At 68.4% G+C, this 57,273-nt stretch carries 49 protein-coding genes and 1 pseudogene (2 of these 50 cut by a window edge); 22 read left to right on the top strand and 28 right to left on the bottom strand.

Annotated elements, in window-relative coordinates:
* Together ACV229_RS01155 and ACV229_RS01150 are read right to left on the bottom strand one after the other, a co-directional pair.
* Positions 1-150: the beginning of an SDR family NAD(P)-dependent oxidoreductase gene (locus ACV229_RS01155; RefSeq protein ID WP_448081275.1), read on the bottom strand. It extends 720 nt beyond the left edge of the window; the window shows 150 of its 870 coding nt (coding positions 1-150); it begins with the start codon at positions 148-150; its stop codon lies beyond the left edge, outside the window.
* Between the two features lie 3 nt (positions 151-153).
* Entirely contained in the window at positions 154-570 is a 417-nt protein-coding gene (locus ACV229_RS01150) for a nuclear transport factor 2 family protein (protein ID WP_448081274.1), read from the bottom strand.
* 441 nt (positions 571-1,011) lie between these two features.
* On the opposite strand from ACV229_RS01150, the gene ACV229_RS01145 reads away from it, so the two are divergent.
* Together ACV229_RS01145 and ACV229_RS01140 are read left to right on the top strand one after the other, a co-directional pair.
* Positions 1,012-1,221 carry a hypothetical protein gene (locus ACV229_RS01145; RefSeq protein ID WP_448081273.1) on the top strand — a complete coding sequence of 70 codons (210 nt, stop codon included), beginning with the start codon at positions 1,012-1,014 and terminating at the stop codon, positions 1,219-1,221.
* A gap of 26 nt (positions 1,222-1,247) precedes the next feature.
* Complete coding sequence (locus ACV229_RS01140) at positions 1,248-2,732, top strand: FAD-dependent oxidoreductase (protein ID WP_448081272.1); 1,485 nt, start codon at positions 1,248-1,250, stop codon at positions 2,730-2,732.
* A 61-nt stretch (positions 2,733-2,793) separates the two neighbouring features.
* On the opposite strand, the pseudogene ACV229_RS01135 reads toward ACV229_RS01140, so the two are convergent.
* Positions 2,794-2,975, bottom strand: a pseudogene (locus ACV229_RS01135) (hypothetical protein); the annotation flags it as partial.
* A 120-nt stretch (positions 2,976-3,095) separates the two neighbouring features.
* On the opposite strand from ACV229_RS01135, the gene ACV229_RS01130 reads away from it, so the two are divergent.
* The 3 genes from ACV229_RS01130 to ACV229_RS01120 all read left to right on the top strand — a co-directional run bounded on the left by ACV229_RS01130 (position 3,096) and on the right by ACV229_RS01120 (position 4,371).
* Entirely contained in the window at positions 3,096-3,446 is a 351-nt protein-coding gene (locus tag ACV229_RS01130) for a hypothetical protein (RefSeq protein WP_448081271.1), read from the top strand.
* Positions 3,447-3,652: 206 nt separating this feature from the next.
* Positions 3,653-4,033 carry a hypothetical protein gene (locus ACV229_RS01125; RefSeq protein ID WP_448081270.1) on the top strand — a complete coding sequence of 127 codons (381 nt, stop codon included), beginning with the start codon at positions 3,653-3,655 and terminating at the stop codon, positions 4,031-4,033.
* A 17-nt stretch (positions 4,034-4,050) separates the two neighbouring features.
* Entirely contained in the window at positions 4,051-4,371 is a 321-nt protein-coding gene (locus tag ACV229_RS01120) for a hypothetical protein (protein ID WP_448081269.1), read from the top strand.
* Between the two features lie 136 nt (positions 4,372-4,507).
* Here ACV229_RS01120 and ACV229_RS01115 read toward each other — a convergent pair whose 3' ends face one another.
* Entirely contained in the window at positions 4,508-6,187 is a 1,680-nt protein-coding gene (locus tag ACV229_RS01115) for an acid phosphatase (RefSeq protein WP_448081268.1), read from the bottom strand.
* Positions 6,188-6,660: 473 nt separating this feature from the next.
* Here ACV229_RS01115 and ACV229_RS01110 point away from each other — a divergent pair, with 473 nt between their 5' ends.
* The 3 genes from ACV229_RS01110 (at position 6,661) to ACV229_RS01100 (ending at position 9,768) form a co-directional block, all read left to right on the top strand.
* Positions 6,661-7,170 carry a BCAM0308 family protein gene (locus ACV229_RS01110; protein ID WP_448081267.1) on the top strand — a complete coding sequence of 170 codons (510 nt, stop codon included), beginning with the start codon at positions 6,661-6,663 and terminating at the stop codon, positions 7,168-7,170.
* A gap of 37 nt (positions 7,171-7,207) precedes the next feature.
* A complete protein-coding gene (gene ftsH / locus ACV229_RS01105; RefSeq protein ID WP_448081266.1) occupies positions 7,208-9,181 on the top strand; it encodes an ATP-dependent zinc metalloprotease FtsH in 1,974 nt (657 codons plus the stop codon).
* Between the two features lie 119 nt (positions 9,182-9,300).
* The gene (locus ACV229_RS01100) at positions 9,301-9,768 is read left to right on the top strand and encodes an OsmC family protein (protein ID WP_448081265.1); all 468 of its coding nucleotides are present in this window, start codon (positions 9,301-9,303) and stop codon (positions 9,766-9,768) included.
* Between the two features lie 31 nt (positions 9,769-9,799).
* Here the strand turns inward: ACV229_RS01100 and otsA are convergent, their stop codons facing one another.
* Together otsA and ACV229_RS01090 are read right to left on the bottom strand one after the other, a co-directional pair.
* On the bottom strand, positions 9,800-11,206 hold the full coding sequence (gene otsA / locus ACV229_RS01095; protein ID WP_448081264.1) for an alpha,alpha-trehalose-phosphate synthase (UDP-forming): 1,407 nt from the start codon (positions 11,204-11,206) through the stop codon (positions 9,800-9,802).
* A gap of 271 nt (positions 11,207-11,477) precedes the next feature.
* On the bottom strand, positions 11,478-13,265 hold the full coding sequence (locus tag ACV229_RS01090) for an adenosylcobalamin-dependent ribonucleoside-diphosphate reductase (RefSeq protein ID WP_448081263.1): 1,788 nt from the start codon (positions 13,263-13,265) through the stop codon (positions 11,478-11,480).
* A gap of 167 nt (positions 13,266-13,432) precedes the next feature.
* On the opposite strand from ACV229_RS01090, the gene ACV229_RS01085 reads away from it, so the two are divergent.
* From ACV229_RS01085 to ACV229_RS01070, 4 genes are all read left to right on the top strand, one after another.
* Positions 13,433-14,338 carry a LysR family transcriptional regulator gene (locus tag ACV229_RS01085; protein WP_448081262.1) on the top strand — a complete coding sequence of 302 codons (906 nt, stop codon included), beginning with the start codon at positions 13,433-13,435 and terminating at the stop codon, positions 14,336-14,338.
* 153 nt (positions 14,339-14,491) lie between these two features.
* Positions 14,492-15,433, top strand: coding sequence for a hydroxymethylglutaryl-CoA lyase (locus ACV229_RS01080; RefSeq protein WP_448081261.1), 942 nt, complete (start codon positions 14,492-14,494; stop codon positions 15,431-15,433).
* A complete protein-coding gene (locus ACV229_RS01075) occupies positions 15,430-16,641 on the top strand; it encodes a CaiB/BaiF CoA transferase family protein (protein WP_448081260.1) in 1,212 nt (403 codons plus the stop codon). The genes ACV229_RS01080 and ACV229_RS01075 overlap by 4 nt, the downstream gene beginning before the upstream one ends.
* Before the next feature lie 98 nt (positions 16,642-16,739).
* A complete protein-coding gene (locus ACV229_RS01070) occupies positions 16,740-18,224 on the top strand; it encodes an MFS transporter (RefSeq protein ID WP_448081259.1) in 1,485 nt (494 codons plus the stop codon).
* Positions 18,225-18,336: 112 nt separating this feature from the next.
* On the opposite strand, the gene ACV229_RS01065 is transcribed toward ACV229_RS01070, so the two are convergent.
* From ACV229_RS01065 to ACV229_RS01055, 3 genes are all read right to left on the bottom strand, one after another.
* The gene (locus tag ACV229_RS01065) at positions 18,337-19,962 is read right to left on the bottom strand and encodes a methyl-accepting chemotaxis protein (RefSeq protein ID WP_448081258.1); all 1,626 of its coding nucleotides are present in this window, start codon (positions 19,960-19,962) and stop codon (positions 18,337-18,339) included.
* A gap of 515 nt (positions 19,963-20,477) precedes the next feature.
* Positions 20,478-22,508 carry a TonB-dependent receptor gene (locus ACV229_RS01060; protein ID WP_448081257.1) on the bottom strand — a complete coding sequence of 677 codons (2,031 nt, stop codon included), beginning with the start codon at positions 22,506-22,508 and terminating at the stop codon, positions 20,478-20,480.
* Positions 22,509-23,115: 607 nt separating this feature from the next.
* The gene (locus tag ACV229_RS01055; RefSeq protein ID WP_448081256.1) at positions 23,116-24,579 is read right to left on the bottom strand and encodes a sialidase family protein; all 1,464 of its coding nucleotides are present in this window, start codon (positions 24,577-24,579) and stop codon (positions 23,116-23,118) included.
* Positions 24,580-24,840: 261 nt separating this feature from the next.
* Between ACV229_RS01055 and ACV229_RS01050 the strand changes: the two genes are divergently transcribed.
* A complete protein-coding gene (locus tag ACV229_RS01050; RefSeq protein ID WP_448081255.1) occupies positions 24,841-25,068 on the top strand; it encodes a hypothetical protein in 228 nt (75 codons plus the stop codon).
* Positions 25,069-25,166: 98 nt separating this feature from the next.
* On the opposite strand, the gene ACV229_RS01045 is transcribed toward ACV229_RS01050, so the two are convergent.
* From ACV229_RS01045 to ACV229_RS01035, 3 genes are all read right to left on the bottom strand, one after another.
* Positions 25,167-25,598, bottom strand: a complete 432-nt coding sequence (locus ACV229_RS01045; RefSeq protein ID WP_448081254.1) for a MarR family winged helix-turn-helix transcriptional regulator — start codon at positions 25,596-25,598, stop codon at positions 25,167-25,169.
* Positions 25,595-26,512: an alpha/beta hydrolase family protein gene (locus ACV229_RS01040; RefSeq protein ID WP_448081253.1), complete on the bottom strand. Its 918-nt coding sequence runs from the start codon at positions 26,510-26,512 to the stop codon at positions 25,595-25,597. Before ACV229_RS01040 ends, ACV229_RS01045 begins: the two co-directional genes overlap by 4 nt.
* A 157-nt stretch (positions 26,513-26,669) precedes the next feature.
* A complete protein-coding gene (locus ACV229_RS01035; protein WP_448081252.1) occupies positions 26,670-27,710 on the bottom strand; it encodes a LacI family DNA-binding transcriptional regulator in 1,041 nt (346 codons plus the stop codon).
* A 201-nt stretch (positions 27,711-27,911) separates the two neighbouring features.
* Between ACV229_RS01035 and ACV229_RS01030 the strand changes: the two genes are divergently transcribed.
* From ACV229_RS01030 to hpaI, 3 genes are all read left to right on the top strand, one after another.
* Entirely contained in the window at positions 27,912-29,459 is a 1,548-nt protein-coding gene (locus tag ACV229_RS01030) for a UxaA family hydrolase (protein WP_448081251.1), read from the top strand.
* An 82-nt stretch (positions 29,460-29,541) separates the two neighbouring features.
* Positions 29,542-30,885, top strand: coding sequence for an MFS transporter (locus tag ACV229_RS01025; protein WP_448081250.1), 1,344 nt, complete (start codon positions 29,542-29,544; stop codon positions 30,883-30,885).
* On the top strand, positions 30,872-31,648 hold the full coding sequence (gene hpaI, locus ACV229_RS01020) for a 4-hydroxy-2-oxoheptanedioate aldolase (RefSeq protein WP_448081556.1): 777 nt from the start codon (positions 30,872-30,874) through the stop codon (positions 31,646-31,648). The genes ACV229_RS01025 and hpaI overlap by 14 nt, the downstream gene beginning before the upstream one ends.
* 104 nt (positions 31,649-31,752) lie before the next feature.
* Here hpaI and ACV229_RS01015 read toward each other — a convergent pair whose 3' ends face one another.
* The 7 genes from ACV229_RS01015 to ACV229_RS00985 form a co-directional block, all read right to left on the bottom strand.
* Entirely contained in the window at positions 31,753-32,685 is a 933-nt protein-coding gene (locus ACV229_RS01015) for an ABC transporter substrate-binding protein (protein WP_448081249.1), read from the bottom strand.
* 49 nt (positions 32,686-32,734) lie between these two features.
* Positions 32,735-34,534 carry an ABC transporter permease subunit gene (locus ACV229_RS01010; RefSeq protein ID WP_448081248.1) on the bottom strand — a complete coding sequence of 600 codons (1,800 nt, stop codon included), beginning with the start codon at positions 34,532-34,534 and terminating at the stop codon, positions 32,735-32,737.
* A gap of 79 nt (positions 34,535-34,613) precedes the next feature.
* Complete coding sequence (locus ACV229_RS01005; RefSeq protein WP_448081247.1) at positions 34,614-35,963, bottom strand: LLM class flavin-dependent oxidoreductase; 1,350 nt, start codon at positions 35,961-35,963, stop codon at positions 34,614-34,616.
* A 27-nt stretch (positions 35,964-35,990) separates the two neighbouring features.
* The gene (locus tag ACV229_RS01000; RefSeq protein WP_448081246.1) at positions 35,991-37,028 is read right to left on the bottom strand and encodes an LLM class flavin-dependent oxidoreductase; all 1,038 of its coding nucleotides are present in this window, start codon (positions 37,026-37,028) and stop codon (positions 35,991-35,993) included.
* 56 nt (positions 37,029-37,084) lie between these two features.
* Positions 37,085-38,026 carry an ABC transporter substrate-binding protein gene (locus ACV229_RS00995; RefSeq protein ID WP_448081245.1) on the bottom strand — a complete coding sequence of 314 codons (942 nt, stop codon included), beginning with the start codon at positions 38,024-38,026 and terminating at the stop codon, positions 37,085-37,087.
* A gap of 61 nt (positions 38,027-38,087) precedes the next feature.
* On the bottom strand, positions 38,088-38,642 hold the full coding sequence (locus tag ACV229_RS00990) for a GNAT family N-acetyltransferase (protein ID WP_448081555.1): 555 nt from the start codon (positions 38,640-38,642) through the stop codon (positions 38,088-38,090).
* A 367-nt stretch (positions 38,643-39,009) separates the two neighbouring features.
* Complete coding sequence (locus ACV229_RS00985) at positions 39,010-40,035, bottom strand: succinylglutamate desuccinylase/aspartoacylase family protein (protein WP_448081244.1); 1,026 nt, start codon at positions 40,033-40,035, stop codon at positions 39,010-39,012.
* A 99-nt stretch (positions 40,036-40,134) separates the two neighbouring features.
* Here ACV229_RS00985 and ACV229_RS00980 point away from each other — a divergent pair, with 99 nt between their 5' ends.
* A complete protein-coding gene (locus ACV229_RS00980) occupies positions 40,135-40,269 on the top strand; it encodes a hypothetical protein (protein ID WP_448081243.1) in 135 nt (44 codons plus the stop codon).
* An 88-nt stretch (positions 40,270-40,357) separates the two neighbouring features.
* On the opposite strand, the gene ACV229_RS00975 is transcribed toward ACV229_RS00980, so the two are convergent.
* Positions 40,358-40,630 carry a hypothetical protein gene (locus ACV229_RS00975; RefSeq protein ID WP_448081242.1) on the bottom strand — a complete coding sequence of 91 codons (273 nt, stop codon included), beginning with the start codon at positions 40,628-40,630 and terminating at the stop codon, positions 40,358-40,360.
* A 285-nt stretch (positions 40,631-40,915) separates the two neighbouring features.
* Positions 40,916-42,463 carry a diguanylate cyclase domain-containing protein gene (locus ACV229_RS00970; RefSeq protein WP_448081241.1) on the bottom strand — a complete coding sequence of 516 codons (1,548 nt, stop codon included), beginning with the start codon at positions 42,461-42,463 and terminating at the stop codon, positions 40,916-40,918.
* 465 nt (positions 42,464-42,928) lie between these two features.
* Here ACV229_RS00970 and ACV229_RS00965 point away from each other — a divergent pair, with 465 nt between their 5' ends.
* From ACV229_RS00965 to ACV229_RS00955, 3 genes are read left to right on the top strand one after another with little or no spacing between them, the layout of a single operon-like run.
* Entirely contained in the window at positions 42,929-45,808 is a 2,880-nt protein-coding gene (locus ACV229_RS00965; RefSeq protein WP_448081240.1) for a xanthine dehydrogenase family protein molybdopterin-binding subunit, read from the top strand.
* Entirely contained in the window at positions 45,805-46,506 is a 702-nt protein-coding gene (locus ACV229_RS00960; RefSeq protein ID WP_448081239.1) for a (2Fe-2S)-binding protein, read from the top strand. Before ACV229_RS00965 ends, ACV229_RS00960 begins: the two co-directional genes overlap by 4 nt.
* On the top strand, positions 46,503-47,753 hold the full coding sequence (locus ACV229_RS00955) for a c-type cytochrome (protein ID WP_448081238.1): 1,251 nt from the start codon (positions 46,503-46,505) through the stop codon (positions 47,751-47,753). Before ACV229_RS00960 ends, ACV229_RS00955 begins: the two co-directional genes overlap by 4 nt.
* Positions 47,754-47,837: 84 nt before the next feature.
* Here ACV229_RS00955 and ACV229_RS00950 read toward each other — a convergent pair whose 3' ends face one another.
* From ACV229_RS00950 to ACV229_RS00925, 6 genes are all read right to left on the bottom strand, one after another.
* The gene (locus ACV229_RS00950; protein ID WP_448081237.1) at positions 47,838-48,005 is read right to left on the bottom strand and encodes a hypothetical protein; all 168 of its coding nucleotides are present in this window, start codon (positions 48,003-48,005) and stop codon (positions 47,838-47,840) included.
* 216 nt (positions 48,006-48,221) lie between these two features.
* Complete coding sequence (locus tag ACV229_RS00945) at positions 48,222-48,953, bottom strand: RNA polymerase sigma factor (protein WP_448081236.1); 732 nt, start codon at positions 48,951-48,953, stop codon at positions 48,222-48,224.
* A 19-nt stretch (positions 48,954-48,972) separates the two neighbouring features.
* On the bottom strand, positions 48,973-49,263 hold the full coding sequence (locus tag ACV229_RS00940; RefSeq protein ID WP_448081554.1) for a cupredoxin domain-containing protein: 291 nt from the start codon (positions 49,261-49,263) through the stop codon (positions 48,973-48,975).
* 55 nt (positions 49,264-49,318) lie between these two features.
* Positions 49,319-49,864 carry a DUF4142 domain-containing protein gene (locus ACV229_RS00935; protein WP_448081235.1) on the bottom strand — a complete coding sequence of 182 codons (546 nt, stop codon included), beginning with the start codon at positions 49,862-49,864 and terminating at the stop codon, positions 49,319-49,321.
* A 275-nt stretch (positions 49,865-50,139) separates the two neighbouring features.
* Positions 50,140-50,631, bottom strand: a complete 492-nt coding sequence (gene pal, locus ACV229_RS00930) for a peptidoglycan-associated lipoprotein Pal (protein WP_448081234.1) — start codon at positions 50,629-50,631, stop codon at positions 50,140-50,142.
* 698 nt (positions 50,632-51,329) lie between these two features.
* Positions 51,330-52,265: an AraC family transcriptional regulator gene (locus ACV229_RS00925; RefSeq protein ID WP_448081233.1), complete on the bottom strand. Its 936-nt coding sequence runs from the start codon at positions 52,263-52,265 to the stop codon at positions 51,330-51,332.
* Between the two features lie 263 nt (positions 52,266-52,528).
* On the opposite strand from ACV229_RS00925, the gene ACV229_RS00920 reads away from it, so the two are divergent.
* Positions 52,529-53,605 (top strand): zinc-binding dehydrogenase, encoded by a 1,077-nt coding sequence (locus tag ACV229_RS00920; protein ID WP_448081232.1) that lies wholly within the window; start codon positions 52,529-52,531, stop codon positions 53,603-53,605.
* Between the two features lie 70 nt (positions 53,606-53,675).
* On the opposite strand, the gene ACV229_RS00915 is transcribed toward ACV229_RS00920, so the two are convergent.
* A complete protein-coding gene (locus ACV229_RS00915; RefSeq protein WP_448081231.1) occupies positions 53,676-54,227 on the bottom strand; it encodes a toxin in 552 nt (183 codons plus the stop codon).
* 282 nt (positions 54,228-54,509) lie between these two features.
* Here ACV229_RS00915 and ACV229_RS00910 point away from each other — a divergent pair, with 282 nt between their 5' ends.
* Positions 54,510-57,273: the 5' portion of a T3SS effector HopA1 family protein gene (locus ACV229_RS00910; protein WP_448081230.1), read on the top strand. Its footprint extends 8,264 nt past the window's final position; 2,764 of the gene's 11,028 nt are visible here — the first part of the coding sequence; it begins with the start codon at positions 54,510-54,512; its stop codon lies off the right edge, out of view.

Genomic DNA, 57,273 nt, shown 5'->3' with positions numbered 1-57,273 from the left:
GAGCGCGTCGCGGCGGCGGCCCATCAGCACGACGGACGCACCGTCGGCGAGCAGCGCGTGTGCGCTGGCCGCGCCGATGCCGGACGAGCCGCCCGTCACGAGCGCGGTCTTGCCGTCGAGAGGACGAGCCGCGGGAAGGGAAGCGCGCATCGTTCAGCCCTCCAGCGGCAGGTCTTGCGCCCAGTCGACGTGCAGCGTGCGCGCGGCGAAGCGCCACGCGCCGCCATCGAACACGCAGCGGTCGTGGTAGCGCAGCCCCCAGTCGAGCTTGCGCTTCACGCCGTCGCGCACATACACGTGGCATGCGACGCCGTACGTCTCGACGGCTGCCTCGCCGCCGTCGAGCGTGACGAGCTGGTTGTGCACGTGGTGCTGGGTCGTGTCGTAGCGCCCAATCGCGCCCATCCCGGCGACGATCGCGTCGCGATCGTCGAACGCGAAGCCGGGGCCGGCCAGACGCGCGTCGGGGGTGAAGAGGGTGGCGAGCTGCCGCCAGTCGCGCCGGTCGACCGCCTGCGCATAGCGGCAGGCGAGTTCGTACAGCGCGTGACGGGGATTCGAATCGGTCATGCCGGACTCCCGTGAAAGGACGGAGAAGGTGGCCGTGCAGCGACGACGGAACGACGGGCAGGGCCGCCTGGCGATGCGCAGGTTCGCATCCGGCCGGACCGGACTCATCATCCATACGGAGCAGGGGCCGGACTGGGGAAAACACGAGGCCCGATTCGGCAGCGCGGCGATCTTGCGGCGCAACAAGCCGCCGGCCGCGCGGCGGCGGGACGAATGCCCGCGTCGGGGCTGCGACTCCACGCAAATCCTTCGCCCGGCACGCCGATCGTCGAGCGCCGATGCTGCGGTGCAGCGCGCGCATTGGCGGCCGCTCCGCGTTTGCCCTTAGTCAAAACGGACGATGGCCGGCGCGAGGCCGGCCGCTACCGTGCAGTCATCCGCTGCGGCGCCTGCCGCGCCGGACCCGAGACCGCACACGCGGCGCATCTGGAGGGGACGATCATGAGACTGACGAATCGCAAGCTGGGCGCACTCGCCGCAGGCACGCTCGCGGCCATCGCAATGGCGCGTTATGCGACCGACGAGGTGGCGCCGCCGCCGTATGCGCCGGGCACCCTGCAATGCCGCTCGGTCGACGCGAACGGCCTGCCGACCGGCTGTGTGCCGATCGATCCCGCGCGCTTCGGGTTCGCCGCGCTGCGCGGCATGTGATCTCCCTTCACGCAGACCTTTTCTCCATGCCATCGGAATACTCGCTGACCCGTCCCCTGAACCTCCGCGACGTGCGCCACTGGGATGCCGAGCACGACGTCGTGATCGTCGGCTTCGGCGCCGCCGGCGCATGCGCGGCGATCGAAGCCGCGAGCGCCGGCGCCGACACGCTGATCGTCGAGCGCGCATCGAGCTACGGCGGCACGAGCGCGCTGTCGGGCGGCGAGATCTACCTCGGCGGCAGCGGCGGCACGCCCGCGCAGCGGCAGGCCGGCTTTCGCGACGACACGGAGGACCTGTACCGCTACCTGATGCTCGCGGGCGGCCGCGACGCGGACGAGGGCAAGGTGCGCCTCTACGCGGACGAGAGCCTCGCGCATCACGACTGGCTCGTCGCGCAGGGGCTCACGTACAGGAACACGTTCATCGCCGAGCGGATCGTCGAGCCGGAAACCGACGACTGCCTGATCTGGTCCGGCAGCGAGGAGGCCTGGCCGTTCAGCGAGGCCGCGAAGCCGTGCCCGCGCGGCCACACGCCGCAATGGCCGGGCTGGGGCGGCGGCCAGATGCTGATGAAAGTACTGGCCGACCGCGTGCAGGCGCTCGGCGTCGCGACCCGCTACGACACGCGCGCGCTCGCGCTGATCGTCGACGATGCCGGCGCCGTGTGCGGCGCGGTGCTGCGCGCGTATGGCGAGACCGCGATCGTGCGCGCGCGGCGCGCGGTGATCCTGTGCGCGGGCGGTTTCGCGATGAACCGCGACATGGTGCGCCGTCACGCGCCGCAGCTGCTTCGCTCGGCCGATCCGATCGGCAGCCCCGGCGACGACGGCGCGGGCATCCAGCTGGGCGTGAGCGCGGGCGGCGCGGCGATCCACATGGACCAGGCGTTCGTCAGCCTGCCGTTCTATGCGCCGGAATCGCTGATCAACGGGATTTTCGTGAACGAACGCGGGCAGCGCTTCATCAACGAGGACGGCTATCACGGCCGCACGGGGCAGCACGCGTTCCAGCAGCCCGGCGACCGGATCTACCTGCTCGTGGACCAGGCGACCTACCAGGAGCCGCCCGCGATCGCGCGGATCGGCATCGCGGCGGCCGGCGAAAGCTGGGAAGAGGTCGAGCGCGATCTGCAGATGCCGGCCGGCACGCTGACCGCGACCGTCGACGTCTACAACCGTCACGCGGCGCAAGGCGTCGATCCGCTGTTCCACAAGGCCGCGAAATGGCTGAAGCCGCTGAACGAGCCGCCGTTCGTCGCGCTCGACTGCCGGATCGACTACGCGTTCTATCCGCATTTCACGCTCGGCGGGCTCGACACGCTGCCGACCGGGCAAGTCGTCGACGCGACGCGCACGCCGGTGCCCGGGTTGTACGCGGCCGGCCGTACGACCTGCGGATTGCCGCGCTGGGGCGCCGGGTACAGTTCGGGGCTGTCGCTCGCGGACGCGACGTTCTTCGGGCGGCAAGCGGGGCGTCATGCAGCGCACGCGGGCCGCGATGCCGAGTAGCTATCGTACATAGCGAGGTGCGCGCCGATAGAGGTGGATCGGCTTATGAGCGCCTCCGCGCTATCGGATGCCCCTTCGCCTGCAATTCCTCCAGCCTGCGTAACATCCACTGCACGTTATTCAAGATCACCATGTTCGCGACGATGGGGATGATCTTGCACTGCTCGTGCGGACACATTCTGCAATGAGGCCGTCGCCGCCCAACGTCAGCCACTGGTCGAAGTGGTTGCATTGCTCGCTTCTCGCACCAAACCCGATCATCATCGGGAACGTTCTATTGCAAATGATTCGCATTACGAATAGCATACGTTTGGGCGCCCGAAATCGACATCATCTGACGCATATTCTCAGGAGTTCTATGCAATGAGAGAGATGACCTTGAATGAAATTTCAGCGGTTGCCGGGGCTGGATTTACTGGTACCGTAGTAGGCACAGTCGCCGGCAGTGTTGCCGGGGCAGCGTGGGGGCCCGAGGTCGGCGCAGCAGTCGGTGCCGCCATTGGATCTGTCGTTCCGGGCATTGGTACCGTTGGTGGTGCGATTGTTGGCGCGGGCGTTGGCTCGATCTACGGGGCAATGGTTGGAGGGGCTTCTGGCGCTTATGTCCTGAACAAAATCCAGGATGAGGGTTGGGCCGCCTTTTTTGGTCCGTCATTTCGCCCTCGATTCGAAACCATGTGGGGACTCTCGGACTGGCTTGAAAGTCATTTCTAATTCTTAAATGCCGGTCAACTTGGCTAGTCGATACCCTTGGATCTGACCAGCGTCGGGCCCATCGGCGTACAGTCGGATGGGCTTGCATCGTTTTTATCATTCTAAGAATCCACTAAACCATCATCAACCTGAAGGGCGTGAAATATGAAATCCCATATTCCACCATCCCGCAATGCCACGCGTGTGGCGAGGCGAGCATTGATCGAATGAATGCCTATATGAGAAGAGATGCGCCCAGGAAACAATTTTTAGTTACTTATACTTGCGTTGGATTAACTCTAACAATAGCCACTTCAATCATCTTTTGGCTATGCGAGCCAGATTTTCTAAAAGACTATCTGGCGGGATGCGCTACATGCTTTGTGGCATGTTTCGTTGCGAGGATGGCAATACCCTCTCGGCCTGGACGCTATATCGACATCAGCAAATACACGATCTCGACATCGCTGGCGGCTAGCGGACTTGCCGTCATTATTTCTATTTTTGGAATTCTATTGAAACTTGGAAGTGGAACGCCGGTATTTTTGTTTGTCGTGCCAGCGACCATTGGAGGGGTGGCTCATGATCTCAGAACTTTATCGAGATAAAAGGTCATGACATTTAAATGGATAGCCTGACTTCTCCACTATTCCGCGACAAGGCTACAAGCACACTTTCCACGGGGGTAATCGACGAGATCGTGCTGCCCCCCCCCAGTATCATTTGTGTTCGTAAGAGTAACGGCCGTATGCATGGCGGTCGCTGTCGCGCCGCTGTTCACGTTTGGCAGCTATACGCGCGGCAACCCGGCATCGCACTTTACAAGGCTGTGTCCGAAGGGCAGCGCGGGACGGTTCTCTATACGGTGTCCTCCAAACTGAAGAGCGCCGCACAGGGCCGCACCCAGCCTGCGCTGATGGAGCAAGTGCTGCCGATGCGCGCATGACGCCGATCGATCCCGCCGACGTGCTGGCCGGACGGTACATCGCTTATGCGATGTACCGCCACGACCGCGCACACGCGATTCACGGCGAAACAGCCGGACGCTGATGCGGAACCCGATCCATCGCTTCACGAATGCATCAGCCGAGATCGAGCGCGTTCGTCAGATCCCCCGGCGGCGTCTGTCCGCGCGCGGCGAACGCCCGGTCGCGCGCCGCCACACCGTCCAGCGGCGCGAGCCCGTGCACGCGGCTGATGAAGCGCAGGATCGAGTTCGTGTCGTACATCATGTGGTCCACGTAGCCCTTCTTCGCGAACGGCGCGATCACGAGCGCCGGAATCCGCGAGCCGGGGCCCCAGCGGTCGCCCGCCGGCGGCGCGACCGGATCCCACCAGCCGCCGTTCTCGTCGTGCGTCATCACGATCACCGTATTCGCCCATTGCGGCCCGCGGCGGATGTGCTCGATCACGTTCGCGATGTGCCGGTCGCCCGACTCGACGTCCGCATAGCCCGCGTGCATGTTCAGGTTGCCCTGCGGCTTGTAGAACGTGACCGCGGGCAGGCGGCCCGCGTCGATGTCGGCGATGAAGCGGTTGGTCGACGGATCGTCGCCGAGCCCCGCGTCGCGCAGGTGGCGGCGGCGTGCCTCGGTGCCGGGCGCGTACTTGACGAAGTAATTGAACGGCTGATGGTGATACTGGAAATCGGGCACGTTGCCGGTGTCGCGATGCTCGAGCGCGAATTGCCACGCACCGCTGTACCACGCCCAGTCGACGCCCTTGTCCGACAGCCGGTCGCCGATCGTCGCGTACGCCTGCGGCGGCAGCACGCGGTGATCGGCCGGATCGGCATAGGTGGGGTTGCCGTTCTCGGGCGGGGGCACGTAGCTCGGCTGATACGGCGGCGCCATCGTGTTCACGCCGTAGCCGTCGGGCGTCAGCGCGCCGTCGCGCGCGAACTTCGGCGGGCCGTCGAGCGCGGACGCCGGCGAATCGGCCGCCAGCTTCAGGCGCGTGCCGGCAGGGTCGTCGCCGTCGACCGCCGACAGCAGCTTCGCCGCTTGCGGATGCTTGTGCGCGTCCGGATACAGCGGCGCCTGCGCGGAAATCAGGAACATGTGGTTGAGCCACGAGCCGCCGAAGGCCGCCATGAAGAAATTGTCGCAAAGCGTGTATTGCCGCGCGAGATTCCACAGCCGCAGCGTGTCGGCCGAATTGCGGTAGTGCCCCATCACGAGGCCGCCCGAATCGGCCCACGCGGCGAACTGGTCGTTGCGGCCCGCGTTGATCTGCATCTGGTTCTGGTAGAAGCGGTGCCACAGGTCGCGCGTGATCACGCCGTTCGGCAGCGGCTTGCCGTTCACGTCGCGGATCAGGAACGGCGCGTTCGGCAGCTTCTGGATGTCGTGCTCCGCGATCGCGTAGCGGCGGCCGTCGACTTCCTGCGCCTGCGGCACGAGCCCGCCCCAGATCTTCGGCAGCACCGGCAGCGGCGTCTTGCCGTCGCGGTCGAGCTGCTGCGCATGCTCGCGCGGCACCGCGCTCAACGGCGTTTGCACGCCGGGGAAATCGCCGTACAGGTTCGCGAAGCTGCGGTTCTCCGCATAGATCACGACGATGTTGCGCACCTGCTGGCGCAGCGCGTCGTCGAGCCGGAGGTCGGCCGCGGAGCGCGGCGCCGCACTGGCCGATGGCGTGCTTTCGCAGCCGGTGAGTGCAACGCTCGCGACGCTCGCGCCAAGCGCGGCGATGCCGCCGAGCACGCGGCGGCGGTCGGGATCGTCGGGGAGGTCGTCGGGCCGGTCAGGGGTCTCGTTCACGTCGTGGGCTCCTCGGATGGGCGGGTGGAGGGTCGTCGAATGCGTGGCCGGTCGGCGCATGCGCCCTCGATGGTGACACCGATCGCGGCGTGCGCGACATTGTCATGAAAATGTCACGAACGGGACTATAACGCGATGAGGGGCGGGATCAAAGGATCAGTCCGACAAAACGGTGCCGCGCGCATCGCTGCGAGACGCGCGGCAGCGAACTAGACTGGATTTACGAGCCGCGTGCGCGCGCGTGCCGGTGGCGCCGGCTGCCAGGTGCCACCGGCCGCGGGAACCGCGTGGCGTCGCGCGCGGGCCGGTGAAGCCGCCGGCCGCCGCGCCGCCGGGCGGATCACGTGAGACCGCGCAAGCGGGACAGCGCGATGCGGCACGAGAGAGTCGGTCGACGGCGCGCGCGACACGCGGGTCCGCGCATGACCGCGCGAATGCGCAAGCGCCCATTCATTTGACGAAACGAGGCGACGATGAACCACTCGAATCCCACTCCGATGCAGTCGGCCCTGCGGCGCGACCAGCGGCCGCCCGCCCATACCGACGACAGCTATCACGCGCCGAAGCGGCTCAAGACCGCGACCCGCTGCACGACGTGCAGCGCATCGTACGACGACGGCCGCTGGACCTGGCACGCGGCGCCGGACGACGCGAAGGCGCAACAGTGCCCGGCCTGCAAGCGCACGGAAGATCGCGCGCCGGCCGGCGAACTGACCCTGAGCGGCGCATACGTCGAGCGCCGCCGCGCGGACATCCTCGCGCTGCTCAACAACCAGGCGGACGACGAAACCCGCGCGCACCCGCTCGAACGGATCATGGAAATCGATGACGGGGACGCGTCGATGACCGTGCTCACGACCGGCGTGCACATGCTCCGGCGGCTCGGCAAGGCGATGGTGCGCGCGCACCACGGCAAGCTGACGCTGCATTACCCGGACGGCGAAGGGATCCTGCGCGCCGAATGGAAGCGTGCGGACGCATGAGCGTACGACGGCGCGCCCGCGTGCCCGGCCCGATGACATGGACAGAAAATTCGACTATCCGGGACTGCTGATTGCGATCGGCTTCTTCGTGCTGTTCGCGGTGCAGCTGCTGATGCTGCATCCGTCGTCGACGTCGATCGCGTACAGCGATTTCCACCAGCTCGTCGCCGCGCGGCTCGTCGACGATCTCGAGATCAGCCCGGCGTCGATCTCCGGCACGCTGCGGATGCCGCAGGCGGCCGCGGTGCTGCCGGCGTCCGAGACGGCGGTCGTGAAGGAGGCCGGCGCGCCGTGGCGCTTCACGACGAACCGCGTGACCGACGAGCATCTGATCGACACGCTGACGGCCGCCGGGATCCGCTATCACGGCACGCCTGACACGGGCTGGCTCGCGGCGCTCGCGTCGTGGGTGCTGCCGCTGATCGGCTTCATCTTCATCTGGAACATGATGCTGCGGCGGCGCGGCGGGCTGCAGGACTTCAGCGGGATGGGCAAGAGCCAGGCGCGCGTGTACGTGCAGCAGGCCACCGGCATCACGTTCGACGACATCGCCGGCATCGACGAGGCGAAGGCCGAGCTGCAGCAGCTCGTCGCGTTCCTGCGCAACCCGGAACGCTACAGCCGGCTCGGCGGCAAGATCCCGAAGGGCGTGCTGATCGTCGGCGCGCCGGGCACCGGCAAGACGCTGCTCGCGCGCGCAGTCGCCGGCGAGGCCGCCGTGCCGTTCTTCTCGATCAGCGGATCGGCGTTCGTCGAGATGTTCGTCGGGGTCGGCGCGGCGCGCGTGCGCGACCTGTTCGAGCAGGCGCAGCAGAAGGCGCCGTGCATCGTGTTCGTCGACGAGCTCGATGCGCTCGGCAAGGTGCGCGGCGTCGGCATGATGTCGGGCAACGACGAGCGCGAGCAGACGCTCAACCAGCTGCTCGTCGAGATGGACGGCTTCCAGGCGAATTCCGGCGTGATCATCATGGCCGCGACCAACCGTCCCGAGATCCTCGATCCCGCGCTGCTGCGCCCGGGGCGTTTCGACCGGCACATCGCGATCGACCGGCCCGACCTCGGCGGCCGCAAGCAGATCCTCGGCGTGCACGTGAAGCACGTGAAGCTCGCGGCCGGCGTCGACCTCGCCGAGCTGGCGTCGCGCACGCCGGGTTTCGTCGGCGCGGATCTCGCGAATGTCGTCAACGAGGCCGCGCTGCATGCGGCCGAGCAGGGCAAGCCGGCGATCGAGATGGCCGATTTCGACGAGGCGATCGACCGCGCGATGACGGGCATGGAGCGCAAGAGCCGCGTGATGAACGAACAGGAGAAGGTGACGATCGCGTATCACGAGGCCGGGCACGCGCTCGTCGCGCAAAGCCGCAAGCATTGCGATCCGGTCAAGAAGGTGTCGATCATTCCGCGCGGCGTGGCGGCGCTCGGCTTCACGCAGCAGGTGCCGACCGAGGATCGCTACGTGCTGCGCAAGAGCGAGCTGCTCGACCGGCTCGACGCGCTGCTCGGCGGGCGGGTCGCCGAAGAACTCGTGTTCGCCGACGTGTCGACCGGCGCGCAGAACGATCTCGAACGCGCGACCGCGATGGTGCGGCACATGATCACGCAGTACGGGATGAGCCAGACCATCGGCCTCGCGACGTTCGACGATGCCGCGCCGCGCGCGGGAATGCCCGGCTGGCAGGCCGGCGACGGCCGCTGCAGCGAGCACACCGCGCAACTGATCGACGACGAGGTGCGCGCGCTGCTCGAGGACGCGCATGCGCGCGTCATTTCGACGCTTGGCGAGCGCCGCGATGCGCTCGAACGGATCGCTCGCCGTCTGCTCGAATGCGAAGTGCTCGAACACGACGAGTTGCTGGCGCTGATCGCGCCGCCCGGTGAGCCGCCGCATCCCGCCGCAGCCGAAGCGCAAGCGCAAGCGCAGCAGGGCGCCGCAACGAGCGCGCCCGACGGCGCGAGCGCCGACGTGCACGACCTGATGACTTACGACGCGCCGCGCAAACCCGACCGCTGACGGCCGTTCACCGGTTCAAGCCCGGAAAATGCCGATTGCGCCGCGCGCGCCGCCGTGCGGAGAATCGATCGGTATCCGGCGCGGCGGTGCGCCTACCCCCCCTTTTCGACGGAGTCGCCATGAGCGAAGAGCGTCTGTCGGTCGAAGTCGCACAACTCGACCGCTACCGTTTCGAGGTCCGATTTCCCGGCACGGACCTGCCTGTCGTGCTGACCGACGAGCCGCTGCCGCTCGGGCAGGGACAAGGACCGAACCCCGTGCGCCTGCTGGCCGCGTCGGTCGCCAACTGTCTCGCCGCGAGCCTGCTCTTCGCGCTCGAGAAAGATCACATCGATCCGCAGCCGATCACCGCGCAGATCGATGTCGACATGGTGCAGAACGAGACCGGGCGTGTGCGGGTCGGCGGGATGGCCGTGCGGCTGATGATCGGCAAACCGTGGGCCGATCTCGCGCAGGCGTCGCGCGCGCTCGAGCAGTTCGACGCGCTGTGCGTCGTCACCGAAAGCGTGCGGACGGGCATTCCGGTGTCCGTCGACGTGTGCGACGTGAACGGCGCCGTGCTCGAGGACGTGCAGACGAGTCTCTGAACGCGCGCTTCAGGGTTGCTTCAGGGCTGCATCAAGGTTGCGTGGCCGCGGAGATTTCGGACGCGTCGGCGAGCGCATTGAGGAAGCGCGTGCGCCACCAGTGCACGTCGTACTTGCGCACGGTCGCCATCAATGCCGCGTGACGCTGGCGCCGCTCGTCGAGCGACATCGCGAGCGCGCGCTGGATCGCCTGCGCGGTGCCTTGCGTATCGTAAGGATTGACGAGCAGCGCTTCCTTCAGCTGCTCGGCCGCGCCCGCGAAACGCGACAGCACGAGCACGCCCGGATCGGCGTCGTCCTGCGCGGCGAGGAATTCCTTCGCGACGAGATTCATCCCGTCGCGCAGCGGCGTGACCAGCGCGACGCGGCTCGCGCGATACAGCCCCGGCAGCCGCCGGCGCGCGACGGTGCGGTGGATATAGCGCATCGGCATCCATTCGAGCTCGCCATAGTCACCGTTGATCGCGCCGCACAGGCTGTCCATCTCGCGCCGCAAATCGTCGTACGCGCCGAGATCCTCGCGGCTCGGCGCGGCGATCTGGATCAGCGTCGCGCGGTTGCGGTTCTCCGGATACTGTTCGAGCAGCTGGCGAAATGCGTTCACGCGCTGCGGCAGCCCCTTCGTGTAGTCGAGACGATCGACGCCGACGAGCAGCTGGCGGCGCGAATACTCGTCGCGCATCCGCTCGAACATGTCGATGCCGTCGCGGTCGCCCGCGAGCGCCGCGAATTCGTCGACGTTGATGCCGATCGGAAACGCGCCCGCCGACAACGTGCGGCCGAATGCGTGCAGCCTGCCGTCCTGCAGGCGCGCGGCGCCGGCTTCCGCTTCGACGTAATGCTCGAAGTGCAGCAGGTCCGCTTCGGTCTGGAAGCCGACGAGGTCGTAGGCGAACAGCGAGCGCATCAGCCATTCGTGTTCCGGGATCGCCGCCATGATCGGCGGCGGCGGCATCGGAATGTGCAGGAAGAAGCCGATCGAGTTCGTGCAGCCCATCGCGCGCAATTCGGCCGCGAGCGGAATCAGCTGGTAATCGTGTACCCACACCACGTCGTCGGGCCGCAGCAGCGTGCGCAGCTTGCGCGCGAACAGCTGGTTCACGCGGCGATAGCCGTCCGCGAAACGTCGGTCGAATTGCGCGAGATCGAGCCGGTAGTGGAACACCGGCCACAGCACGTTGTTCGAGTAGCCGAGGTAGTAGGCGTCGTAATCCTGCGGATCGAGGTCGATCGTCGCGAGCTGGATTCCGCCGATGTTCTGCACCTGCACGTCGTCGCTGCGCCCGGGCGTGTCGCCTTCGCCGCGCAACCGTCCGCTCCAGCCGAACCATACGCCGCCCGTTTCCTGCAGGCTGTCCTTCACGGCAACGGCAAGCCCGCCGGCCGCGGCCTTGCGTGGATCGGCGATGCGATTCGATACGACGACGAGACGGCTCACCAGCTCTCCTGACGAATTGTGGGGAATGGGCTTGTGCGGCCATGCGGCGCGAATGGTGCCGCCATCGGCGCAATGGCGCACGACGGGGCCGCAATGATCGGACGGGTGTCAAGGCACGCGACCCGCCGTCCGATCGGGAGTGCTTTTTTTAGGATACTCGGCATTCGTCGGTTTTAAAAGCCTGCATCGCGCATGGGGTTAATCGGATCCGGCGATGTATACGCGGCGTTTATGTCAATGCGCGTCGATGTGCGTCGATGAGCAGCGACGCTCAGCACGCGTGCGTCTCCGCTTGCCCGGTGATGCCGCCGAGGATCACCGATGCGAACGACGGATCGGGACGGAAGATCGTGATGCCTTTCAGGCGCTCGCGCCATGCGGCGAAGAACAGCGCGTCGACCTGCGCGAGCGAGCAGCGCCGGTCGACGTTGACGGTCTTCGAGATCGCCGCGTCGACGCACGGCTGCAACGCGGCGAGCATCGACACGTGGTCGGCCGGATCGATGTCGGTGGCCTTCACGAAGTAGTCGGGCAGCGGCGCGAGTTCGCCGTGCAGCTGCCGGAACAGCCGGTAAGCGTGATTCTCCGCACGAATCGCATGCATATGGTTGTCACCGGTGCGCACGTGGCGGCGCTGCACCCAGTCGATCGCGGGCTCGATGCCGTGCGAGCAGTTGTCGCCGAATGCGAGACTCACGCTGCCCGCCGGCGCGAACGACAGCAGATGGCTGTTGCGCAGCCCGTGACGGGCGATCGCCTGGCGCACCGCGAGCGGCAGCGGCGCGCGATGATACGCGGGGCCGTCGAGATAGTCGGCAGGATCGAATGCGGGAAACACGCCGCGTTCGGCCGCGAGCGACGCCGATGCGGAGAACGCGTGCTGGCGCATCGTCAGCGCGATCTCGCGCGCGACCATCCGCGCGGCGCCGCTGTCGTAGCGTAGCCGCAGCATCGCCAGCGCATCGGCGAGCCCCGTTACGCCGATGCCGATGCGCCGTTTTTCGTGCGCTTCGCGCGCATGTGCGGCGAGCGGCCAGACCGTCAGGTCGATCACGTTGTCGAGCATGCGCACCAGCACGCGCACCTCGTCGGCCAGCGTCGCGAAATCGAAATGCGGCGCGCCGTCGATGCCGAACGGATGGCGCACGAGACGCGACAGGTCGATCGGCCCGAGCACACAGCTGCCGTAGGCGGGCAGCGGCTGCTCGCCGCACGGATTCGTCGCATGGATGTGCTCGTGCGCGCGCAGCGAGTCGGCCGCGCCGATCGTGTCGAGAAACAGCAGCCCCGGCTCGGAACTGTCGCGTGCCTCGTTTACGATCGCATGCCACAGCGCGCGGGCGGGCAGCGTCGCGTAGATCCAGTTGCCGTCGGGCAGCGCCGTTTGCGTGCACGACGGCGCGCACGGCGGCACGCGATGACGCAGGATCCAGGGCAGGTTGTCCGCGACCGCTTCCATGAACGCGTCGGTGACGCCCACCGATAGGTTGAACGTCGGCCAGCGCCGCCGGCCGCGCTTCGCGCCGACGAACTCGACGATGTCCGGATGGTCGCAGCGCAGCACCGCCATTTGCGCGCCGTGCCGCGGCCCCGCGTACGGCAAGGCGCGGCACAGCAGGTCGAAGCGGTCGATCGCCGCGCATACGTCGGGCGTATCGGGGCCGCGCCGTTCGTAGGCCGCCACGGGCGGCATCGACGAAAAATCGTAGCCGACGCCGCCGCCCATCAGCAGCGTGATGCGCGCTTCGTCGAGCGCCCGCGCAAGCGCCGCATGCACGGCCTTGACCGACGCGTCGTCGGGCATCGCGACCGGATGCACGAAGCAGTTCACCATCGTGCCGTCCGAGCCGGCGCCCGCGTTCGCCATGATGCGGCCCGCGCCGATCGCGCCGCGCTGCATGTTGCGATAGAACTGCTGCTCGACGCGCGCGCGCGACGTCATCGGCTCGGCAAGCGCAAGCGCATGCGCGACGCGCCGGAAGATCGCGGCGCGCGTCGTCTCGCCCGCACGCGCATAGCGATCGGCGAGCACTGCGGCACATACCGGCTGTTCGTCCATGGCGGCGCTTTCATGCGTGCGATACGGACACTTTACGAAGCGCCGGCGCGGCGATTTTGATCAAACGCAATCGGTCGCGGCTTCATGGCTCGACACGCATGCGTATGTCGTATAGCGCGAATTGTCGTATGCTAGGCGCCCCTTGTTCGCGCATCCCGAGCCTTCCTATGAGCTGGCAAATCGATCAGATGACCTTGCGCCTGTTCATCGCCGTCTGCGAGGAAGGTTCGATCGCGCGCGCGGCCGAACGCGAATTCATCGCACCTTCCGCGGTCAGCAAGCGGCTCGCGGATCTCGAAGCGCTCGTCGACGTCGCGCTGCTGTCGCGCAGCCAGCGCGGCGTGCGCACGACCGCCGCGGGCGATGCGCTGCTGCTGCACGCGCGGCAGATCATGCGCAGCTACGAACGCCTGCAGGCCGAGCTCGGCGAATACGCATCGGGCACGCGCGGCCACGTGCGCGTGCTGGCGAACGTGTCGTCGATGGTCGAATTCCTGCCCGAGGCGCTGGCCGCCTTTCTGCAGACGCATCCGCACGTGCGCGTCGATCTCGACGAACGCGTGAGCGTCGACATCGTGCGCGGCGTCGAGGAAGGACAGGGCGACCTCGGCATTTGCCGCGGCTTCGTGCCGACCGGATCGCTGCAGACCATCCCGTACCGCGGCGACCATCTCGCCGCGATCGTGCCGATCGCGCATCCGCTTGCGGCGCGCACCGCCGTCGGCTTCGTCGACACGCTCGACTACGACCAGCTCGGCCTCGCGTCGAATGCGTCCGTCAATGCACTGATGCAGCGCATCGCGGCGGAGAAGGGCCGCGACCTGACCTACCGCACCTGTGTGTCGACGATCGACGCCGCGTATCGCTTCATCGAGGCGGGCCTCGGCATCGCGGTGCTGCCGCGCGAGGCGCTCGAACGGCGCAGCGGCGGGCCCGGCAAGCTCGCCGCGATTCCGCTCGACGATGCGTGGGCCGAACGCAGCTTCGTGATCTGCATGCGCGAACGCGCAACCCTGTCGCTGCCGGCCGCGCGGCTGCTCGAACACCTGCTCGCGACCCCCGACAAACCCTGACAGGTTTTTCCCGCACCCACCGCTGCGCCCCGTGCGACGGGGCCGTGCGGCCATCGCGCGTCACGATGGCCGCCATCGTCATTCCAGACTGTGCAGCGCGCGCGCGACGCGGCACGCTCACATCCGGGTTCCTCACAAGACAGGATGGAGACGATGGATTCACGCGATGGACCGCACGCGCTGCCGGTCACGATCACCGAAGTCGGGATGCGCGACGGGCTGCAGAGCGTCGCCCGCATGATGGCGACCGACGCGAAGCGCCGCTGGATCGATGCCGCGTATGCGGCTGGCGTGCGGCACATGGAGGTGGCGTCGTTCGTGCCGCCGAAGCTGCTGCCGCAAATGGCCGATGCCGACGCCGTCGTCGCGCATGCGCTCACCTATCCCGGCCTGCGCGTCAGCGCACTGGTGCCGAACGAGAAGGGCGCGGAACGCGCGCTCGCATCCGGCGTGCACGGCCTCGTCGTGCCGCTGTCGGTCAGCGCCGCGCACAGCATGGCGAACGTGCGCAAGACGCCTGACGCGATGCTCGATACGTTCGCGGCGATCTGCGCGATCGCGCACGGCCGCGCGGAGACGGTCGCCGGGCTGTCGACGGTGTTCGGCTGCACGCTGCAGGGCGCGGTGCCGGTCGACGACGTCGTGCGCATCGCGCAGCGCGCGCTCGCGGCGGGCGCGGACACCGTCGCGCTCGGCGACACGACGGGCCACGCGACACCGCGCCAGGTCGGCGACGTGATCGACCGCGTGCGCGCGGTAGCCGGCGCACGGCTGCGTTCGCTGCATTTTCACGACACGCGCGGGCTCGGCCTCGCGAATACCGTGATCGCGCTTCAGCACGGCATCCGCGCGTTCGACGCATCGCTCGCCGGCCTCGGCGGCTGCCCGCATGCGCCGGGCGCGACCGGCAACGTGAACACCGAGGACCTCGTCTTCATGCTGCACGCGATGGGCTACGCGACCGGCATCGATCTCGCTCGGCTGATCGCGTCGCGCGACGTGCTCGCCGACGCGCTGCCCGGCGAACCGCTGTACGGCTACGTCGCGCGCGCCGGCGTGCCCGCCTTCCTGCTCGACTCACAGGTGAACGCATGAGCGCTTCCGCTTCCTCGCTGCCGCTTGCCGGCATCCGCGTCGTCGAACTGTCGCACATGGTGATGGGCCCGACCTGCGGGATGATCCTCGGCGATCTCGGCGCCGACGTGATCAAGGTCGAACCGCCGCGCGGCGACGGCACGCGCCGGCTGCTCGGCACCGGCGCGGGCTTCTTTCGCACCTTCAACCGCAACAAGAAGAGCGTCGCGCTCGACCTCGACACGCGCGACGGGCTCGCCGCGCTGCAGCGCCTCGTCGACAGCGCGGACGTGTTCGTCGAGAACTTCAGGCCCGGCCGCATGGCGTCGCTCGGGCTCGACTACACGACGCTCAGGCAACGCAATCGGCGTCTCGTCTACGTGTCGCACAAGGGCTTTCTCGACGGTCCTTACCAGCACCGGCTCGCGCTCGACGAAGTCGTGCAGATGATGGCGGGGCTTGCGTACATGACGGGTCCGGTGGGCCGGCCGCTGCGCGCGGGCAGTTCCGTCAACGACATCATGGGCGGAATGTTCGGCGCAATCGGCGTGCTCGCCGCGCTGTTCGAACGGCAGGCCACCGGGCAGGGCAAGGAAGTGCAGAGCGCGCTGTTCGAGAACTGCGTGCTGCTGTCCGCGCAGCACATGCAGCAGTATGCGGCGACCGGCGTGCCGGCCGCGCCGATGCCGGAGCGGATCAGCGCGTGGGCCGTCTACGACGTGTTCGAGCTGGCCGACGGTGAGCAGATGTTCGTCGCGGCGACGGGCGATGCGCAGTGGCGCGCGCTGTGCACGATCCTCGGCCGCGCCGACCTGCTTGCCGATCCCGCGCTCGCGACCAACAACGACCGCGTCGCCGCGCGGCCGTGGCTGCTCGCGACGCTCGGCGACACGCTGCGCACGATGGCGCGCGAGACGCTCGTGCCGCTGTTCGAGCGGCACCACGTGCCGTTCGCATCGATCACGAAGCCCGAGGACCTGTTCGACGATCCGCACCTGCTCGAAAGCGGCGGGCTCGCGCCGCTGACGCTCGACGACGGTTCGCAGACGCCGATGCCGCTGCTGCCGTTCTCGCTCGACGGGCAACGCCTGCCGCCGCGGCGGCCGATCGCACGCGTCGGCGAGCACACGGCCGAGGTGCTGCGCGAGCTCGGCTACGACGATGCGCAGATCGCGGCGCTGGCCGCATCCGCGCCGACGCCGATCCCAACGCCTGCGCCGGCCGCGTGACGCCGCCCGTACGCGCGGCGCGGCGGCCCGTCCCTGCCGCGCGCGGTATCCTGCTCAACCAAGGACCGGCGACAGACCGGCCATCACGGAGACAGACGATGCATTCGTCCAAGGTGATCCTTTCCGCACCGCCTGCCGTCACCGGCGGGCCCGGCGCACCCGACGCCGCGCTCGCGCCCGCCGGCGCGCAGGCGGCGCCCATCGACACGCGGCTCGCGGCCGCACGCATTTCCGCGCGCCTCGACCGGCTGCCCGCGACGCGCACGATCTGGCAGCTCGTGATGCTGCTCAGCCTCGGGCTGTTCTTCGAGCTGTATGACCTGATGTTTTCCGGCTACATCGCGCCGGGGCTGGTCCGCAGCGGCCTGCTGAGCGCCACCACGCACGGGCTGTTCGGCACCAGCGGCGTCGCGAGCTTCATCGCCGCGCTGTTCGCGGGGCTGTTCATCGGCACCGCGTGCTGCGGCTTTCTGGCAGACCGCTTCGGCCGGCGCGCGATCTTCACGTGGTCGCTGCTGTGGTACACGGCGGCGAACATCGTGATGGCGTTCCAGGACACCGCGTTCGGCCTGAACCTGTGGCGCTTCATCGCGGGAATCGGCATCGGCGTCGAGATCGTCACGATCGGCACTTATGTTTCCGAACTCGTGCCGAAGCATATCCGCGGCCGCGCGTCCGCGTGTTCGCAGGCGGTCGGCTTCTGCGCGGTGCCCGCGGTCGCGTTCCTGTCGTACGGGCTCGTGCCGCGCACGGTGTTCGGGCTCGACGGCTGGCGCTGCGTGGTGCTGATCGGCGTCGTCGCCGCGGTCGGCGTGTGGTTCATCCGCCGGCGCCTGCCGGAAAGCCCGCGCTGGCTCGCGCAGCAAGGGCGGATCGACGAAGCCGACGCGGTGATGACGCGCCTCGAGGCGCGCGTGCAGCGCGACACCGGCCGGCCGCTGCCACCGCCCGCGGAGCCCGAGCCGGTGCGGCCGAAGGCCGCGTTCCGCGACCTGCTGGTGGCGCCTTATCGCCAGCGCGTCGCGATGCTCGTGATCTTCCACGTGTTCCAGACGGTCGGCTATTACGGCTTCGCGAACTGGGTGCCGACGCTGCTCGTCAGGCAGGGCATCACCGTGACGACGAGCCTGATGTATGCGTCGATCATCGCGATCGCGGCGCCGATCGGGCCGCTCGTCGGCCTGCTGATCGCCGACCGCTTCGAGCGCAAGGCCGTGATCATCGGGATGGCCGCGCTCAACGTCGTGTGCGGGCTGCTGTTCAGCCAGGCACGCGAGACCGTGCTGCTGGTCGGCCTCGGCGTGTGCCTCGTGCTGGCCGGCAACATCATCTCGTACAGCTATCACGCGTACCAGGCCGAGCTGTTCCCGACCAGCATCCGCGCCCGCGCAGTCGGCTTCGTCTATTCGTGGAGCCGCGTGAGCGCGATGTTCTCGTCGTTCGTGATCGCGTGGTGCCTGCGCGAGTTCGGCGTGAGCGGCGTGTTCGTGTTCATCTCGGCGGCGATGGCGATCGTGATTGCCGCGGTCGCGCTGCTCGGGCCGAGAACGCGCGATGTCGCGCTCGAGGACATTTCCCGCTGAACGCAGCAACCGCGCAGCCGATCCGCGTGCCGCGCGCGCCCGCGCCACGGGCGGCTCGGGCGCGCGGCACGCAGGCCGGTGACAGGCGCGGCGTCTGCATCGCGCGGCTCCGTCACACAGCGGCCGACTGCCAGTCGCGCGCGCCGGCGCCCGGTGCGCGCGATGCTGGCGATGAGAACCGCGCGCGTTCGCCGCCCGGCATCCGGAACGCGGCGACCGTCTGGGCGAGTTCGCGCCCCTGCGCGTCGAGCGACTTCGACGCGGCCGCGGCCTGCTCGACGAGCGCCGCGTTCTGCTGTGTCGTCTGATCCATTTGCGTGATCGTCAGGTTGACCTGGTCGATGCCGCGGCTCTGCTCGGCGGACGCGGCCGCGATCTCGCCCATGATGTCGGTCACGCGCGCGACCGCCTGCGTGACGTCGGTCATCGTCCGGCCGGCTTCGCCGGCGAGCGTCGAGCCGTCGCGGATCGTCTGCACCGATGCGGTGATCAGCTCCTTGATCTCCTTCGCCGCCGTCGACGAGCGCTGCGCGAGGCTGCGTACCTCGCTCGCGACGACCGCGAAGCCGCGCCCCTGTTCGCCCGCGCGGGCCGCTTCGACCGCCGCGTTCAGCGCGAGGATGTTGGTCTGGAACGCGATCCCTTCGATGATGCCCGTGATGTCCGCGATCTTCGACGAGCTGTCGCCGATCTCCGTCATCGTGTCGACGACGCGCCCGACCACATGGCTGCCGCGCTGCGCGACGTCCGACGCGTTCGCGGCGAGCGTGCTCGCCTGCTGCGCGTTTTCCGCATTCAGGCGCACCGTCGACGTGAACTGCTCCATCGTCGCGGCCGTCTCCTGCAGCGACGCGGCCTGTTCCTCGGTGCGCTGGCTCAGGTCGAGGTTGCCCGACGCGATCTCGCCGACCGCGGTCGCGATGCTGTTCGACGAATCGCGCACGCGGCCCACGATGTCGATCAGCCGCGCATTCATCGTATGCAACGCGTCGAGCAGGTCGCGCGTCTCGTCGTTGCCGCGCACGTCGATATGGCTGCCGAGATCGCCGTCGGCCACCGTGCGCGCGACGTCGACCGCCTTGACGATCGGCGTCGTGATCGCCCGCGTGATCCACAAGCCGCCGCCGATCGCGAGCGCAACCGCCAGCACGCTGATCACGACGAGCAGGTCGCGCTCGCTCGCGTAGCGGGCCGCGAACGCCTGCGCGATCGTGAGCTCGCGCGTGTGCGTGTGGGTCGCGTACGCGTCGGTCGCGCGCACGAGCTGCGCGAGCAGCGGGCGGCAATGGCTGTCGATCTCGGCGATCGCTTCGTCCTTTTTGCCGCTCTGCGCGAGGCCGACGATGTTCAGCGCGACCGGGCCGTAGCTGCTCTCGACGCGCGCGATGTCGTCGACCAGTTCGCGCGCGCGGTCGGTCGCGCCGCTTCCGATCGCCACCAGGTCCTTCAGCTTCGCGAGGCGGTCCTGCACGTCCTTGTGCGCGCGCTGCACGTCGGCCAGTTCGAGTTCGACATCGGCCGGCTTCGTGACGAGCACGAGGTTGCGCGCCGCGATCGCGCGCTCGTCGACCGCCGTGCGGATCTCCGCGGCCAGGTTCGCGCGCGCGTTGACGCCGTTCATGTACCGAGAAAACTCGTCGTTCGTATCGGACAGTGCCTTGAGCGCCATGCCCGACACGATCACGACGACCGCGGCAAGCAGGCCGAAGCCGCCAAGCAGTTTTGCTTTGATGGACATTCTGGCGATTTTCACGATTGGCCTCTGAAGGAATGAATAGCGGTGGGGTTGTTGTTGTTCGACCCGCTATCCGGGTCGTGCCGGCATTAACGGGTATTTCCGATCAATCTTTACCCTTCCTAAACCCTGATATTTTCAAATCCGGCGTTTATGGACGAGCCGCCCGAGCCTACTGTTACGGAAATTGAAAAGACCGCAATCATTCGTGATTAAATTATTTATTGTCGAATGAACGGCGAGACCATTATCGAAAACTCAACCGACCCGATTAAATCTTAAAATCACCAGTAAATATCTTTCAATTCGTCTGACGTTTGCATTCAATATGGTTTTTATTGCCGCGATCGTTCTCGATACGCGCGCGGAGCGCGGCCTGCGTGCATGACGTGACGCGGCACCCGTTTGCCCGGTACGACTGGTCGGCTGCGCATCGCCTGTCGCGCCGGCGTCCGGCCGGGCATGGCCGCGTCCATGCGCGGCCGCCGCCCTGGCGTGACGCCGACGAACCCGTGCGGTCAGAAGGTTGTCCGCAAGCCGGCCATCGCGCTGCGGCCGCCTTCCGGTGCGAAGCCGCGCACGACAGAGCTCGCGTAGCGGATGTCCTGGTTCGTCAGGTTGTCGCCGCGCAGGTATGCGAGCCAGTGCGTCGCGCCGACCCGGAACTTGTAGGTCAGCATCACGCCGAGCGATGTGTAGCCTGCAGTCGGCAGATCGTTGTCGGGCACGCGGTGCTGCGCCCACGCGTGCGTGACCTGTGTGCGCGCGCCGAACGGCCCGTACCCGTAGTCGGTCGCGAGCGTCGCACGCAGCGGCGCGATGCGCGGCAGCGGCTGGCCGGTGTCGACGTTGCGCGCATGCGTGTAGTCGGCGGTCAGCTCGAGATCGACCGTATGGCCGCGCCGCGCGAACGCGCGCCACTTGCCGTCCAGCTCGATGCCGTAGAACTCGGCGCGCACGCCGCGATAGACCGCCTCGTACAAGGCGCCGTCGGTGCCGGGCGCGACCGGCTCGTCATCGGCGTCGACGATGCGGCCCGTGTTGAACTCGGTCAGGTAGTTCGAGAAGCGGTTGTAGAACACGCCGACGCTGCCACGGTTCGGCCCGCTCGCGTAGCGCAGCGACAGGTCGGTCGATACGGCCTTCTCCTTCGACGCGTTCGGGTTGCCGATCAGGAACTGGCCGGTCGCATTGTGCGGGCCGTTCGAATACAGTTCGTAGAAGGTCGGCGCACGCTCCGTATATGCGACGTTCGCGGCCACCGACCACACCGGCGTCAACGAGAACAGCGCGCCCGCGGACACGCTGCCCGCGTTGAAGTCGCGCGGCTGCGCACCGGCGAATTTCTCGATGCCCGCCGGATCGGGCTGCAGCTTCACGTGCTCGTAGCGGCCGCCGACGCTCAGCTTCAGCGCGTCCGACACCTGCCATTCCTCGAGCCCGAACAGCGCGACGCTTGTCGTGCGCGTGCTCGGCACGAGGGTTTCGTCGCCGAGCGCGGAGAACGTGTTCTGGCCGAACTGCACGCCGAGCGCCCCCTCGAACGGGCCGACCTTGCGGTGCCGCGCCTCGATGCGCGCTTCGTAGCCGCGATTGCGGAACATCGTCGCGGTTTCGCCGTGGTCGACTTCCTTGTGCCGGTAATCGGTATACGCGAAGTCGAATTTCAGCTGCGAGAACGGCCCGCTCAAGTTGCGCACCTCGGACGCGACCGCGAGACGCTCCTGGCGCATCCGCAGGCGCACGTCGTCCTCGGCGACGGAGCCGTAGTTCGACTCGTAGCCGCTGTACGACAGGCCCGTGAAGCCGTCCGCCCACGTGTACGACGCGCCGAGCGCGCCGCCGTGCACGCGGCCGTCGCTGTTCGGCACGCTGCCGTACGGCTGCGGCGCGTCCGGGCCGTCGAGCGCACGTTGCGCGTCGCTGTGCGCGTAGCCGGGGATCCGAAGCTTGCTCGTCTCGCGGTCGAACGCATCGACGTGAAACGCGAAGCGGCCATTGCCGCCTTCGACCTGCGCGGCGTCCGCACGCACCGAATTCGCGCCGCCGTAGCGCGCATCGAGCGCGCCCGTCACGCCGTCGATCGCGTCGCGCGGAATGCGGTTGTCGATCGTGTTGACGACGCCGCCGACCGCATTGCCGCCATACAGCAGCGCAGCCGGGCCGCGCACGATCTCGACGCGCTCGATCGTCAGCGGATCCAGCGGCACCGCGTGGTCGAACGACAGCGACGACGCGTCGTACGCGGCGACGCCGTTCTGCAGCAGCCGGATCCGGTCGCCGTCCATCCCGCGGATGATCGGGCGGCCGACCATCGGGCCGTAGGTCGTCGTCGACACGCCGGGCAGGCCGTTCAGGGTCTCGCCGAGCGAGTCCGCCTGACGGCGCGTGAGCGCGTCGCCCGACAGTTGCGCGGTCGGCGCGATCAGCTGCGCGTCGCCGAGCGGGTTCGCGGTCACGAAGATCGGCGCGAGCGGCTCGCCGGCGGCGGGCACGTTGGTTGCGGCGGGCGTGTCGGCCTGCGCGTGCGCGACGGTCGCGAGCATCATCAGCGGAAGCGGGGAGAGCGGGCGGAGAGGTAAGCGAGGGAGGTCGCGCATGGTTGGTGTGGTCGTTCGGGTGGAGTCAAACCGGGGCACCCCACGCATTCGATACGATATATTGTTACATCCATCGCGTGTAGTGGCCCGTCGGGATCGGGCCTGACGACGGGACTTGCACGTGCGTGCCAGCGGACGTGCCGGCGTACGTGTCATATCCCGGCGGCGGCCGAGTCGGTGAAATGATACGTTATATCATTTCAAATTCAAAACGAAAGCTTTCGTTACAGCTTCGCTTGATCGACCAAATCTGTGCCCGACAGCCGTTTTTCGCAGGCACTCCGTCAGGCTGGAGAAAGGCGGGGAGCCGCACATCCACCGCGACCGCCTCGGCAACATCAACGACGTGGTCGCGACGCTGCGCGCGGGGCAGGTCGACGGCCGCACCGTGCTGACCGACACGCAGTGACGCGTGGCCGCGCCGGCGGCACGGCACGACGGTCGAGATACAGGCGCCGCCGCCCGCGCGGCGCCCGTATCGTCGTTGCACGCTGCGCGAACGTGGCGACGACGCGGCGGATGGCCGCCGCGCGGCGGTCGCGAAAGCGCGCGCGTGTCACGGCGCGAAGAACACGTCCGTGCGGTTCGCGAGATTGCCCGAGTTGGTCTGGATGAAGAACGGATGGAACGACGACGACGGGCCCACGTCGAGTCCCTCGTAATCGCCGATGAAGAAGCCCTCAGCGTTTGGCGCGATCTTCAGGTCGAACGGCCCGCCGACGCGTCGCTCGGCGACGAAGGTCTTGCCGCCGTCGAGCGAGATCTTGCGCCAGAAGTTGGTCGGCAGCGTCGTCGTGTTGCCTGCGAGCAGGTCGCGGAAGTCGTAGTAGGTGACCATCACCGCGCCCGTGTTGTCGACGCGCACCGACGGGTTGAACGCCGCGCGCCCGGTCGGTGTATTCACCTGCAGCGGCGCGCTCCACGTCACGCCGCCGTCGGTCGACGTCGACAATGCGATCTCGTCGTATTTGCCGCCGTTGAAGCGCGAGTCCTGCCACACGACGTAGAGCTGACCGGTCGCGGGATCGATCGCCGGCTCCGGAATGATGTCGCCGGTGCGCACCGGCTCGCCCGTGTTCGGATCCGTGACGCCCACCGTCTGCAATGCGGCGATCACTTGCGGTTTTGTCCAGCTGTGCCCGTCGTCGGTCGACTTGACGAACGCGACCCTGCCGGCAGCCTGGCTGAACGGCGGCCGGATCAGGTCGAAGAAATCGTAGAGCGTGCCGCTCTTCGGATCGACGACGATCTGGTTGCCGATCGTCTGCTGACGCGACGGCACGTCGACGATGTTCCTCGCCGTGCTCCATGTCTTGCCGCCATCCGTCGTCTTCGAGAAGTACGTCGGCCCGCGAAATGCCGCGGTGTGCAGGTTTGCGTACGGATTGCCGTTCGGCAACTGGAGGCGGTCCCACACCGCATAGGCGGTGCCGGCCTTCACCGGGTTCGCGGTGACCGACTCCTTGTCGTTGAAGAACTGCGTCGTCGGTTCATTGTTCTGGATCAGCAGTGCCGGGCTGCTCCACGTCTGGCCGCCGTCGGTCGACACTGACGCCGCGACCGCGTTGCTGTTGTTCGACTGGTTGAACGAGATCGACACCGAATAGGCGATGCCGTCCGGCCCGATCGACACCCACGGATCGGACGCGCGCTCGTACGGCAGCCCGCCCGGCGCGCACGCGCTGAACGGTTGAGTCGTCTGCGCCCAGGTGGCGCCGCCGTCGAACGTGTAGCCCGCGACGAGGCCGTGCGCGCCGCCGTTCGACCAGCGGTCCTGCTGCCACACGCCGATCATGTTCGACGGCTTGGCCGGGTTCACCGCGAGCCATGGCTCGACCTCGGCGTTCACGTACACGGTGCCGGGGCCGCCGATCGTGCAGGCCGCGTACGGGCTCGGGCCCGACACGCGCACGGGGTCCGCGTGCGCGAGGGCCGCGAACGCGAGCGTGGCAGCGGCAACGGCGGTCAATCGGGTAACGGACGGATGTGGAAACGGATGAGGCAGGGTAGTGCGTCGCATGGACTGCTCCTCGTTGACGTGCGGAAGCAGTGGCCGGACAGGCCGCGGCAACGTGCACCGTCACGTCCCGTCACGTGGCGGCATGCCGCGGGCAGGCCCGCGCGCGGAGCGTGAACGCACGGCGACACGCGCAATGGCACATCGCGCGGGCGCACGTCGTTCAGGTTGCCGCTTCAGCCATCGCAATCCGCCTTCGCTGGGTCCGCCAGCGCATCGGTTAAGACTCCTGTTGATTCTCGTTCCTTTTCGGACCCGCGCGTCATGGCCATCGCGCGGGCGTCCCCCAAGTCTTGTCGATACGACGAATACGTCGAAGCGGTTTGCAATGTAGGCGAACAAAACGCCGATCAGCAGGCAATTTTTTGTAACTGTGCGAAGTCGGCAAGCGTTGCCGGATCGCGCGCCGTCAATCAGAAAAATTTGCGGAAAATCGGCGCGAAAAAAGGCGCTATCGCAAGCACGAAAAAATCGAAACGAAAAGCGAATTGAATTCGATTCGCGCCTTGTACCGATCGTGTGAGCGCGTCGTTTGCGTGACGCGATGCCGATCGCGTCATGCGCGTGTCATCTCCACGCCGGTGGTCCGCTCACCGCTCGGCCGGAAAACGCCTTTGCAGCGCGCCAAGCCAGCGTGCGACGACGTCCAGCTCCTCATCGGAAAACCCGTCGCACAGCTTCTCGTTCAGTTCCCGCAGCAGCACGCGCGCCTTCTTCAGCGCGGTGCGGCCTTCATCGGTCAGGAACAGCCGGGTCGCGCGCCCGTCGTCAGAATCGGCGTGACGCGTGAGGAGGCCGGCTTTCGCCATCCGGTCCGCGAGGCCCGTCATCGCGGATGGCGCGAGCTGCAGCGCCGCGCCGACCTCGCCGATCAATGCGCCGTCCTGCTTCACGAGATAGAAGAGCACGCCGGCCTGCGCGGCGCTCGCGCGCGCATCGGTCTCGGCCTTGCGGTCGACCCAGCGCTGCACGCGCCGCTGGCCGATGTTCAACAGGAAAAACAGTCGTCGTTGGTCGCTCAAGCTCGAGTCCCGGCTGGAGTGGAAGTGGAGGACAGGCATGCATCGCGCGGCCCGTCGAGCGCCTGCGCGAGCCAGTCCGCGACGCCCGGCCACAGCACCGTGCCCGGACGGCTGCGGAAGAAGCCCATGTGCCCGACCGGCCCGCTGCCCGCCGCGCGCGGATCGATCTGGCGGCGCTCGACCGTCGCGTGCGTCAGATAGCTTACCAGCAGGTCGATCGCCACCGGGTTCGCCCACGGGTCGTCGTCGAAGCCGAGCGCGAGAATCGGCAGCCGCTGCGTTGCGAACCGCTCGGCGGCGCGGAGCGTCGGGTCGTCGAAGAAGTAGCGCGGCAGCGTCGTCCAGCGGCTCCATTCGCGGAACACGCCGGCCGGCAGATCCTCGCCGAGCCCGAGCCGCCTGCCCGGCACGTAGCCGAGCAGCGCGGACGTCAGCGGCCCCAGCACGCGCAGGATCAGCCGCACCTTCAGGCGCTCGGCCGCCCGCGCGATCAGTCGCGTGCTGCCCGCGTGCGACGCGACGAGCACCGCCGCATGCAGATGGCGCGTCCCCGCGCTCAGGCCGATCGCGTGGCCGCCGACGCTGTGGCCGACCGCGAGCAGCGGCACGCCGGCAAACGCGTGACGCGCCCACGCGGTCGCCGCCTCGACGTCGAGATCGACCCAGTCGCGCATGCGTGCGCGCAGGCGGTTCAGGCGCATCGGGCGCGATGTGCCGATGCCGCGATAGTTGTAGGTCAGCGCCGCGAAACCGCGCGCCGTCAGGTAGCTCGCGAACCCGGCATACAGCCGCTCCGGCACGGCGGTCGCCGGATGGATCAGCACCAGCGCGGACGGTTCGGCGTCCGGCAGCCACAGCGTGCCGCGCAGCAGGTAGCCGTCGGTGGCGGCGAATTCGATGGGTCTGGAAGTCATGGCGGCCTCGAACGCACGTGATATTTCGCATGCGAAATATAGCCCCGAAGTTATTTCGCGTGCGAAACAGAATTCGAGGAAGGGCTCGAACCCGAATGGCGCAGCGCGCATTCGGGCATGGCGGCCGCGGCGCGAGCCCGTTATTGCGAGAACAGCGCTATGCGCTGTCGCGTTCGATCAGCGTGAAGCCGACATCGACGACGCGCCGCTCGCATTCGCCGCGCTCGATGCGATCGACCAGCAGCGATGCCGCCAGCTTGCCGATGCCGGTGCCGTCGATCCGGATCGTCGTCAGCGCCGGGGCCGTGTCCTTCGCGAAATTCTGGTCGCCATAACCGACCACGCGCAATTGCCGCGGCACCGCAATCCCGCGATGGCCGGCCTCCATCAGCACGCCCAGCGCGAGGATATCCGCGCCGCAGAACACCGCGTCGACGTCCGGCGCACGCTCGAGCAGTTCACCCAGCGCACGGCGGCCGTCGCCGAGATTGGCCGGCGACTCGGCCGTCACGACCGGAATGCCGGACGTCGCGCCGAACGCGTCGACGAACGCCTGAGCGCGCACCTGCGCGCGGCGGTCGCTCGGCGTGACGACGGCCGGCCGGCGCGCGCCGCGCTCGCGCAGATAGCGCGCCGCGGCTTCGCCGACGTGCCGGTGCGAGAACCCGACCAGCATGTCGAGCGGCCGGCGCGTCAGGTCCCAGGTTTCGACCACAGGAATGCCGGATGCGCGGAGCTTGTCGCGCGCCTGAGCCGAATGGGCGACGCCCGTCAGCACGATTCCGGCCGGGCGCCGGCCGATCACCGCGTCGAGCAGCGCGTCCTCGCGCGCGTCGTCGTAGCCGCTCTGGCCGATCAGCAGCTGATAGCCGGCCGCGGCGAGTTCCGCGGTCAGCGCGGCGACCGTTTCCTGGAACACGCTGCCGGCAATCGTCGGGATCAGCGCGACGATCAGGCGGCTGCGGGTCGACGCGAGCGCGCCGGCGACGAGGTCGGGCGTGTAGCCCGTCTCGCGGACGGCCGCCAGCACGCGGTCGCGCGTGTCCGCCGACACGAGCTCCGGCGTGTTCAGCGCGCGCGACACCGTGATCTTCGTGACCCCGACCCGTTTCGCGACGTCGCTCAGCGTCACGCGTCCGGAGTTCTTGCGCGCGCGGCGCGCGGGCGCGGTGTCGGGAGAGGTCTGGGACTTGGTCACGGGAAGACGGGATCGGATTCGGGTTATGGAGGGTAGCCATTATCGCAAATGACCGCTACGATGGCGCCAATGTTACCGGTAACATAGTTCGGCAACACCAGTGCGCGGCAGGATCGTGAAGCCGGTCCGCCGCCGGTCGCGCCGGGCCACCGGGCCAACAACGTGCTCGCAGCACACCATCGGGACGAACAAGGAGCAGGGATGTCGCAGCAACACCGGGCCGACGCCGGCCCACTGATCCGGCTGCATGCCGCCGACAACGTGCTGATCGCACGCGAGCCGCTGTCGCTCGGGCACGCGCTCACGCTCGACGGCGTCGCGCTGCGGATCCGCGCGCAAGTGCCGCCGGGCCACAAGGTCGCAGCGGCGCACATTGCGCGCGGCGAGCCGATCCGCAAGTACGACACCGTGATCGGCCGCGCGGCCCGCGACATCGAGCCGGGCGACCATGTGCACACGCACAACATCGAACTCGTCGATTTCGCCAGCGATCCCGGCTTCTGCGTCGACGTGCGGCCAGTCGACTACGTGCCGGCCGCCGAGCGCGCGACGTTCGCCGGCATCGTGCGGCGGGACGGACGTGTCGCGACGCGCAATTTCATCGGCATCCTCGCGTCGGTGAACTGCTCGTCCACCGTGATCCGGCAGATTGCCGCGTGGTTCACGCCCGAGCGCCTCGCGGCCTACCCGAACGTCGACGGCGTCGTCGCATTCGCGCAGACGAGCGGCTGCGGGATGTCGTCGCCGAGCGAACACTTCGACGTGCTGCGCCGCACGCTCGCCGGCTACGCGCGCCATCCGAACCTCGCCGGCGTGCTGATCGTCGGGCTCGGCTGCGAGCGCAATCAGGTGGCCGACCTGATCGGGTCGCAAGGCCTCGAAACGGGTACGCTGATGCGCACGCTCGTGATGCAGGACACGGGCGGCACCCGCGCGACGATCGACGCGGGCATCGCGGCGATCCACGCGATGCTGCCGGCCGCGAACGACATCGTGCGGCAGCCGGTGCCGGCAAGCCACCTGAAGATCGGCCTCGAATGCGGCGGCTCCGACGGGTTCTCGGGCATCACCGCGAACCCCGCGCTGGGCGCCGCGATGGACCTGCTGGTGCGCCACGGCGGCACGGCGATCCTGTCCGAGACGCCGGAGATCCACGGCGTCGAATTCATGCTGACGCGCCGCGCGGTGTCGCCCGAGGTCGGCCAGAAGCTGCTCGACCGGCTCGCGTGGTGGGAGCGCTATACGCGCGGTCATAACGGGCAGTTCAACGGCGTCGTCGGCCCCGGCAACCAGCAGGGCGGTCTCGCGAACATCGTCGAAAAATCGCTCGGCTCCGCGATGAAAGGCGGCACGACGCCGCTGCAGGCAGTCTACGAATATGCGGAGCCGATCGTCCGCGCCGGGTTCGTGTTCATGGATTCGCCGGGCTACGACCCGGTCGCCGTCACCGGGCAGATCGCGAGCGGCGCGAACCTGATCTGCTTCACGACCGGCCGCGGCTCGATGTTCGGCTCGAAGCCCGCACCCACCCTGAAGCTCGCGAGCAACACGCCGATGTACGCGCGGCTCGAGGAGGACATGGACATCAACTGCGGATGCATCCTCGACGGCGAGCGGACGATCGAGCAGATGGGGCAGGACATCTTCGAGCACATCCTGCGCGCCGCGTCGGGCGAGCGGACCAAGAGCGAGCTGCTCGGGCTCGGCGATCACGAATTCGTGCCCTGGCACCTCGGGATCGTCAGCTAGCGGACGCGAACACAGGCAACGCGAACAGCCGAAGTGCCGGACACAGCGCACACGGCAATCGAGACAACATCGGAGACATCACATGCAGCACACCCGCCAGGCCGGCGCACGTTCGAACGTGCGCTGGATCGTCGCCGGCATGATGTGGGCGGCGATCGCGATCAACTACATCGACCGGACCGTGCTGTCGGCCGCCGCGCCGCACATCCAGAAGGCCTTCCACCTGAGCGCCGTCGAGATGGGCGTCGTGATGTCCGCGTTCTTCTGGTCGTACGCGCTGCTGCAGTTGCCGGCCGGGATGCTCGCGGACCGCTTCGGCCAGAAGAAGGTGCTCGGCTTCGCGGTGCTGTGGTGGTCGATCGCGACCGCCTTCACGGGGCTCGCGAGCGGCATCAAGTCGCTCGTCGCGCTGCGCGTCGCGCTCGGCGTCGGCGAGGCGGGCGCGTATCCGGCCAATGCCGGCATCACGTCGCGCTGGTTCCCGAAGGCCGAGCGCGCGACGGTCGCCGCGATCTTCGACAGCGGCTCGAAGCTCGGCAGCGCGGTCGCGCTGCCGCTGATCGCGTGGCTGATCGCGACGTTCGACTGGCGGATCACGTTCGCGGTGACGGGCGCGCTCGGGATCGTCTGGTTCGTGGTGTGGCTCGCCGTATTCCGCGATTCGCCCGCGCAGCATCCGCGCGTGAACCCCGCCGAGCTCGCGCACATCCGCAACGGCCTGCCGGAGCCGGGCGCGCAAACGGACGCGCCGCGCGTGCCGTGGTACCGCCTGCTCGCGCACCGGAACATCTGCGCGATGTGCATCGGCTTCTTCATGATCAACTACAACTCGTACTTCTTCATCACGTGGCTGCCGACCTATCTCGTCAAGGAGCGCGGGATGGGGCTGATGGAGATGGGCTTCATGGCGTCGCTGCCGCTGTTCGTGTCGATGTTCGTCGAACTGCTGGCCGGCTGGGCGTCGGATCGCGTGTACGCATCCGGCAAGCTGTCGCTGACCGCGACGCGCAAGCTGTTCCTCGTGATCGGCCTCGTGATGGCGTCGAGCATCGGGCTTGCCGCGTTCGCGCAATCGGCGGCGCTCGCGGTGTTCCTGCTGTGCATCGCGAAATCGGGGATGACGGTCGCGGCGTCGCAGGTGTGGGCGCTGCCGGCCGACGTCGCACCGGGCAACACCGTGTCGATGGTCGCCGGCCTGCAGAACATGATCTCGAACATGGGCGGCGTGGTCGGGCCGATCGTCACGGGCGCGATTGTCAGCGCGACCGGCTCGTTCGTGCCCGCGCTCGTGTTTTCCGCGGCGCTGATCGGCGTCGCGATCGTCAATTACCTGTTCCTGCTCGGCAAGGTCGAGCCGATTTCATTTCCCCGCAACGCTTCCGAAACCGACTTCCATGAACGACACAACGCCGATGCACGCACCTAACCGCTTCAAGGCCGCGCTTGCCGCGGGCCAGCCCCGGATCGGCTTCTGGCTCGCGATGAGCGATGCGTACCTGGCCGAAGTCAGTGCGACGGCCGGCTTCGACTGGCTGCTGATCGACAGCGAGCACGCGCCGAACGACCTGCGCACGATCCTCGCGCAGTTGCAAGCCGTCGCACCGTATCGCGCGGAGCCGATCGTGCGGCCCGTGACCGGCGATCCCGCGCTGATCAAGCGGCTGCTCGACATCGGCGCGCGCACGCTGCTCGTGCCGATGGTCGATACCGCGGAGCAGGCGCGCGCGCTCGTGTCGGCCGTCCGCTATCCGCCGCACGGGATCCGCGGCGTCGGCAGCGCGGTCGGCCGCGCGTCGCGCTGGAGCGCGCGCACCGACTATCTCGACGTCGCCGACGACGAAGCGTGCCTGCTCGTGCAGGTCGAGACCGTCACGGCGCTCGGCGACCTGGACGCGATCTGCGCGGTGGACGGCGTCGACGGCGTCTTCATCGGCCCGGCCGACCTCGCGGCGTCGATGGGGCATCGCGGCAATCCTGCGCATCCTGACGTGCGCGCCGCGATCGATCGTGCGATCCGCACAATCGTCGCATCGGGCAAGGCGGCCGGCACGTTGACGTCCGACCCGGCGCTCGCGCGGCATTATCTCGAGCTCGGCTGCACGTTCGTCGCGGTCGGCGTCGACATCCTGATGTTCGCGAACGGCGCGCGCACACTGGCGCGCGCGTTTCTCGGCGCCGGGGAGGGGTGAGCGCCGCAGCACATCGAAGCGCACGGAAGCGCGTCGCGTTGCGGCGGAGCGCGCGACGCACGCCCCCCCATCTTCGAAGGACGTCCCGACGCGGCAAGCCGCCCTCAGAACGACGGCAACCCCGCCGGATTGGTCTCCGCACGCGCGACGGCCTCGCTCTGCAATCCCCACCGCGCAAGCGCCTGACCGTAGCGTCCGCTGCCGATCAGCGTGTTGGTCGCGAGCGTCAGCGCGGGCACGAGGCCGCTGCCCCGGCGCGTCGCGATCGCGACGTCCGCGTTCGCGGGCCAGCCGGCATTCACGACGCCCACCCGCCGGATCTTGCCATCGCGCGCGGCCTCGTACGCGAGCGCCGCGTTCGGGTTCAGCTCGGCATCGGCGCGCCCCGACAGCAGCGCGACGCGGGCCGCCGCCTCGTCGTCGAAATACACCGGTTCGGTTGCCTTCAGCCCCTGCGCGACGTTGCGGCGGCTCCATTCGAGCAGGATCCGCTCCTGGCTCGTCCCCGCGCCCGTGATGATGCGCAGCCCCGCGACATCCTTCGGCTCCGCGATCCTCGCGATCGGGCTCGCGGTGCGCACATAGAAGCCGTGCAGCCCGAGCCGGTAGGTCGTGAAATCGTATTTCTCCTTGCGCTTTTCGGTGACGCCGACGTTCGAAATCACCGCGTCGTACTTGCCCGAGGTCAGGCCGAGCGGCCAGTCGGCCCATGCGATCGGCACCAGCACGAGCGTGCGCCCGAGCGCATCGGCGACAAGCTGCGCATAGTCGGGATCCGCGCCGACCACCGTGCGCGCGTCCGTCGCATAGGTCGATACCGGTGGCGCGTGCGGCGAGATCGCGACGGTGAACGCGCCATCGCGCACCCAGCGATAGCCGCTCGCCGCGCGGATCGCCGCCGGATCCTGCGGCGCCCGCACGCGGCCCGCCTGGCGCGGATCGAGATCCACCGCCGGCGCGGCGGCGAGGGCCGTGCGGAACGGCAGGCCGGTGGCCGTGGCGAGCGCGGCCGTCAGAAACAGGCGTCGGTCGATCATCGGTTCGGATCTCGCAAGGCGGAAGGAATCGAGCGAGCGCACGCGGCCATCACAGCACCCGCGACAGGAACTCGCGCGTGCGCGGATGGGTCGGCGAGTCGAGCACGACGGCCGGCGGCCCCGCCTCGACGATGCGCCCGCGCTCCATGAACAGCACGTTGTCCGCGACCTCGCGCGCAAAGCCGATCTCGTGCGTGACGATCACGAGCGTCGTGCCCGAGCGCGCGAGTTCCTTGATCACGTCGAGCACTTCGTTGACGAGTTCCGGATCGAGCGCCGACGTCGGCTCGTCGAACAGCAGCACCTTCGGCCGCAACGCGAGCGCGCGTGCGATCGCGACGCGCTGCTGCTGGCCGCCCGACAGCTGGCGCGGAAACGCATCGACCTTGTCGGCAAGCCCGACGCGCGCGAGCAGCGTGCGCGCGGTGCGTTCGGCGGCCTCGCGCGTCGCGCCGCCGACGGCGACGGGTGCCTCGACCAGGTTTTCCAGCACGGTCAGGTGCGGGAACAAGTTGAAGTTCTGGAACACCATCCCGACCTCGGTGCGGCGCTTCAGCACGTCGCGTTCCTTCAGCTCGTACAGCACGTCGCCGTCACGCCGGTAGCCGATCAGCTCGCCGTCGATGTCGATGAAACCGTCGTCGACCCGCTCGAGATGATTGATCGTGCGCAGCAGCGTCGACTTGCCGGAGCCCGACGGCCCGACGATCACCGTCACGCTGCCGCGCGGCGCGACGAACGACACGTGGTCGAGCACGCGCTGCGTGCCGAACTGCTTCGAGATTCGATGCACGACCACCTCGCCGCCTCGGCGCGGTGCCACGGCTTCGCCGTCGGGCGACGCCACCGCCGCCGCGAGCGTCCCGCGTGCCCCGAGTGGCCTGCGTGCCGACATCCGCCGCCACAGCGCGCCGGCGCGTGCGAGCACGAAGGTGAGGGCGGACGGCGGCGGATTGCGCAGCGCGCCTCGGGCGTAGTGCCGCTCGACCTGCACCTGGATCGCCGACAGCACGGTGAGGATGATCAGATACCAGACGGTCGCGACCATCAGCAGCGGAATCACTTCGAGATTGCGGCGGTAGATCACCTGCACCGTGTAGAACAGCTCCGGCATCGCGAGCACGTACACCATCGACGTGCCCTTCGCGAGCAGGATCAGGTCGTTGAACGCGGTCGGCAGGATCGCGCGCATCGCCTGCGGCAGCACGATTCGCACCGTCTGGCGTCCGCGCGGCAGGCCGAGCGCCGCCGCGGCCTCGAGCTGCCCCTGGTCGACCGCGAGGATGCCGCCGCGGATCACTTCGGCGGAGAATGCCGCGTGGTGCAGCGTAAGGCCGAGCACGGCCGCGAAGAACGGGCTGATCAGCTCGGTCGTCGCGACGTCGAAGAACGTGATGTCGGTGAACGGCACGCCGAGCCGCACGTGCTCGTACAGGTAGCCGAGATTGTTCAGGATCAGCAGCAGCACGATCAGCGGGATCGAGCGGAACAGCCACACGAACGTCCACGCGCTCGCCGCCAGCAGCCGCGACCGCGACAGCCGCGCGAGCGCGACGAACGCGCCGAGCACGAGGCCGAACAGCGCGCCGAGCACGGTCAGCAGCAGCGTGCGCACGAGCCCGGACAGCACGGGCGGCGAGAAGAACCATTCCGCGAACACCGGCCAGCCCCATTGCGGGTTGCCGAGGATCGAGTGCAGCGCGATCGCGATCAGCACGACCGCGAGCACGGTGCCGGCCGTGGCCGAACGGTGCCGGACCGGCACGACCCGCAGGCGGGCGCCGGCGTCGCGCGCGTCGGTGGAAGAGAGCGGCGGCAGCGCGCCGCCGAGATGGGTGGTGTCGCTCATGTCGATGCAGTTCCTCGAATCGGTCGATACGCCGCGCGGGGCAGCGGAGCAGCGGAATAGCCGTGCAGCGGCGCGGCGCTCACGCGTGCGCCTCGGCGGCCGCGTCGCGCGCTGCGGGTGCCACTGCGTGGTGGCTCGCCTTGCGCGGCAGGCCCAGGTGATCGCGCAGCGTGCTGCCCGGCAAGTCGCGGCGATAGCGGCCGCGCGCTTCGAGCTCGGGAATCACGAGTTCGACGAAATCGTCGACGCCCTGCGCCTGCACCGGAAAGCCGAGGATGAAGCCATCGGCCGCGCCCGCGTCGATCCAGCGGATGATCTCGTCCGCGACGTGCACGGCCGTGCCGATGAAGTTCGGCCGCGGCGTCGCGGCCGCGAGCGCGGTCTCGCGCAGCGTGAGCCCCTTGCGCTTCGCGTCGGCCTTGATCCGGTCGGTGGTCGAGCGGAAGCTGTTGCGGCCGATGTCGCCGAGTTCGGGAAACGGCGCGTCGAGCGGGTATTGCGTGAAGTCGTGGTGATCGAAGTAGCGGCCGAGATACGCGAGCGCCTCGTCGATCGACAGCAGGTTGCGGATCGCGTCGTATTTCTCTTCGGCCTCGGCCGCCGTGCGCCCGACGATCGGCCCGATGCCCGGGAAGATCTTCACGTCGTCGGCGCGGCGGCCGTGCTCGACCGCGCTCTGCTTCACGCGCTGCGTGAACGCGTGCGTCTCGTCGAGCGACGGCGAATGCGTGAACACGGCATCCGCGTACTTGCCGGCGAGCCCGATCCCCGCATCCGACGAGCCGGCCTGGAAGATCACCGGCTGCCCCTGCGGCGAGCGCTGGATGTTGAGCGGCCCCGCGACGTGGAAGAAGCGGCCGTCGTGATCGAGCGTGTGCAGCTTGTCGCGCGCGAAGAACTGGCCGGTCGCGCGGTCGCGCACGAACGCGTCGTCGTCCCAGCTGTCCCACAGCCCCTGCACGACGCTCAGGTATTCGTCGGCGATCTCGTAGCGCAGCGCATGCTCGGGATGCGTCTTGCCGAAATTCTTCGCGGTGCCTTCGAGCGGCGTCGTCACGACGTTCCAGCCCGCGCGGCCGCCGCTGATCACGTCGAGCGACGCGAGCTGGCGCGCGACCGTGAACGGCTCGCTGTACGACGTCGAGATCGTGCCCGCGAGCCCGATCTTCTTCGTCGCGGCCGCGAGCGCGGACAGCACCGTCAGCGGCTCGAAGCGGTTCAGGAAATGCGGGATCGACTTCTCGTTGATGTAGAGGCCGTCCGCGACGAACGCGAACGCGATGCCGTTGTCCTCCGCCTTGCGCGCGATGCGCGTGATGAAGTCGAGATTGATGCTTGCGTCCGGCGGGTTGCTCGGATGCCGCCACGCGTTCATGTGGCTGCCCGCGCCTTGCAGCATCAGGCCGAAAGTGATGGATCGTCGGGTCATGGGCGTGTCCTGTGTGCTGCGTGGAATTCAGAGGGAAGGGGGCAGTTCGGCGGCAGCGTCGACTTGCGCCGGCGCGGCCGGTAGCGCGCCGGCGAGCCACTCGACCGACGCGAGCCGCGCCGCGTAGTCGGTCACCGGCGAATCGATCACGAACTCGTCGACGCCGAGCCGCCGGCTCAGCGCATCGAGCGCGCGGTGCACCCGCTCGGGCGTATCCGCGAGCACGGCCGGGCGCAGCTCGTCGATCCGGTAGTCGGTCGCGCCGCTTTGCCGCGCGAATTCGGCGGCCGCCTGCGCGCTGCCGAGATTGAAGCTCTGGCCGCTCGCGAGCCGCAGCTTGAAGATCTTCAGCGGGCCGATCAGCCGTTCGGCCTCGTCGCGCGTCGGTGCGGCCACCGCGTACAGCGCGACGAGCGGCCGCGTGCCGCCCGCGTCGCGATACGCGTCGAGCGAGCGTTCCAGGTTCGCGTCGTCGCCGTTGAAGTGCCCCGCATGGCAGAAGCGCCAGCCGTGGCGCGCGGCGAGCGCGGCGCTGTCCGGCGAGCCGCCGAGCAGGATCCGCTCCGGCGGTTGCGGCGGCACCGGCAACGCGACCGCGCCTGCGAGCGGGTGGTCCTCGGCGACGCCCCAGCCGAGGAATGCGTCGAGCGCCGCGAGCTGCGCGGCGAAATCGGGCTTCTTCGACCTGTCGTGAAACCATTGCAGCGCGCGGGTCGTCAATGGCAGCCCGCCGGGCGCCTTGCCGACACCGAGATCGACGCGGCCCGGCGCGAGCGACGCGAGCAGCTTGAACGATTCGGCGACCTTGAACGGACTGTAGTGCTGCAGCATCACGCCGCCCGAGCCGATCCTCAGGCGCGACGTGTGCGCGAGCAGATGCGCGACGACGATCTCGGGCGCGGAACTCGCGAAGCCCGGCGCGCCGTGATGCTCGGCAACCCAGAAGCGGCGATAGCCGAGCTGTTCCGCGCGCTGCGCGAGCGCGACCGTGAAGCGCAGCGCGTCGGCGGCATTCGATCCTTCGGCGATCGGGCTCTTGTCCAGCAACGAAAGCGAATAAGACATGGTGTGCGGCGTTCCTGCTTACGGTGTCGATGGAAGGGATCGAGCGCGGCGATGCATCAGGACTTCGGCAGCCCCGGCGGGTTGGTGCGCGCGTCGTCGATCGCCTCGGAACCGAGGTTCCAGCGGTCGAGCACCTGCCGATAGCGGCCGTTCCTGATGAGCCCGTTCAGCGCGAGCGTCAGCGGCTCGGCGAGGCCGCTGCCCTTGCGCGTGGTGATCGCGATGTCGGCGGTGCGCGGCCAGCCGCCGCTGATTGCGCCGACGAGCCGCGTCTTGCCCTGTTGCGCGCTCTGGTACGCGAGCACCGAGTTCACGCTGAACACCGCGTCGGCACGCCCCGACTGCACGGCGACGATCCGCATCGCCTGGTCGTCGTAGTACTGGACCTGCACGGGCTTGAGGCCATGCGCGACGTTCTCGCGGTCCCACGCGAGCAGGATCTTTTCCTGGTTGGTGCCGGCGTCGGTCACGACGCGCAGCCCCGCGACGTCCTTCGGCTCGCGGATCGCCGTGATCTTGCTGTCGTTGCGCACGTAGAAGCCGACCTGGTCCTTGCGGTACGTCGAGAAATCGAACTTCTGCTTGCGCTCCTCGGTGACCGTCACGTTCGAGATCACCGCGTCGACCTTGCCCGATTCGAGCGCGAGCGGCCAGTCGGCCCACGCGAGCGCGACGATCTTCAGCTTGCGGCCGAGGCTGTCCGCGACGAGCTGGCCGATGTCGGCGTCGAAGCCGATGACCGTGCGCGCGTCGGTCGCGTACGAGCTGATCGGCGGCAGGCTCGGCGCGACGCCGATCGTGAACGTGTCCGGTTCGGCGAACCTGAACGCGGCGGGCACCGCGCGCTCGGCCGCCGGGTCCGCGACGCCGCGCGGGCGGCCGCGCTGCTCGGGACTCAGGTCGAACGTCGCGGCGGTCGCGGCGAGGGCCGTGAGGCCGATCAGCGCGGCGCTCAATGTGCGCAGGGCGAAAGAAGCGAAGGGGGCGGCTCGTTGCATGAAAGCGTCCTGTCTGTCGGATACGGGAAAGGGTGTCGGTCGCGGGAAACGCGATGCGCGTTCAGCGGGGCAGCGCCGGCTCGGGCGCCCACAGATCGGCGAGCGTCGCGGTGCGCGACGGCTCGACGAGGTCCTTGCCGAACGGCAAGTGGACATACAGCTCGGGATCGATCGACGGATCGAACAGGCGCGTGTAGCCCGTGTCGTCGTAGAGCGCCCACGCTTCGGGCTGGCGAAAGCCCGTCGTCAGGTAGACGCGGCGAAAGCCTTGCCGCGCGGCGCGCGCTTCGAGCGCCTCGACGACGCGCCGTGCGAGGCCCTGGCGGCGCAGGTCGGCGCGCGTCCAGATGCGCTTCAGCTCGGCCGTCTGCGCGTCGTAGCGCTTGAACGCGCCGCCGCCGATCGTCTCGCCATCGCGCAGCAGCAGCACGAACGCGCCTTCCGGTGGCGCGAACCGTTCGGCCGGGTAGCGCGCGAGTTCGTCACGCGCCGATGCGCGGCTGTCGGGGCGGTACGCGTCATAGCGCGTCGCGTATTCGTCGATCAGCGCGTCGATCAGCGGCTGTGCGCGGACGTCGAGCGGGGTCGTGTCGATGATGCGGTCGGTCATGGCGATGGGCGTCGCGAGTGGCGCGCGACGCGGACGTCCATGTCCGGGCTCAGGCAGACGGCCAGTCCGTTCCAGTCCGTTATCGCGGCGCAGTTGTCGATTCAGCAGCAGCGCAGGCCGGCTTTGACGCACTGGCAAGCGACCGCTGCGGTTTCGAACACGTTACTGCCGCGACCGGCAAAGGCGAACGAAGCAATTTCGATAAGGATTTCGCGGCACGCGTCAGAAGGCTTTGCCGCGATGTGGGGTGTGTTGTGGGTGATGAGGGGCGTGTGATGGGTGCTGCGCGATGCAAACGGCGCGCAAACGTGTCGGCCGGGCGCACGTGGCCGCCACGCGCCACCGAATACGCCGCCCGGAGCGCAGCCGCGCGTCAGGCCGGCGCGGCAGTCGGCTCAGCGAGCTGGAACAGGCAGTCGCCGCGTTGCACTTGCGCGGGAACGCGTTTGCAGACGACTTCGCCGTCGCCTTTGAACCGGCACAGCACGGGTTCGCGCAGCGGCGTGTCCGGGAAATGGATCCATGCGGCCGGCTGCCCGGCGCGCACCTGATCGCCCAGTTCGACGAGCGGCTCGTACAGCCCGCGCTCGTACGCATAGACGAAGTGCCGCTCGCCGTCGACGCGCATGAAGCGCGTGACGGTCGGCGGCGCGTCGGGCACGAGCGTGCCGTGCAGCAGGCCGATGAAGCCGAGGTAATGCAGCAGCCCGTGGCGGCCGAGCCTGACCATCGCCGGATCGGCCATCCCTGCGCCGCCGAGCTCCGTGACGATCGAGATCGCGCCTTGCCGGCGCGCGGCCGACGCCGAATGCACGGGGTTCGGTGCATGCAGCAACGCGTTCGGCAGACCGAACGCGACCAGCAGCGCGTCGAGCCGCGCGGCTTCGTCGGCGTCGAGCGGATCGATCGCGAGCATGTTGCCGCCGTGATAGAGCAGCGAGCTGCCGCCCGAGTGCAGATCGACGAGGTATTGCGCGCGGGACAGCAACGCGTGCTCGATGTAGTGGGCGATCGTCTGCGTCGGCGTGCCGGTCGGGTCGCCGGGGAAGCTGCGGTTCAGGTTGCCTTCGTCGAGCGGCGACACGCGCAGGCCCGCATCCGCCGCCGGGAAATTCGCCATCGGCAGCAGGATCAGCTGCCCTGTGACCATCTCCGGCTCGATCTCGCGGATCAGTTGCGACACGATGATCTGGCCTTCGTATTCGTCGCCGTGATTGCCGGCCATCACGAGCGCGACCGGGCCGTCGCCGTTGCGGATCGACGCGATCGGAATCGGCTGCCAGCCGTACGCGGAGCGATGTACCGAATGCGGCAGGCGCAGGTAGCCGGCGTGCTTGCCGGGTGCGTCGAGGTCGATTTCGCAGTGGATCGGGTTGCGGGCGTGGGAGGTGGCGGTCATGGCGGCGTCGAGCGGGAAGCAAGGCATGCGCCATCTTATCGGGAAATGAACGGCGAGGGACGCAGCGCGGGTGGGCGGCGCGCGCAATCCGGACCGGTGATGACACGCAGCAAGTGGACGCAAACCGTCGATCACGACATCGCGCGATCCGCGCATGCCGCGGTGCGCGGCGATGGCCGAATCGATGCCGGTTTACAGGAGTCCGGCACACGATCGCCCTGGTTGCGCGAATGAAACACGCCACACGCAGACAACGCGGCACGCGCTCGACGTATCGCGAGATCCCGTCTCCCCCCGTCAGGCTCACGCGCCAGCGCGAACGTCAGCGGCCTTCTGTTTCAGCCTCGATACGTCCTTCCTCCCACACCGCCCAGAAGCGGCTGCCGGCACGATACGGATTCGCGCGGCGCGCGGCGTAGTCTTCGACGCCCTGGCGATACGCGCCATACAGCGTCAGCGGCGGGTTCGTCACGCACGCCGCTTCGCGCGGATCGGGACGGCGGAAGGATGTAAGACGCCTGATCAGTGTCGCGCCGTCGATCACGGTTCCTTCGCTGATCGGCTCGTTGCGGCTGATGACTTCGACGGTATCCATGTTGCGCTCCCCGGGTGTTTTCTTTGTTACCCGTTGAACAGCAATAAGAATGCCAGCCTGGGATATCGCGCCGATGCGCCCATCGTGCAGCGTTCTGCCGCGAATTACGCGGCCCGATCGGCCCGTTCAGCCCGATGTTACGGAACATGTAACGTGACGCGGCCGACGTCGCCGCGCGTGCGGCGCATGAAATGTAGCGAAGATGAAACCGGCCAAGGCCGGACGCGCAACCGGATTTCGGAAGGAAGGAAAGAAGAAGGCCGCGCGTTCCGTTCCGCGCCGCGCTCAACCGGCGGCGACCGGCGCGACGCTCCGGCTGCCGTTCGAATAGAAGCGGTAGATGCCCTTGCCGGACGTCTTCGCGTCGTACAGCGCGCTGTCGGCCTGCCGGATCAGATCCTCGGGCGTGTCGCCGTTGCCGTCGAGCGCGATCCCGATGCTGATCCCGAGGCTCACCGTTTGGCCGATCGCGAGCACGTACGGCACCGAGATCTGCTCGATGATCCGCTCGGCGAGGGCCGAGCACGCGTCCATCGTCGTGTCGTCGATCGCGACGACGAACTCGTCGCCGCCGATGCGTGCCGCGAGTTCGCCGGGCGGCAGCGTCTTCATGAGCCGCGCGGCGACCTGGGTCAGCACGTCGTCGCCCGCGTGATGGCCGAAGCGGTCGTTGATCGCCTTGAAGCCGTCGAGATCCAGATACATCACGGCGAGCCCCATCCCGTGCCGCCGCGTGCGCCGCGCGAGCATGCGCTTCAGTTCCGCGTGGAGCTCGTGCCGGTTCGGCAGGCCCGTCAGCGCATCGTGCCGCGCGAGGTGGCGGATGTGCCTTTCCGCGCGGCGGCGATCGGTGACGTCCTCGACGATGATCACCGCGCTGCCGTCCGGCACCTGGTGACGCGTCATCTCGAGCTGCCGCCCGTCGGCGAGCGTGATCTCGAACGGCGCCGGTTCGCGGAACAGCCAGCCGCGGCACTTCGCGGCAAGCTCGCTGTCGTCCGGCTCCGTAGTCAGGCCTGTGCCGAGCGCCGCGACGACGTCCGGGAACGGTGTGTTCAGCATGATCTCGCGCGGCGAGCCGAACAGTTGCGCGGTACGCCGGTTCGCGACGATCACGCGATTCTGGCCGTCGACCATGCAGAGGCCATGCGGCATGTGCGTGAGCGCGGCGTCGAAGCGCGCGACGAGTTCGGCATTGCGTTGCCGCGTGGCCATCAGCGCAACCAGCACCTTGTAGTGGCGCTGCACGACCGTGCGCATCGCGACGAGGTAGATCGCGACCGGCGGCAGCAGCAGCCACGCGCCGCTGCGCGGGGCAAGCAGCGCGCCGACGCCGATCGGCACCACGCCGACCGTGATCTGCGTCATCGCGAGACGCGGCAGCGCGGCATTGCGCGACCCGATCCCGCCGAACACGCCGCCCGCGACCATCACCGACAGCGTGCCGAGCTCGACGTCGACGGCCTGCACGCAGCCCATCGTGCCGAGGCCGAGCAGCAAGCATGCGACGAGCGATACCGGCGCGTAGTGCATCGCCCAGTATTCGGTGCGCGGGTCGCCGGCATCGCGGTGCACGACATAGGCGCGCGCAATCGCCAGCCGTGCCGCGAGCAGGCCGAGATCGGCGATCAGCCACAGCAGGCACCAGGTCTGCTGCAGCCGCACCAGCGCAACTGCGGCGACGAAACAGCTCGCGAGGCCCGACAGGAACATCGGCCGGATGTCTTCGAACAGCGTGGAGAGCAGGGACGGGCGCAGCGCCGCCGTCACGCGGTGATTGCCGGAAGGAGGGGTGGCGAGAACGGAGTGCAGGAGAGACGCCCTGACTGCCATGATCGATGACCTCGACACGATGACCGCTGGCGGCGCCCGCATCGGGTCGTTGCAGGCGAAACCGGTGGGCCGGATGCGCATGACATTACCATGATTCATCGCCGGCTGGTCGGACAATAGACGCCGCGCGCGGACCGTCAGGGTGAACGCGTGTTGCGCGTTCGTTGCCGTACAGGCAGGATCGCTCGTCGAGGGATTGCGTGCGGACGTGTCGCCGGCGCACATCGCGCCATGCCGGAAACACATGATCGGCCGGTGTCGGCCGTCCGCCCGCGCGCCATTCGCGGCGAGCAGGGCTGCACGGATGCCGCCGCGCACCCGTGCGCATCGCGTTATATGCATTCCAATAAGTAATACATGCGAGAAACGCTATAGCCACCATACGGCAAAGGATGCCAGAATGCGCGCCGCTCCGAAGGCCGCGACATCCGCTCGCCGTCGCGAGCCGCACCAGGAGGTCCCCCCATGAAAAACCACGGCCTGTCACGGCGAGGTTTTCTGAAAGCCAGCGTGCTGGCGGGCGTCGCAGTCTACGTCGCGCCCCTCGGCAGCCGCGCATTCGCAGCACTCTTCGAAGAAAAACTCCTTACACCGGTCAAGTGGGATAGCGTTACAGGCATCCCGCGTTTCCGCATCGACGGCATTGCCAAGGTCACGGGCGCGAAAGTCTTCGCCCGCGACGTGCGCGCGGCCGACATGCCGCACTGGCCGCAACAGCAGTCGCATGCGCTGATCCTGCGCGCGACGCAGGCCGACCGCACCTATGAAGGCTTCGACCTGGCGCTGCTCGGCGACGACCTGAAGCCCGACCGCATCGTCACCGCCGACGACCTCGCGCGCGACGGCGTCGCGTTCCCGGCGTTCTACGGCGACGACATGCTGCTGCCCGCCGGCAAGACGCCCGCGTATCTCGGCCATGCGGTGGCGATCCTGATCTATCACGACTTCGCGCGCTTCCGCTTCGCGAAGAACCTGCTGAAGTTCCGCGACGACGTGATCCGCTACGGCGCGGTCACCGGCCCGCTCGAGCGCGACCCGTGGGGCACGTTCCGCTTCGTGCGCGTCGGCGGCAAGACCGCCTACGACGACGACGTCTATTCGAGCCTGAAGGACGCGCCGATCTTCCCGAGCATGATGCGCAAGCACCAGCCGGTGTGGCCGGACGGCAAGGAGCACGGCAAGCTCGACGAGCAGGGGATGTTCCATGCGGCGCAGATTGCCGACGAGATCGACCATCCGTCGGCCGACTGGCTCGTGTTCGACCGCGAATACAACACGCAGTCGGTCGACACGTCCGCGCTCGAGCCCGACAACGCGAACTGCTGGTACGACGCCGCGACGCAGTCGATGCACCTCGTCGTGCCGACACAGTCGCCGCTCGAAGTCGCGGAAAACGCCGCGGCGATGGTCGCCAAGTGCCGCTTCCCGGTGAAGAAGCTGTTCGTGCATCCGTGCTACACGGTCGGCTACGGGTCGAAGGACCACTTCAACGTGCCGTTCTACGGGCTCGTCTGCGCGCTGTACGCGGACGGCCGCCCGGTGCGTTTCGCGAACGACCGCTTCGAGCAGTTCCAGACGTCGCTGAAGCGTCACGCGTTCAAGATGCACTACCGGATCGCGGTCGACCGCAATACCGGCATGCTGCAATCGTTCAAGGGCGACTTCGAGGCGAACGGCGGCGGCCGCATGAACTTCTCGCCGTCGGTCGCGATGGTCGGCGCGACGGCCGCGCAATCGATCTATTACTTCCCGAAGAGCGATCTCGCGGCAGTCGCGATCGCGTCGCGCGCGATCGACGCCGGCTCCGCGCGCGGCTACGGCACGCTGCAGAGCATGGCCGCGACCGAGATGGCGATCGACGAGATCGCCGCGCAGCTGCAACTCGACCCGATCGAGTTCCGCCTGAAGAACGCGCTGCGCTCGGGCATGAAGAATACGCAGGGTGCGATTCCCGCCGGCGCGCTGCGCGTCGACGACGTGCTCGAACGCGCGAAGCAGCATCCGCTGTGGACGCGCCGCGCCGCGCGCAAGGCCGAGTTCGAAGCCGCGCATCCGGGCAAGCGCTACGGCGTCGGCTTCGCGTGCGTGCAGAAGGATTTCGGCACCGGCGCGGAAGCGTCGTTCGCGAAGGTCGAATTCGACGAGAACGGCAACGTCACGCTGCATCACACGGCCGCCGAGATCGGCACCGGGATGTCGACGTCGCAGGCCATCGCGGTCGCGAAATGGCTCGGCCGCCCGGCGACCGACGTGCGCGTCGCGCTGACCGACTGGCCGGACCTGCCGGTCGAGACGAGCGGCGATCCGTACCTGATGTCGCAGGCCGACCAGGACAAGCTGAGCGCGAACCCGCGCTGGTCGCCGGGCTACGCGTCGCCGTCGAGCGCGACGAACTCCGCGTACTACTTCACGCACAGCACGCGCGAAGCCGCGCGCGCGGTGTTCCGCTACGGGCTGTGGCCCGCGGCGATGTCGATCTGGACCCGCGGCCTCGGCGGCGGCCAGGCCGCGCCGTACACGATCCGCGTCGAGGATGCGCGCTGGGTCGACGGCAAGCTGACCGCCGACGGCCTCGAGCCGCTGACGTTCGAGCAGCTCGCGAAGCAGGCGTATGCGCTCGGCCTGCCGACCGGCGCCGTCGTGCACGTATTCAACCGCTGGCAGTGGACCGACGCCGAGTTCGAGATCGGCGGCGTCACCGAGCGCCTGCCGATCGACGGGCTGTCGCTGCGCATCGGCGCGCCGAAGACGGGCGACGCGAACGGGCCGGTGCCGGGCACCGCTGCGCCGGCCGGCGCGACCGCGATCCGCGGCACGCTGCCGCCGACCGCGAACGGCTACCGCGTGCTGGACCGCAAGCGCGTGTTCATCCCGCCGACGAGCCGCAACAACGCGGCCGTCACGTACTACACGGCGGTCGGCACGCTCGTCGAGCTGGCCGTCCATGAGGCGACCGGCAAGGTCGAGCTGCTCACGCACCACTCGATCATGGAGTGCGGCAACCAGATCTCGCCGCAGCTCGTGTCGGGCCAGTTGCAGGGCGGCCTCGCGATGGGCATCGGCCACGCGCTGCACGAATACCTGCCGCTGTACGAAGACGGCCCCGGCAACGGTACGTGGAACTTCAACCGCTATACGCTGCCGCGCGCGTCCGACGTCGCCGTGTGGACGCAGACCGGCGAAGTGCTGCCGCCGCTGTCCGAAACCGATCCGCCGAAGGGCGTCGCCGAAGTGGTGATGATCCCGGTCGTCGGCGCGATCGTGAACGGCATCGCGCACGCGATCGGCCATCGTTTCACCGACTTGCCGGTGACCCCGCAAAAGATTCAGGAGGTGCTCGCATGACGACCGCCCAAACCGCCGCGTCGGCCGCCAGCGCCGTCGCTCCGGCCGCCGCGTCCGCAGGCGGCGCCAGCGCGCCGGTCCCGGCGTCCGCCGCCGCACCGGCATCGGCGCCGGCATCCGTGTCGGCGCCCGTCGAGCGTCCGCTCGTCCGGTTCCAGCCGAAGCCGCTGTCCGTCACCATCAACGGCAAGTCCGTCGGCCCGATGCAGGTGCCCGAAGGGCTGATGATGATCGAGTTCCTGCACGAGTACGCGGGCCTGACCGGCTCGCGGCTCGGCTGCGGACAGGGCATCTGCCACGCGTGCGTCGTGATCCTCGACAAGCCGGACGGCACGAGCGAGGAAGTGCGCACCTGCATCACCGGCGCGCACTTCTTCCACGGCCGCTCGATCCGCACGGTCGAAGGCCATGCGAAGCGCAACGATGCGGGCGAAGTGGTCGAGCTGTCGCCGATCCAGCAGAAGTTTCTCGAGCATTTCAGCTTCCAGTGCGGCTACTGCACGCCGGGCTTCGTCAACGCGGCCACGGTGCTGATCGAGCGGCTGAAGCGCGAGCCGGTCGCGAAGGCCGACGTCGAACGCACGATCACCGAAGCGCTCGATGCGCACCTCTGCCGCTGCACGGGCTACGTGGGCTACTACGAAGCGGTGAAGGACGTCGTGATGACGACGCCGGGACTCGTGAAGGACGCCGCATGACACGCACATTCGCCCATCGAGTCGCGCACGCCGTGCGCATGCCCGCGCTGGCAGCCGCCTGCGCACTGGCGCTCGCCGCCTGCGGCGGCCACGACGCGCCCACCACGGCAGCCGCGCCGGCGGCCGACCAGGTTGCGCGCGGCCGCTATCTCGTCAAGGCCGCCGACTGCGCGGCGTGCCACACCGCGAAGGACGGCGCGCCGTTCGCCGGCGGCGCGAAGCTCGATTCGCCGTACGGCACGTTCTACGGTTCGAACATCACGCCGGACAAGGATCACGGAATCGGCGGCTGGAGCGCGGATGACTTCTACGCCGCGCTGCACGACGGCAAGGCGCCCGGCAAGCGACTGTATCCGTCGATGCCGTACACGTCGTACCGGCAGCTCACGCGCGCCGATACGGACGCGATGTACGCGTACCTGATGTCGGTGAAGCCGGTCGCGCAGGAAAACCATCCGCACGAGCTGCAGTTCCCGTACAACCTGCGGTTCGGCATGGCGATCTGGGACCTGTTCTTCCTGAAGGACAGCCTGCCCGATGCGTCGACCGGCCAGTCCGCCGACTGGCAGCGCGGCCGCTATGTCGCGAACGCGCTCGGCCACTGCGCGGAATGCCATACGCCGCGCAGCTTCACGGGCCAGCTCGACGGCGGGAAGCCGTTCGCGGGCGCAGCGCTCGGCCGCGTGGCCGCGCCGGACATCACGCCGACGGGCCTCGCCGCGCGCGGCTGGACGGGGGCGGACCTGCAGACGTTCTTCAGCGTCGGCATCGCGCCGCAAGGCTCCGCGTTCGGCGAGATGTACCCGGTCGTGCACCTGAGCACGCAGTACCTGACGAAGGACGACCTGCGCGGGCTGTCCGTGTACCTGCTCGGCGACACGCCGCCGGCGCCGCAACCGGTGAAGCCGGTGTCGGCCGACGCCGCGCAGCTCGCCGCGGGCCACTCGGTGTATCTCGCGGTCTGCGCGGGCTGTCACGGACTGAACGGCGACGGCAAGCCGCACGTCGCGGTGCCGATGAACGGCAACTCGACGGTGCGACAGGGCGATCCGCGCAACCTGCTCGTCGCGATGCTCGACGGCATCGACGAGCAGAAGTTCGCCGGCGTCGAAAACATGCAGTCGATGCCGGGCTTTGCCGGCACGTTGAGCGACGACGAACTCGCGCAACTCGCGAACTACCTGCGCGCGACGTGGGGCGGGCAGCCGGCCAGCGTCACGCCGGCCGACGTGAAGGCGATGCGCTGACGCGGAGAGGGCGGGGCGCCGCGGCGCGATGCGTCCGGTTTCCGGCGTTCGCGCACGGCGGCCCGCCACGCGGGAGGCGGGCGGTCAATATCCGCCGCCTCCGCCGCCCCCGCCACCACCACCACCCGCGCCGCCTCCGCCATAACGGCCGACGGCGTGGTTCTGCGAAGCGCTGTTGTCCGACATGCAGCCAGCGGACAGCAGGAGCGCCAGCGCCGCGACCACGGCTGCGATCAACGTAGTCGATCTCATCTCAATCTCCTATCGACAGGCAGGCGGCCCGAGTACGTCGGCCGGCAACCCGGCCGGGACGCCCGCGCGCACACGAAACGTTCGGTGCAGCCCGCTTATTCCATGTCGTGCCGCGCAACGTGCAGGGCACGCGGGCGGGCGACCGGCGTTCCCGTATCGTCCGTTGCGATCGGACCTTTCGTCCGCGTTGCGAGACGGCAACGGTCGTTCGCCCGCTCAGGCATCCGGCGCGGGTTCGGCCGGATCGTCCTCCAGCAGCCGCGTCAGCACTTGCGCGACCACCCGGTCGCATTGCGCGCCCCGAAAATCGAACGCATCGCGCTCGGCCAGGTCGAGATCGACCGCAAGCGACGCGCGCAACATCCGCCGCGCGCGATGATGCCGGCTGCGCACCGTCGCCTCGGGCAGCGCGAGGCACTGCGCGGTTTCCTCGACAGTCATTTCCTCCACCGAGCGCATCACGAATACGATCCGGAACGCAGGCGGCAACGCGTCGATCCGGCGCTCCAGCAGGTCCCGCAATTCGGCGCGCGACGCCGACCGCTCGGGGGAATCGGATGAGATATCGATCATGTCTGCCACATCGAACGAATCGAACGGATCGAACGCATCGTCGGCATTGCACATCGGCATCACGACAGCCCTGCGCCGCGCGCGCCGCACGCGGCCGAAGCATTCGTTCAGCAGCAGCCGCGTAAGCCAGGTGCCGAGCGCCGAGTCGCCGCGAAAACGCACCATCGACCGGTAGGCGGCGAGGTATGCGACCTGGAGCGCGTCCTCGGCCTCCGCGTCGTCGCGCAGGATCGCGCGGGCGAGCCGGAACAGGCGCCGGTTGTGCCGGCGCATCACGAGCTCGAATGCGCCTTGATCGCCCGCGACGACGCGGCGCACGAGCGCGGGCTCGTCGTCGATGGCGGGAGGCGCGGGCACATCGAAAGAAATCGTCATCGCGCACCTTTGTCGATGCTCATCGCACGTTCAGCATGCCGTGCATCGTCGGATGGAGCGTGCACGAATAAGGGAAACGGCCGCGCACGCGGGCAACGTAGTGCCACGACGCCTGCGGCGCGATGCTGCCGGAGTCGAACGCGCGGGCGTCGGCGCTCGCCGTATGCGCGAACAGATCGCGATTGATCCACACCACCTCGTCGCCGCGCTGCACGGTCAGCTCGGCCGGCGTGAAGCGCATCTGTTCGATCACGACCACGTGCGTTCCGGCGAACGCGCCGGACGAGACGGCCAGCGTGGCCAGCCACATCGCGGATGTGCAGCGCCGAAACCACGCGATCGCGCGCGACGGCGCCGTCATCGCGTCATTGCGCGGCGCCACTGCCTTTCCCCAGCGTCGACTGCAGGTGGCGCGCATGGTCGAGGTGCGCGACGAACGCGGGCTCGACCTTGACGAGCAGCGCCTTCAGCTCGGCATTCTTCGCGGACGGGATCAGCGTGTGATCGATCGCGGAGAGTACGGCTTCATGATAGGCCACCTCGTGGTCGATGTACGCGCGGTCGAAGCGCGCGCCGTCGAGCTTGCCGAGGGTCTGCAGGTTCGTATCGCCGCCGCGCTTGAGATCCATGCTGGTCGGGTTGTCCTCGGGCGTCACGCCGAGCTTGTGGACGAGGTCGACCGCCGCGTTGTTGACCCCGGTGTGATCCTGCACCATGCGATCGGCGAAGGCCTTCACGTCCTTGTTGTGCGTTTTCGATTCGGCCAGTTTCCCCGCGTCGATGTCGACCTGGTTGGCGGTCACGACGATCGCCGCGATCTGCGGGTCGGTCGGGCCGGGCTGCTGCGCGGCAACGGGCAGCGCGACTGAGAGCAGGGCGCCGCACAGCGCTGCATTGAAGATCGTGTTCATCTGGAATCCTCCGAACATTGACGGCGGCGCAATGCCGCCACGTCATCGCGGTTCGACGCCGCTCAATCGATTGGATGTCACGTGCGGCGCGCGCGTTTCCGGCCGACGGGCAGCCCGCCGGCGAAGCGCTTTTGAAGTGCGGATGAAGTTCGGGGGGCGTTCCGGGACGTGACGGTCACGCGCGGGTGACCGTCACGAGGCGCACGCTGGCGCCCGCACGCCGTGATACGGGCGGGCTGCGTGTCGCGCGCGCCGCAGGTTCCGGCTGCGGTCGATCAGCGATAGACGAGATCCGCGCGGCGGTTCTGCGCCCACGACTCCTCGTCATGACCGGTCGCCACCGGCTTTTCCTTGCCGAAGCTGACGGCTTCGAGCTGGGTCTCCGGCACGCCAAGCGTGACGAGCGCGCTCAGCACCGCTTGCGAGCGGCGTTGCCCGAGCGCGAGGTTGTATTCCGACGTGCCGCGCTCGTCGGTATTGCCCTGGATCAGCACGCGCTGCGCAGGGTGGCGGCGCAGGTAGTCGGCGTGCGCCTGAATCAGCGACTGGAATTCAGGCTTGATCGCGTTGCTGTCGAAATCGAAATAGACGCTGCGCTTCGCGAGCGGACTGTTCGGGTTGTTCAGCTCATCGGCCTGCGTCGTGACGACCGCCTCGTTCGCGGCATTCGGATTCATGCCCGCGTTCTCCGGCGTCTTCGCCGCGTGGTGGCAACCGCCCAGCAGCGCCAGGATCACGATCACCGCGTATCGGTACATTTTGCTCATCGTTCGTCTCCTGCGGTTGACTGCGTTGAAAGCCCGCGAGTGCGCATCGGCGATCCGCCCGAAGCCCCGACGGGGTCCCGTAAGCAGGCAGCAGGAAATTGAAAGCTTGTCGCGCTCGGGTCGCTTATTGCCTGAATCCCTGCAGACAGCTTAGGAAAAATGTCACAACGCAACCAGTTTCGCCGTATCCGTTGCGTGATTCGCGCTCGCGCGTCAGCACATGGTCGGCCTTCGGTGCAGACCGTGCCTGTCGCCGCTGCGAAGCCGGACGGCTCCGCTACGCGTCGCCGTGTTCGTCGTGCCCGATCACCAGCCCGGCATACATGCGTTCCGCCAGCCGGATCATCGCGCCACAGGGCCGGCCACGCCGGCCTCGTTCGCGACACCCGTCACATGTTCCAGACGAACTGCGCGGCGGCATGCGCGGTGGGACGCGCGACCCGGTATCGAGGCGGTTGCGCCGCAAGCGGCGGCGAGAGTGGGGGACGACCCCATGAAAATGTGCGAAGCGCACTGGCTGGCGCGATGCCTGCTGCGCGTTTCCTCAGCCGCCCGGCATGCTGCCGGCGGCGGTCCGTAGCCCGCCCGGGATTGCCGCGACACGGTACGACGCTTTCAGCGTAGGCACTGAGGATTAAGACAGGCTTAAGCGCGCACTTATCAGACGAATGGGGCAAGGCGCGGCAGACAATACCGCGCTAGCGGCGTTGCTCGACGCGATAGCGGCCGGGGCTGATGCCCGTCGCGCGCTTGAATGCGATGCTGAACGCCGTGTCCGACAGGTAGCCGATGCGTTCGGCGATGGTCACGAGCGGCTCGTCCGAGTCCTTGAGCGCCGTCATCGCAATCGCGATGCGCCACCGATGGAGGTAGTCGAGCGGCGCACTGCCCACCATCCGGCGGAAGCGCGACGCAAATGCGGTGCGGGACATGCCGACGTTCGCCGCAAGCGCGTCGAGCGTCCAGCGCTGTTCGGGCGAGCGGTGCATCATCGACAGCGCCGAACCCACCTTGCCGTCGGACAGTGCCTTCAGCCAGCCGTCCGCCAGTTCGCCGCTTGCGATATACGCACGCAGGGTCTGCACGAGCACGAGCGTCGCGAGGCTGGTCTTCGCCACGTCCGAGCCCGGCGGCGCCGGATTGCCCGTTTCACCGGTTTCGATCTTGAGCAACGCGAGCACATGCGACAGCGCATGCGCCGCGACGTCGGCGGCGCGCAGGTGAATGAGCGGCGGCAAATGTTCGAGCAGCATGCCCGTCATGTCGCTGTCGAACACGAAGCGTCCGCTCGCGAGACTGACGGGGGCGGCGTCGCCGGGCCCGTGGTATCGCACGACGCCGTCCGCGCCGCGGCTCGACCGGTAGGTCGCCGGGCCGTCGAGCGGCGTGCAGGACGGAACGCTTGCCGAGCAGAACGGCTGCCCGTTCGTCAGCAGGTAGAAATCCCCCTCGTCGATCGCACGGTATTCGGCATCGTCCGCCATCCGCAGATAAAGCCGCCCGCGCAGCACGGTGCCGAACTTCATGTGCTGGTACGCCGGAAACCGGAATGCCCACATACCGTCGCCGTCGAAACGCGACGACAGGCCGCTGCGCACCTTCAGCACCGACAGGACATCGGACAACGCATCCATGAAATGTACGATCGATAAGAAATTCGGACCGATTGATTATATGAAGTTCCGATTGCATGCGGGAAGATCACGCTGACGTTGCCTAATTCGGGCGTGCGACTTACTTTCTTCGTACGGATGCCGTTCGTGTCGTCACCGATCGAAATGGTGGGTGCAAGCGCGGCCGTGCTCAGCGGATCCGACCGGCTGCCCGGCGCGTCGCCGGTCAGTACCGGCAGTCGGCAGCGTAAAACTGCAGAATTCATTCGAATTGCGGAGGGCGCATGAAAGCATGGCAACTCACCCGGCTGGGCGGCGATCTGCGGTATGTCGACGTGCCGCCGCCCGAACCCCGGCCCGGCAGCGTCGTCGTCAGGATGCAGGTGTCGGCCGTGATGTCCTACATGCGCCAATACGTCGGCGGCGAACTGCCGGTCTATCACGCGCCCGACCGCCCGTTCATCCCCGGCGGCAACGGCGTCGGCATCGTGCACGCGGTGGGCCGGGACGTGTGGCACCTGAAGCCGGGGCAGCGCGTCGTGATTTCGTCGCACTTCGTCGCCAATGAAAACGTGCGGGACCCAGCGCAGATCCTGATTGGGATCACCGCGGCGGGCGCCGAAGGCGATGCGATGCAGGCGGATTGGCCGGACGGCACGCTGGCAGAATACGCGTTGCTGCCGGCATCGGCGCTGACTGCCGCCGACGCAGTCGCGGACCTCGACGCGAAACAGCTTGCGCTCGCGACGCGATTCGTCGTGCCGTTCGGCGGGCTGCTGCGCGGACGGCTCGCCGTCGGCGAGACCGTGGTCGTGTCCGGCGCGACGGGTGCGTATGGCAGCGCGGCGGCGTTGCTGGCCGTCGCGATGGGCGCGGGCCGCGTCGTTGCCGCCGGGCGCAACGCGCAAGCGCTGGCCGCGCTCGCCGAACACGGCAACGGCCGGATCGTGCCCGTTGTCGTGACCGGCGACGTCGCGCGGGACGTCGAAGCGATTCGCGCCGCCGCGCGCGGGCGCGTGGATCTCGCGTTCGACATGGTCGGCAACGCACGCGATCCGAACATGACGCTGGCGGCGCTGCGCAGCCTCGGACGGGAAGGGCGGCTCGTGCTGATGGGCAGCATGGCGGTCGATCTGCCGGTTCCCTATACCGAGGTCATGCTGAACGGGTGGGAAATCATCGGCCAGTTCATGTATCCACGCGATGCCTATCGCCGGCTGCTGTCGCTGGCCGGCGCGGGCGCGCTGGATTTCGGTGCGCTGCGCCCGGTCGTGTACGGCATTGCCCGGCTCGAAGCGGCCATCGATCGGGCCGCCGGTGCGTCGGGGCTCGAGTGCGTGCTGATCGACCACGAGGCGTGATGCGCGTGCGGATCCTGAAGACCTTGTACCGACGCCATGTCGCCACATGCGGCCGAGCGATCGTGTGCGTTCAGCGAGCGTCTGACCGGTGTTGACTGGCGCCGGCATGCAACGCAATGAATTCCTTCGTGCGTGCCGGCTCGGTAATCTCCGTCCATTGAAGATGCGCGTACTTCGGATCGTCGCGAAGGCTTGCGAACTTGACGCGATTCTTGTCGAACGTCGTGTACGACCACAGCAGCACCGAATCCCTGGAGCAGAACGCCATCCGCAGCGATTCGCGGTTTCCGTGTGAAAGCTCCGTGCGCATGATGCCTCGGCTTATCGTGCGCCAGAGCACGCGGGAGAACACCGTCCACCGGCCGAAGTTGAGCCAGACGATGTGCGTGGCTCTCGACCAGAGCACATCACGCACGGCGCTGTAGTTCCCGTCCGCGACCCATCGGTCGCCCGCCGTCGCCGCGAGCACGGCTTGCTCGAACTGTTCGTGCGGAACGGCTGCCCAGTCCGGGCCCCAGTACAACCGATCGAGTTCGATGTACGGACAACCGGCGGACGTGGCCAGCGCACGCGCGAAGGTGGATTTTCCCGATCCGCTCGTTCCGACGACGACGATGCGCATGTGTTCCTGCTGCGATCCGGTTCTGATGACGCGTATTGTGCCTCATGCGCCACATCGCTTCCGGAAGCAGGATGCCGGACAACGACCCTGGCCGGCGCGCCCCGACGCTGATCCCGCCGAAGTCCGGTGGCCGTGCTGCCCACGCCGGCGCAGTGAATCACGCAGTTTCCCCGCCGCGCATGCACGCGTCACGGCGGCTTCCTACGAATTCCCCGTGCATCGAACGGACCCGGACCCGGAATAATTGGACGCTTGTCTGTCGCTGTTCCCGGGAGATTCGCGATGCGCATTGCCGATGGAGGAGATTCGGGCGGCCCGTACATTCCGCCGCCACCGCCCCCCAACGCGCAGGACGTGTCGACCGCCGAATCGGCGCTGCAGAACCAGTTGAACGGCAAGTCGATCGACGACGCGGCCGCGCTCCAGGCGGCGATCAACAAGGTCCTGCAGACACAGCCCGGCGTCACCCGCGATGCGCTCGCACGCGCCGCCATCCTGATGCAGGCAGAGCGCAATGGCGCGCCGAAGAGCGATGCGAGCCCGAAGGTCGATACGCTGCAGCAGGCGGCGAGCCAGATCGGGCTCACGCACGTGTTCGACTACCAGACGCTCGACGATGCGACCCACGCGCTGTCGGACAAGCCGCTTGCGGTCGGCGGCGCCTCGCCGTCCGGACAGGGAGCCGATCCGGGGGCCGCGCGCGCGGCAATCCAGGCCGGCCTCGACGACGGGATGACGCTCGCCGAGGCCGTCAACGCGGCGCGCGTCAAGCTCGGCGGCAGCGCGCAGAACGAGGTGGTGCTCGGCACGGCTGCGCTCGCGATCGAAGGCGACAAGGCGATGACCGACGGCACGGTGCCCGCCGCCGACGATCCGGTCAAGGCCGTCGCCGCGCAGAAGACCATGTGGGTCGGCGTGTTCTCCGACGCCACCCTCGACGACGCCGTCAAGGCGCTGACCGTGGAGATCAAGCCCGGGCCCGATCTCAAGGACGCCGCGAAGGGCGCGCAAACCGCCTTCCAGGCCTGGCAAAAGGACCAGGCAAGCCACGCGGATCCGGCGCAGCTCGCGCTCGACGAGCGGGCGTATCACACCGCGTTGTCGAAGGAATTGAACGCCGCCGCCGGCGAAACGGACAGCCACTGGCGCGACGGCCTGCTGCAGATCGACCAGCGCTGGCAGGCCGAGCGCGCGGTCGTGTCGCTCAACACGAACGGCGTCGACGGCGCACCGCGCGCCGCCGACGTGGCCACCGCGCTGCACGCGGCCGAGATCGTCGACACAGCCGACGCCGCGCGCACGTCGGGCGGCGCGGACGGCAACCTGAAAAGCGCGCAGTCGCTGACGCAAGCGCTGCAAGGCCGCTCGAAAGACGATCCGCTTTATCAGGCCGTGATGGGCGACGCCCGCACGCAGACACTGCAAGGCAACGCGCTGCACGACATCCTGAACGCCGGAGGCGGCAAGAATCCGCATGACCGGCTCGTCGCGATCGGCCAGGCGCTGTCGCAATACAAGGGCACGGCGCTTTACGACGCACTGGCCGATTCGACCGTCCATTCCGGCGTCACGCACGACGTGATCGCGAGCGTCGGCACGCCGGACAAGCTGCGCGACATCGCGAACCTGCTGACCGACGTGCAGCACGCATCGCCAGAGCTGGCGCTCGCACTGTACCGGCAGAACCTGCAAGGCAAGGTCGACAGCGAGATCAAGCGCGGCGATCCGTACGCGTACTCGCCGCCGATGGGCTCGCTCGACCAGATGGATGCGTACTACGGTCCGATCGCTCGCATCGTCCAGGCGCTCGGCGGGCCGAAAAGCGACGGCGCAAAGCCGGTCGTGCAAGCGCTGCAGACCTACCTGCAAAACGGGCAGAACGATCTCGACCGCCTGAAGAAGGCTGCTGTCGTGACGACGCAGACGCCGTTCGATTCGCTGTCGCTCGCGCGTGCGAACGGTGCGCCGATGGACGTCTACCAGACGCTGATCGACGAAGACCCGAACGGCGAGTTGTCGAAGACGCTGCAGGACCATACCGGCCTGAAGCCGAGCCCGCCGCCGTCGACCGTGAAACCGGAGAATGCGCCGGCGCTCCTGAAGGCGAAGACCGCGCTCGACCAGGCGCTGAACGGCGGTCCGGTCAACGCCGACACATTGCGCAAGGCGCTCGACGACGCGCGCAAGAACAACGCCGACATCGGCGACGGCACGTGGGCGCAGGCGGCGGTGCTCGAACAGGCGAACGCCGATACCGTGCAGTGGCAGAACGCCAACGCCGACAAGATCAAGCGCGGCGACGCACCGAAGCCCGACGGCGATCCGATCGTCAAGGCGCAGCAGGAAGTCGGCACGGACCAGCTCTTCACCGCGCAGGATCTCGCGCGCGGCACGCAGGCGCTCGTCGACGGCACGCTGCCGGTCGTGCCCAATACGCCGGATGTGGCCGCGGCGCCGTCGCAGACGCAGGCCGGCCAGCCGGGCGTCACGCAGTATCTGCAGCAGCTCGTCGCGAGCGGGATGACGATGAAGGAGGCGATCGCCGTCACGCGGATGTGGCTCGGCGGCAACGAGAAGAACGAAGCGATGATCACGCAGGCCGCGCTGACCGTCGTCGCGCAGCAGCAATACCTGGCGCCGTACTACCAGAATCCGGACACCGCGAAGGACCCGATCGATGCGGCGAAGGACGACCTCGGCGCGCTGAACGTGCTCGACCCGGACGTGCTGCGCGTCACTGCCGGCCAGATGAAGCAGGACCTGCAGCCCGACCAGAAAGCACTCGACGATGCGGTCGGCCACGCTCGCGACGACTATCGGACGTGGCAGGACGCGAAGTCGAAGGCCGACAACGCGAAGAACGATCCCGCGCTCGCGAAGGCCGCCGCCGACGCGCTGAGCAAGTATCACGACGATCTGAAGAAGGCGCTCGACGCCGCCGCGGGCAACCCGGCCGATCCGAACTGGCAGACCGACCCCGGCAAGGTCGACACGCTGTGGAAAGCGCAATACGCGGTGACGATGGATGGCGTCGCGCCGGAGCTCG

Source organism: Burkholderia sp. MR1-5-21 (assembly GCF_053427715.1).
Note: the sequence above shows the minus strand (reverse complement) of the source record. Positions and strands in the feature narration are given on the sequence as shown.

Coding starts and splice junctions, on each gene's coding strand:
- ACV229_RS01150 (WP_448081274.1), bottom strand. CDS start 570: ATGACCGATTCGAATCCCCGTCACGCGCTGTACGAACTCGCCTGCCGC.
- ACV229_RS01145 (WP_448081273.1), top strand. CDS start 1,012: ATGAGACTGACGAATCGCAAGCTGGGCGCACTCGCCGCAGGCACGCTC.
- ACV229_RS01140 (WP_448081272.1), top strand. CDS start 1,248: ATGCCATCGGAATACTCGCTGACCCGTCCCCTGAACCTCCGCGACGTG.
- ACV229_RS01130 (WP_448081271.1), top strand. CDS start 3,096: ATGAGAGAGATGACCTTGAATGAAATTTCAGCGGTTGCCGGGGCTGGA.
- ACV229_RS01125 (WP_448081270.1), top strand. CDS start 3,653: ATGAATGCCTATATGAGAAGAGATGCGCCCAGGAAACAATTTTTAGTT.
- ACV229_RS01120 (WP_448081269.1), top strand. CDS start 4,051: ATGGATAGCCTGACTTCTCCACTATTCCGCGACAAGGCTACAAGCACA.
- ACV229_RS01110 (WP_448081267.1), top strand. CDS start 6,661: ATGAACCACTCGAATCCCACTCCGATGCAGTCGGCCCTGCGGCGCGAC.
- ftsH (WP_448081266.1), top strand. CDS start 7,208: ATGGACAGAAAATTCGACTATCCGGGACTGCTGATTGCGATCGGCTTC.
- ACV229_RS01100 (WP_448081265.1), top strand. CDS start 9,301: ATGAGCGAAGAGCGTCTGTCGGTCGAAGTCGCACAACTCGACCGCTAC.
- ACV229_RS01090 (WP_448081263.1), bottom strand. CDS start 13,265: ATGGACGAACAGCCGGTATGTGCCGCAGTGCTCGCCGATCGCTATGCG.
- ACV229_RS01085 (WP_448081262.1), top strand. CDS start 13,433: ATGAGCTGGCAAATCGATCAGATGACCTTGCGCCTGTTCATCGCCGTC.
- ACV229_RS01080 (WP_448081261.1), top strand. CDS start 14,492: ATGGATTCACGCGATGGACCGCACGCGCTGCCGGTCACGATCACCGAA.
- ACV229_RS01075 (WP_448081260.1), top strand. CDS start 15,430: ATGAGCGCTTCCGCTTCCTCGCTGCCGCTTGCCGGCATCCGCGTCGTC.
- ACV229_RS01070 (WP_448081259.1), top strand. CDS start 16,740: ATGCATTCGTCCAAGGTGATCCTTTCCGCACCGCCTGCCGTCACCGGC.
- ACV229_RS01065 (WP_448081258.1), bottom strand. CDS start 19,962: ATGTCCATCAAAGCAAAACTGCTTGGCGGCTTCGGCCTGCTTGCCGCG.
- ACV229_RS01060 (WP_448081257.1), bottom strand. CDS start 22,508: ATGATGCTCGCGACCGTCGCGCACGCGCAGGCCGACACGCCCGCCGCA.
- ACV229_RS01055 (WP_448081256.1), bottom strand. CDS start 24,579: ATGCGACGCACTACCCTGCCTCATCCGTTTCCACATCCGTCCGTTACC.
- ACV229_RS01050 (WP_448081255.1), top strand. CDS start 24,841: ATGGCCATCGCGCGGGCGTCCCCCAAGTCTTGTCGATACGACGAATAC.
- ACV229_RS01040 (WP_448081253.1), bottom strand. CDS start 26,512: ATGACTTCCAGACCCATCGAATTCGCCGCCACCGACGGCTACCTGCTG.
- ACV229_RS01030 (WP_448081251.1), top strand. CDS start 27,912: ATGTCGCAGCAACACCGGGCCGACGCCGGCCCACTGATCCGGCTGCAT.
- ACV229_RS01025 (WP_448081250.1), top strand. CDS start 29,542: ATGCAGCACACCCGCCAGGCCGGCGCACGTTCGAACGTGCGCTGGATC.
- hpaI (WP_448081556.1), top strand. CDS start 30,872: ATGCACGCACCTAACCGCTTCAAGGCCGCGCTTGCCGCGGGCCAGCCC.
- ACV229_RS01015 (WP_448081249.1), bottom strand. CDS start 32,685: ATGATCGACCGACGCCTGTTTCTGACGGCCGCGCTCGCCACGGCCACC.
- ACV229_RS01010 (WP_448081248.1), bottom strand. CDS start 34,534: ATGAGCGACACCACCCATCTCGGCGGCGCGCTGCCGCCGCTCTCTTCC.
- ACV229_RS01005 (WP_448081247.1), bottom strand. CDS start 35,963: ATGACCCGACGATCCATCACTTTCGGCCTGATGCTGCAAGGCGCGGGC.
- ACV229_RS01000 (WP_448081246.1), bottom strand. CDS start 37,028: ATGTCTTATTCGCTTTCGTTGCTGGACAAGAGCCCGATCGCCGAAGGA.
- ACV229_RS00995 (WP_448081245.1), bottom strand. CDS start 38,026: ATGCAACGAGCCGCCCCCTTCGCTTCTTTCGCCCTGCGCACATTGAGC.
- ACV229_RS00985 (WP_448081244.1), bottom strand. CDS start 40,035: ATGACCGCCACCTCCCACGCCCGCAACCCGATCCACTGCGAAATCGAC.
- ACV229_RS00980 (WP_448081243.1), top strand. CDS start 40,135: ATGACACGCAGCAAGTGGACGCAAACCGTCGATCACGACATCGCGCGA.
- ACV229_RS00975 (WP_448081242.1), bottom strand. CDS start 40,630: ATGGATACCGTCGAAGTCATCAGCCGCAACGAGCCGATCAGCGAAGGA.
- ACV229_RS00970 (WP_448081241.1), bottom strand. CDS start 42,463: ATGGCAGTCAGGGCGTCTCTCCTGCACTCCGTTCTCGCCACCCCTCCT.
- ACV229_RS00965 (WP_448081240.1), top strand. CDS start 42,929: ATGAAAAACCACGGCCTGTCACGGCGAGGTTTTCTGAAAGCCAGCGTG.
- ACV229_RS00960 (WP_448081239.1), top strand. CDS start 45,805: ATGACGACCGCCCAAACCGCCGCGTCGGCCGCCAGCGCCGTCGCTCCG.
- ACV229_RS00955 (WP_448081238.1), top strand. CDS start 46,503: ATGACACGCACATTCGCCCATCGAGTCGCGCACGCCGTGCGCATGCCC.
- ACV229_RS00950 (WP_448081237.1), bottom strand. CDS start 48,005: ATGAGATCGACTACGTTGATCGCAGCCGTGGTCGCGGCGCTGGCGCTC.
- ACV229_RS00945 (WP_448081236.1), bottom strand. CDS start 48,953: ATGACGATTTCTTTCGATGTGCCCGCGCCTCCCGCCATCGACGACGAG.
- ACV229_RS00940 (WP_448081554.1), bottom strand. CDS start 49,263: ATGTGGCTGGCCACGCTGGCCGTCTCGTCCGGCGCGTTCGCCGGAACG.
- ACV229_RS00935 (WP_448081235.1), bottom strand. CDS start 49,864: ATGAACACGATCTTCAATGCAGCGCTGTGCGGCGCCCTGCTCTCAGTC.
- pal (WP_448081234.1), bottom strand. CDS start 50,631: ATGAGCAAAATGTACCGATACGCGGTGATCGTGATCCTGGCGCTGCTG.
- ACV229_RS00925 (WP_448081233.1), bottom strand. CDS start 52,265: ATGGATGCGTTGTCCGATGTCCTGTCGGTGCTGAAGGTGCGCAGCGGC.
- ACV229_RS00920 (WP_448081232.1), top strand. CDS start 52,529: ATGAAAGCATGGCAACTCACCCGGCTGGGCGGCGATCTGCGGTATGTC.
- ACV229_RS00915 (WP_448081231.1), bottom strand. CDS start 54,227: ATGCGCATCGTCGTCGTCGGAACGAGCGGATCGGGAAAATCCACCTTC.